The 55,416-nt window shown below is 60.8% G+C and carries 52 protein-coding genes and 1 pseudogene (1 of these 53 only partly in view); 35 read left to right on the top strand and 18 right to left on the bottom strand.

Annotated elements, in window-relative coordinates; translation table 11 throughout:
* Positions 1 to 23: the end of a GlsB/YeaQ/YmgE family stress response membrane protein gene (locus tag AC6CWS_RS19395; RefSeq protein ID WP_004203110.1), read on the top strand. 226 nt of this gene lie to the left of the window's left edge; the window shows 23 of its 249 coding nt (coding positions 227-249); the start codon falls outside the window, past its left edge; the stop codon is at positions 21 to 23.
* Between the two features lie 98 nt (positions 24 to 121).
* On the opposite strand, the gene AC6CWS_RS19390 is transcribed toward AC6CWS_RS19395, so the two are convergent.
* Entirely contained in the window at positions 122 to 442 is a 321-nt protein-coding gene (locus tag AC6CWS_RS19390; RefSeq protein WP_064154444.1) for a hypothetical protein, read from the bottom strand.
* A 597-nt stretch (positions 443 to 1,039) separates the two neighbouring features.
* Here AC6CWS_RS19390 and AC6CWS_RS19385 point away from each other — a divergent pair.
* Together AC6CWS_RS19385 and AC6CWS_RS19380 are read left to right on the top strand one after the other, a co-directional pair.
* Entirely contained in the window at positions 1,040 to 2,020 is a 981-nt protein-coding gene (locus AC6CWS_RS19385) for a DUF1852 domain-containing protein (protein ID WP_065881307.1), read from the top strand.
* A gap of 23 nt (positions 2,021 to 2,043) precedes the next feature.
* Positions 2,044 to 3,075: a methionine synthase gene (locus tag AC6CWS_RS19380; protein ID WP_023290096.1), complete on the top strand. Its 1,032-nt coding sequence runs from the start codon at positions 2,044 to 2,046 to the stop codon at positions 3,073 to 3,075.
* 64 nt (positions 3,076 to 3,139) lie between these two features.
* Here the strand turns inward: AC6CWS_RS19380 and eitD are convergent, their stop codons facing one another.
* From eitD to AC6CWS_RS19355, 5 genes are all read right to left on the bottom strand, one after another.
* Positions 3,140 to 4,372 carry an MFS transporter EitD gene (eitD, locus tag AC6CWS_RS19375; protein ID WP_023290095.1) on the bottom strand — a complete coding sequence of 411 codons (1,233 nt, stop codon included), beginning with the start codon at positions 4,370 to 4,372 and terminating at the stop codon, positions 3,140 to 3,142.
* A gap of 11 nt (positions 4,373 to 4,383) precedes the next feature.
* Positions 4,384 to 5,145, bottom strand: coding sequence for a siderophore ABC transporter ATP-binding protein EitC (gene eitC / locus AC6CWS_RS19370; RefSeq protein ID WP_023290094.1), 762 nt, complete (start codon positions 5,143 to 5,145; stop codon positions 4,384 to 4,386).
* Positions 5,145 to 6,182: a FecCD family ABC transporter permease gene (locus AC6CWS_RS19365; protein WP_032453250.1), complete on the bottom strand. Its 1,038-nt coding sequence runs from the start codon at positions 6,180 to 6,182 to the stop codon at positions 5,145 to 5,147. Before AC6CWS_RS19365 ends, eitC begins: the two co-directional genes overlap by 1 nt.
* Positions 6,182 to 7,180 carry a siderophore ABC transporter substrate-binding protein EitA gene (eitA, locus tag AC6CWS_RS19360; protein WP_065881309.1) on the bottom strand — a complete coding sequence of 333 codons (999 nt, stop codon included), beginning with the start codon at positions 7,178 to 7,180 and terminating at the stop codon, positions 6,182 to 6,184. Before eitA ends, AC6CWS_RS19365 begins: the two co-directional genes overlap by 1 nt.
* A gap of 157 nt (positions 7,181 to 7,337) precedes the next feature.
* A complete protein-coding gene (locus AC6CWS_RS19355; protein ID WP_065881311.1) occupies positions 7,338 to 8,249 on the bottom strand; it encodes a LysR family transcriptional regulator in 912 nt (303 codons plus the stop codon).
* A 96-nt stretch (positions 8,250 to 8,345) separates the two neighbouring features.
* Here AC6CWS_RS19355 and AC6CWS_RS19350 point away from each other — a divergent pair, with 96 nt between their 5' ends.
* The 4 genes from AC6CWS_RS19350 to AC6CWS_RS19335 all read left to right on the top strand — a co-directional run bounded on the left by AC6CWS_RS19350 (position 8,346) and on the right by AC6CWS_RS19335 (position 14,335).
* A complete protein-coding gene (locus AC6CWS_RS19350; protein ID WP_065881313.1) occupies positions 8,346 to 9,341 on the top strand; it encodes an NAD-dependent epimerase/dehydratase family protein in 996 nt (331 codons plus the stop codon).
* Between the two features lie 97 nt (positions 9,342 to 9,438).
* The gene (locus AC6CWS_RS19345; RefSeq protein WP_032453245.1) at positions 9,439 to 10,053 is read left to right on the top strand and encodes a TetR/AcrR family transcriptional regulator; all 615 of its coding nucleotides are present in this window, start codon (positions 9,439 to 9,441) and stop codon (positions 10,051 to 10,053) included.
* Positions 10,054 to 10,127: 74 nt separating this feature from the next.
* On the top strand, positions 10,128 to 11,237 hold the full coding sequence (locus AC6CWS_RS19340) for an efflux RND transporter periplasmic adaptor subunit (RefSeq protein ID WP_101994667.1): 1,110 nt from the start codon (positions 10,128 to 10,130) through the stop codon (positions 11,235 to 11,237).
* A complete protein-coding gene (locus tag AC6CWS_RS19335) occupies positions 11,234 to 14,335 on the top strand; it encodes an efflux RND transporter permease subunit (RefSeq protein WP_065881318.1) in 3,102 nt (1,033 codons plus the stop codon). The genes AC6CWS_RS19340 and AC6CWS_RS19335 overlap by 4 nt, the downstream gene beginning before the upstream one ends.
* A gap of 49 nt (positions 14,336 to 14,384) precedes the next feature.
* Here the strand turns inward: AC6CWS_RS19335 and lldD are convergent, their stop codons facing one another.
* The 5 genes from lldD to AC6CWS_RS19310 all read right to left on the bottom strand — a co-directional run bounded on the left by lldD (position 14,385) and on the right by AC6CWS_RS19310 (position 20,387).
* Positions 14,385 to 15,569 carry an FMN-dependent L-lactate dehydrogenase LldD gene (lldD, locus tag AC6CWS_RS19330; protein WP_080901485.1) on the bottom strand — a complete coding sequence of 395 codons (1,185 nt, stop codon included), beginning with the start codon at positions 15,567 to 15,569 and terminating at the stop codon, positions 14,385 to 14,387.
* Positions 15,570 to 15,895: 326 nt separating this feature from the next.
* On the bottom strand, positions 15,896 to 16,846 hold the full coding sequence (locus tag AC6CWS_RS19325; protein ID WP_065881323.1) for a Csu type fimbrial protein: 951 nt from the start codon (positions 16,844 to 16,846) through the stop codon (positions 15,896 to 15,898).
* Positions 16,837 to 19,185 (bottom strand): fimbria/pilus outer membrane usher protein, encoded by a 2,349-nt coding sequence (locus AC6CWS_RS19320; RefSeq protein ID WP_167878912.1) that lies wholly within the window; start codon positions 19,183 to 19,185, stop codon positions 16,837 to 16,839. Before AC6CWS_RS19320 ends, AC6CWS_RS19325 begins: the two co-directional genes overlap by 10 nt.
* Positions 19,151 to 19,864 (bottom strand): fimbrial biogenesis chaperone, encoded by a 714-nt coding sequence (locus AC6CWS_RS19315; RefSeq protein WP_074442548.1) that lies wholly within the window; start codon positions 19,862 to 19,864, stop codon positions 19,151 to 19,153. Before AC6CWS_RS19315 ends, AC6CWS_RS19320 begins: the two co-directional genes overlap by 35 nt.
* A gap of 16 nt (positions 19,865 to 19,880) precedes the next feature.
* The gene (locus AC6CWS_RS19310; protein ID WP_074442549.1) at positions 19,881 to 20,387 is read right to left on the bottom strand and encodes a Csu type fimbrial protein; all 507 of its coding nucleotides are present in this window, start codon (positions 20,385 to 20,387) and stop codon (positions 19,881 to 19,883) included.
* A 1,150-nt stretch (positions 20,388 to 21,537) separates the two neighbouring features.
* On the opposite strand from AC6CWS_RS19310, the gene AC6CWS_RS19305 reads away from it, so the two are divergent.
* From AC6CWS_RS19305 to ldtE, 8 genes are all read left to right on the top strand, one after another.
* Positions 21,538 to 21,735 (top strand): hypothetical protein, encoded by a 198-nt coding sequence (locus AC6CWS_RS19305; protein ID WP_004203090.1) that lies wholly within the window; start codon positions 21,538 to 21,540, stop codon positions 21,733 to 21,735.
* Between the two features lie 480 nt (positions 21,736 to 22,215).
* Positions 22,216 to 22,593 carry a Fe-S cluster assembly scaffold SufA gene (sufA, locus tag AC6CWS_RS19300; RefSeq protein WP_065881326.1) on the top strand — a complete coding sequence of 126 codons (378 nt, stop codon included), beginning with the start codon at positions 22,216 to 22,218 and terminating at the stop codon, positions 22,591 to 22,593.
* 2 nt (positions 22,594 to 22,595) lie between these two features.
* Positions 22,596 to 24,083, top strand: coding sequence for a Fe-S cluster assembly protein SufB (gene sufB, locus AC6CWS_RS19295; RefSeq protein WP_023290077.1), 1,488 nt, complete (start codon positions 22,596 to 22,598; stop codon positions 24,081 to 24,083).
* Between the two features lie 16 nt (positions 24,084 to 24,099).
* Positions 24,100 to 24,846, top strand: coding sequence for a Fe-S cluster assembly ATPase SufC (sufC, locus tag AC6CWS_RS19290; protein WP_065881329.1), 747 nt, complete (start codon positions 24,100 to 24,102; stop codon positions 24,844 to 24,846).
* Positions 24,821 to 26,095 (top strand): Fe-S cluster assembly protein SufD, encoded by a 1,275-nt coding sequence (gene sufD / locus AC6CWS_RS19285; protein WP_065881331.1) that lies wholly within the window; start codon positions 24,821 to 24,823, stop codon positions 26,093 to 26,095. Before sufC ends, sufD begins: the two co-directional genes overlap by 26 nt.
* Positions 26,092 to 27,312, top strand: a complete 1,221-nt coding sequence (gene sufS / locus AC6CWS_RS19280; RefSeq protein WP_065881332.1) for a cysteine desulfurase SufS — start codon at positions 26,092 to 26,094, stop codon at positions 27,310 to 27,312. The genes sufD and sufS overlap by 4 nt, the downstream gene beginning before the upstream one ends.
* Positions 27,313 to 27,323: 11 nt before the next feature.
* Positions 27,324 to 27,740 carry a cysteine desulfuration protein SufE gene (sufE, locus tag AC6CWS_RS19275; protein WP_023290073.1) on the top strand — a complete coding sequence of 139 codons (417 nt, stop codon included), beginning with the start codon at positions 27,324 to 27,326 and terminating at the stop codon, positions 27,738 to 27,740.
* A gap of 99 nt (positions 27,741 to 27,839) precedes the next feature.
* Positions 27,840 to 28,826, top strand: coding sequence for a L,D-transpeptidase LdtE (ldtE, locus tag AC6CWS_RS19270; protein WP_065881334.1), 987 nt, complete (start codon positions 27,840 to 27,842; stop codon positions 28,824 to 28,826).
* A gap of 61 nt (positions 28,827 to 28,887) precedes the next feature.
* Here ldtE and AC6CWS_RS19265 read toward each other — a convergent pair whose 3' ends face one another.
* From AC6CWS_RS19265 to ynhH, 3 genes are all read right to left on the bottom strand, one after another.
* Complete coding sequence (locus tag AC6CWS_RS19265; protein ID WP_002908860.1) at positions 28,888 to 29,124, bottom strand: major outer membrane lipoprotein; 237 nt, start codon at positions 29,122 to 29,124, stop codon at positions 28,888 to 28,890.
* Positions 29,125 to 29,437: 313 nt separating this feature from the next.
* Positions 29,438 to 30,850, bottom strand: a complete 1,413-nt coding sequence (gene pykF / locus AC6CWS_RS19260) for a pyruvate kinase PykF (protein WP_023290071.1) — start codon at positions 30,848 to 30,850, stop codon at positions 29,438 to 29,440.
* Between the two features lie 7 nt (positions 30,851 to 30,857).
* Positions 30,858 to 31,043 carry a protein YnhH gene (gene ynhH / locus AC6CWS_RS19255; RefSeq protein WP_418133804.1) on the bottom strand — a complete coding sequence of 62 codons (186 nt, stop codon included), beginning with the start codon at positions 31,041 to 31,043 and terminating at the stop codon, positions 30,858 to 30,860.
* Between ynhH and AC6CWS_RS19250 the strand changes: the two genes are divergently transcribed.
* Positions 30,988 to 31,119, top strand: a complete 132-nt coding sequence (locus AC6CWS_RS19250) for a hypothetical protein (RefSeq protein WP_032428887.1) — start codon at positions 30,988 to 30,990, stop codon at positions 31,117 to 31,119. The genes ynhH and AC6CWS_RS19250 overlap by 56 nt on opposite strands.
* A 236-nt stretch (positions 31,120 to 31,355) precedes the next feature.
* Positions 31,356 to 31,568, top strand: coding sequence for a fumarate hydratase FumD (gene fumD, locus AC6CWS_RS19245; RefSeq protein WP_004203074.1), 213 nt, complete (start codon positions 31,356 to 31,358; stop codon positions 31,566 to 31,568).
* Positions 31,569 to 31,585: 17 nt separating this feature from the next.
* Here the strand turns inward: fumD and AC6CWS_RS19240 are convergent, their stop codons facing one another.
* Positions 31,586 to 32,224, bottom strand: a complete 639-nt coding sequence (locus AC6CWS_RS19240) for a TetR/AcrR family transcriptional regulator (RefSeq protein ID WP_023290070.1) — start codon at positions 32,222 to 32,224, stop codon at positions 31,586 to 31,588.
* A 126-nt stretch (positions 32,225 to 32,350) separates the two neighbouring features.
* On the opposite strand from AC6CWS_RS19240, the gene AC6CWS_RS19235 reads away from it, so the two are divergent.
* From AC6CWS_RS19235 to AC6CWS_RS19225, 3 genes are all read left to right on the top strand, one after another.
* Entirely contained in the window at positions 32,351 to 34,204 is a 1,854-nt protein-coding gene (locus AC6CWS_RS19235; RefSeq protein ID WP_065881336.1) for a bifunctional sugar phosphate isomerase/epimerase/4-hydroxyphenylpyruvate dioxygenase family protein, read from the top strand.
* Between the two features lie 71 nt (positions 34,205 to 34,275).
* Positions 34,276 to 35,598: an MFS transporter gene (locus AC6CWS_RS19230; RefSeq protein ID WP_065881338.1), complete on the top strand. Its 1,323-nt coding sequence runs from the start codon at positions 34,276 to 34,278 to the stop codon at positions 35,596 to 35,598.
* Between the two features lie 15 nt (positions 35,599 to 35,613).
* Positions 35,614 to 36,450: a shikimate dehydrogenase family protein gene (locus tag AC6CWS_RS19225; protein WP_032453232.1), complete on the top strand. Its 837-nt coding sequence runs from the start codon at positions 35,614 to 35,616 to the stop codon at positions 36,448 to 36,450.
* 87 nt (positions 36,451 to 36,537) lie between these two features.
* Here the strand turns inward: AC6CWS_RS19225 and AC6CWS_RS19220 are convergent, their stop codons facing one another.
* Positions 36,538 to 37,350 carry a DNA-binding transcriptional regulator gene (locus tag AC6CWS_RS19220; protein WP_048297725.1) on the bottom strand — a complete coding sequence of 271 codons (813 nt, stop codon included), beginning with the start codon at positions 37,348 to 37,350 and terminating at the stop codon, positions 36,538 to 36,540.
* A gap of 177 nt (positions 37,351 to 37,527) precedes the next feature.
* Between AC6CWS_RS19220 and AC6CWS_RS19215 the strand changes: the two genes are divergently transcribed.
* The 8 genes from AC6CWS_RS19215 (at position 37,528) to AC6CWS_RS19180 (ending at position 45,890) form a co-directional block, all read left to right on the top strand.
* Positions 37,528 to 39,192, top strand: coding sequence for a bifunctional 3-(3-hydroxy-phenyl)propionate/3-hydroxycinnamic acid hydroxylase (locus tag AC6CWS_RS19215; protein ID WP_065881340.1), 1,665 nt, complete (start codon positions 37,528 to 37,530; stop codon positions 39,190 to 39,192).
* A 1-nt stretch (position 39,193) separates the two neighbouring features.
* Complete coding sequence (mhpB, locus tag AC6CWS_RS19210; protein ID WP_065881342.1) at positions 39,194 to 40,138, top strand: 2,3-dihydroxyphenylpropionate/2,3-dihydroxicinnamic acid 1,2-dioxygenase; 945 nt, start codon at positions 39,194 to 39,196, stop codon at positions 40,136 to 40,138.
* A 17-nt stretch (positions 40,139 to 40,155) separates the two neighbouring features.
* Positions 40,156 to 41,022 carry a 2-hydroxy-6-oxonona-2,4-dienedioate hydrolase gene (mhpC, locus tag AC6CWS_RS19205; protein WP_048297720.1) on the top strand — a complete coding sequence of 289 codons (867 nt, stop codon included), beginning with the start codon at positions 40,156 to 40,158 and terminating at the stop codon, positions 41,020 to 41,022.
* 9 nt (positions 41,023 to 41,031) lie between these two features.
* Positions 41,032 to 41,838: a 2-keto-4-pentenoate hydratase gene (gene mhpD, locus AC6CWS_RS19200; protein WP_065881344.1), complete on the top strand. Its 807-nt coding sequence runs from the start codon at positions 41,032 to 41,034 to the stop codon at positions 41,836 to 41,838.
* On the top strand, positions 41,831 to 42,781 hold the full coding sequence (gene mhpF / locus AC6CWS_RS19195; protein ID WP_065881347.1) for an acetaldehyde dehydrogenase: 951 nt from the start codon (positions 41,831 to 41,833) through the stop codon (positions 42,779 to 42,781). The genes mhpD and mhpF overlap by 8 nt, the downstream gene beginning before the upstream one ends.
* On the top strand, positions 42,778 to 43,794 hold the full coding sequence (gene mhpE / locus AC6CWS_RS19190; protein ID WP_065881350.1) for a 4-hydroxy-2-oxovalerate aldolase: 1,017 nt from the start codon (positions 42,778 to 42,780) through the stop codon (positions 43,792 to 43,794). The genes mhpF and mhpE overlap by 4 nt, the downstream gene beginning before the upstream one ends.
* Positions 43,795 to 43,865: 71 nt before the next feature.
* Positions 43,866 to 45,062: a 3-(3-hydroxy-phenyl)propionate transporter MhpT gene (gene mhpT, locus AC6CWS_RS19185; RefSeq protein WP_065881353.1), complete on the top strand. Its 1,197-nt coding sequence runs from the start codon at positions 43,866 to 43,868 to the stop codon at positions 45,060 to 45,062.
* 102 nt (positions 45,063 to 45,164) lie between these two features.
* Entirely contained in the window at positions 45,165 to 45,890 is a 726-nt protein-coding gene (locus AC6CWS_RS19180; RefSeq protein WP_065881355.1) for a purine nucleoside phosphorylase YfiH/LACC1 family protein, read from the top strand.
* Positions 45,891 to 45,902: 12 nt separating this feature from the next.
* On the opposite strand, the gene AC6CWS_RS19175 is transcribed toward AC6CWS_RS19180, so the two are convergent.
* Together AC6CWS_RS19175 and AC6CWS_RS19170 are read right to left on the bottom strand one after the other, a co-directional pair.
* Complete coding sequence (locus AC6CWS_RS19175) at positions 45,903 to 47,483, bottom strand: rhodanese homology domain-containing protein (RefSeq protein ID WP_065881356.1); 1,581 nt, start codon at positions 47,481 to 47,483, stop codon at positions 45,903 to 45,905.
* A gap of 5 nt (positions 47,484 to 47,488) precedes the next feature.
* Entirely contained in the window at positions 47,489 to 48,091 is a 603-nt protein-coding gene (locus AC6CWS_RS19170; RefSeq protein ID WP_032453221.1) for a cysteine dioxygenase family protein, read from the bottom strand.
* 106 nt (positions 48,092 to 48,197) lie between these two features.
* Between AC6CWS_RS19170 and AC6CWS_RS19165 the strand changes: the two genes are divergently transcribed.
* From AC6CWS_RS19165 to AC6CWS_RS19135, 7 genes and pseudogenes are all read left to right on the top strand, one after another.
* On the top strand, positions 48,198 to 49,091 hold the full coding sequence (locus AC6CWS_RS19165; RefSeq protein WP_065881358.1) for a LysR family transcriptional regulator: 894 nt from the start codon (positions 48,198 to 48,200) through the stop codon (positions 49,089 to 49,091).
* Positions 49,092 to 49,235: 144 nt separating this feature from the next.
* A pseudogene (locus tag AC6CWS_RS19160) lies at positions 49,236 to 50,331 on the top strand (LLM class flavin-dependent oxidoreductase).
* Complete coding sequence (locus tag AC6CWS_RS19155) at positions 50,318 to 51,469, top strand: acyl-CoA dehydrogenase family protein (RefSeq protein ID WP_065881363.1); 1,152 nt, start codon at positions 50,318 to 50,320, stop codon at positions 51,467 to 51,469. Before AC6CWS_RS19160 ends, AC6CWS_RS19155 begins: the two are co-directional and overlap by 14 nt.
* A gap of 5 nt (positions 51,470 to 51,474) precedes the next feature.
* A complete protein-coding gene (locus tag AC6CWS_RS19150; protein ID WP_023290055.1) occupies positions 51,475 to 52,449 on the top strand; it encodes an ABC transporter substrate-binding protein in 975 nt (324 codons plus the stop codon).
* Positions 52,446 to 53,483, top strand: coding sequence for an ABC transporter substrate-binding protein (locus AC6CWS_RS19145; RefSeq protein ID WP_065881367.1), 1,038 nt, complete (start codon positions 52,446 to 52,448; stop codon positions 53,481 to 53,483). Before AC6CWS_RS19150 ends, AC6CWS_RS19145 begins: the two co-directional genes overlap by 4 nt.
* Positions 53,464 to 54,459, top strand: a complete 996-nt coding sequence (locus tag AC6CWS_RS19140; protein WP_065881371.1) for an ABC transporter permease — start codon at positions 53,464 to 53,466, stop codon at positions 54,457 to 54,459. Before AC6CWS_RS19145 ends, AC6CWS_RS19140 begins: the two co-directional genes overlap by 20 nt.
* Entirely contained in the window at positions 54,453 to 55,241 is a 789-nt protein-coding gene (locus AC6CWS_RS19135) for an ABC transporter ATP-binding protein (RefSeq protein WP_065881373.1), read from the top strand. The genes AC6CWS_RS19140 and AC6CWS_RS19135 overlap by 7 nt, the downstream gene beginning before the upstream one ends.
* The last annotated feature ends 175 nt before the right edge of the window (positions 55,242 to 55,416 follow it).

Here is a 55,416-nt window from a genome sequence, read left to right as displayed (position 1 = left end):
TCTACCGTAAAGTGCGTAGCTAATTTTCTGCATTCTGTTTTATTCAAGCTAACAAAAGCTGCCGCGATAAGCGGCAGCTTTTTTATTATCGCAGGACTCAGGCAGAGCGCCCACGCCAGGGCTATTTCCCGTCGGCATCCTCCGCAACCGGCACCACCTCAACATGAACTTCGTAGTGCTTCGCCTGACCGGTGGGGATCAGGGCGGTCAGTTTGTTAATGGTTTCCGCCGGCGTATCGGTCGCGACCGTTGCTGAAAACAGCACCGGCTTGCGCGGCGGAAACGGTGGCGGGAACGGCGGTTGGGGGCCATGACCCATCTCCAGCGGAGGACGACCGCCGTTGTCGACAACGGGCGTCGGGGCGTCGGTTTTATCGGCGGCAAACGCGCTGGCGGCGGCCACGGCGGCGATAGCGAACAGGGCAAGGAGAGCTTTTTTCATCTGGTATTCCTCGATTAACAAGTACCAAAAGAGTAGAGGGCGGCGGCAGCCGGGACAATCCCGTGCGGCGCGGATCCTCTGAATCTCCTTTATTCCTCGCGAATGTGAAGGTCAGATGAGAGCGGGTGTCATTGTGTTCGGGAGCCTCTTAATTCAGCAGTACGCTCATAATCAGCAGCACGGCCATGCACATCGACATAATACTGATATCAACAATCATTCTGTACGACAAAAGCTCCAGCTAAACGGGTACGACGGCTATGTTAAGCACGTATTATAGTGGTTAAAGATTGTACCCTGGCATACATTCACACCACAAACGTTTATTAGCCTGACGTGGCCTGAACTGCCGCCCCTGACCATGGCATCATGACGATACCTCGAGTACACCTGGCGCTTAGCGGAGCAACATGAGGATAGCTCATGTTGCAATGAATTTAAGTCGCTTTCCCTCCATCACCGACTCTGGCAAAAATAGACCCATTAACGAATCAACAACATTTACCGGTTGAAGCGCGCCAGGTCTGACTCTGCGTCGCCTGTGGAAAATACTCCGCTTATTCCGCTTTATGCCCGACACCAGGATGGACAATCGCCATGAATAACGAATTTACCTATACGATTAAGCGCAGCCGGTTTGATGAAAATTATAACCCTGCGGAAAATACGCGTATTACCACCAACTTTGCCAATTTGGCCAGAGGGGAGAGCCGTCAGGACAATCTGCGCAATACGTTAATCATGATGAATAACCGGTTTAATACCCTGGCGCACTGGGATAATCCCTACAACGATCGCTATGCGGTGGAACTGGATATTATTTCTGTCGAGATGAATATTGCTCAGAATGCCGCCAGTTTTCCGGTGATAGAGATCCTGCAAACGCATATTGTCGATAAAAAAACCGGTGAGCGCCATGCCGGTATCGTCGGCAATAACTTCTCTTCGTATGTGCGGGATTATGATTTTAGCGTGCTGCTGCTGGAGCATAATAAAGACCAGAACCGCTTCAGCGTGCCCGAAAACTTTGGCGAGCTGCACGGCAATATCTTTAAGGATTTCGTGCAATCCAGCGCCTATAAGACCAGCTTCAGCAAGGCGCCGGTGATTTGCCTGAGCGTATCCAGCAAAGATGTTTACCGTCGCACTGGCAACGAACACCCGGTCCTCGGCATTGAATATGCCCAGGAAGGCGTCTCGCTGACCGAGCGCTATTTCAGCAAAATGGGGCTGCAGGTGCGCTATTTTATGCCAAAACATAGCGTCGCGCCGTTGGCCTTCTATTTTTCCGGCGATCTGCTCAGCGATTATACCAGCCTGGAGCTGATCGCGACCATCAGCACGATGGAGACGTTTCAGAAAATATACCGACCGGAGATCTACAACGCGAATTCTGCGGCGGGGCAATACTATCAGCCCAATCTCAATCACCTGGATCATTCCGTCACCAAAATTGTTTATGACCGGGAAGAGCGCAGCCTGTTGGCGATAGAGCAGGGTAAATTTACACAACAACATTTTATCAACCCGCACAAGACGTTGCTTGAGCAATGGTCTGCTAACTTCGCGCTTTGCTAAACCAAAATAAAAGGCTACTGATTATGAAAACATGGCTTCCGACATCGACCGCCGGCAGTTTACCGAAACCTTCCTGGCTGGCGCAGCCAGAGACCCTGTGGTCGCCCTGGAAACTGTCCAGCGAAGAATTACTGGCCGGCAAGCGCGACGCCCTGCGTTTGTCCCTCGACGACCAGCTGCGGGCCGGGATCGATATTGTCAGCGACGGCGAGCAAACGCGGCAGCACTTTGTCACCACCTTTATTGAGCACCTCAGCGGCGTTGATTTTGCCAAACGCGAGATCGTGAAAATTCGTAACCGCTATGAGGCCAGTGTTCCAACCGTGGTGGGCGCCGTGGAGCGCCAGAAACCGGTCTTCGTTGAGGACGCGCGCTATCTGCGTCAGCTCACCAGTCAGCCGATTAAATGGGCGCTGCCGGGCCCAATGACCATGATCGACACGCTGTATGACAACCACTATAAAAGCCGGGAAAAGCTGGCCTGGGAGTTCGCCAAAATCCTCAATCAGGAAGCGAAAGAGTTAGAGGCCGCCGGGGTCGATATTATTCAGTTCGATGAGCCGGCCTTCAACGTTTTCTTCGATGAGGTGAACGACTGGGGGATCGCCGCGCTGGAACGAGCCACCGAAGGGCTGAAGTGCGAGACGGCGGTGCATATCTGCTACGGCTACGGCATCAAAGCCAATACCGACTGGAAAAAAACGTTGGGCTCTGAGTGGCGTCAGTATGAGGAGGCCTTCCCACAGCTGCAGAAATCGTCCCTCGATATTATCTCTCTCGAGTGCCACAATTCGCGGGTGCCGATGGATCTGCTGGAACTGATCCGCGGTAAAAAGGTGATGGTCGGAGCCATCGATGTGGCCAGCCATGCTATCGAAACCCCGGAAGAGGTGGCCGCTACCCTGCGCAAGGCGCTGGCGTTCGTCGATGCCGACAAGCTCTATCCGTCCACCAACTGCGGTATGGCGCCGCTGCCGCGCCAGGTTGCGACCGGCAAACTGCACGCCTTAAGCGCCGGCGCCGAGATCGTTCGCCGCGAGCTGGCGGCACAATAAGGCGGGCTGGCCTCCGTGCGCTTCCCCCGGTTAACTTCCTGAGCGGGCCGTTGCCCGCTCAGCGTCAGGTTGCCGCCAGCGGGCGGCAGATCGCCCGCAGGGCCACGGCGCTGCACAACGGAAACAGCGCCAGCAGAAGCCAGGGATAGACCGCCTGCGGCGAGGGGGTAAGCGCCTGGTCCAGCATATGGCCGAGCAGCAAATTCCCGGCTAACACCGCACAACCCCCCGCCGTGGCGAGCGCCCCGTAGTGGGCGCCCAGCGTCGACTCCTCGGCGAAAAGCGGGATCAGGTCCTTGGCTGAGGGCACCAGCAGCATCTGGCCGAGGGTGAGCAGCGTGACAAAGCAGGCCGACGGCAATAATCGCAGCCAGCCTTCGGCGGGCGACGAGGCGGCGAATAACGCCACGCTGACAAAAGAAGCCGACAGCAGCAGAAAGCCCACCGGCAGAATGCGCAGGGCGCCAATACGTCGGGCGAAACGGGCGAGAGGAAGCTGCAGGGTAATAATCAATAGCGAGGCCAGCATAAAAAGCGGCGCCAGATCCTGCTCACGGCCGCCGGCGCGTTGGATCTCCACCGGCAGGGCGAGGTACAGCTGGTTATAGCTCAACAGCCATGAGCTGTAGGCGATAATAAACGCGACAAAGCGCGGCTGACGCAAAGGTGTCCACCACGGCACCCGGCTGCGCGTTTGTGTCCGCTGCCCGTCGGCGGGCAGACAGAAAAAGAGCACCAGCAGCGCCAGAAGAAATAGCCCCGCGCCGGCGAGGGCGATATGTCGAAAGCCGATCCCGCTCAGCAACCCTCCGGCCACCGGGCCGATAACCGCCCCCAGTTCACCGCACACTGCAAACAGCGCAAACCACTCGGCGCGGCTGCGTTTTCCGTTGGCCTGGCTGTGGGTACCGGTCCGCGCCAGCAGAGCCTCGATCGACGGAGAAAACAGCGCTCCGCCGACGCCGGTCAGGCAGGCGCCGAGGATAATAGGCTCCAGCGTTGTGCCGCACGCCAGCAGCAGATAGCCGGCGACGCGAACCACGCAGCCGGCGAGGATGATCGCCTTAGCGCCATAGCGGTCGGCCAGCGTCCCGCCGATGATAAACATGCCCTGCTGGGAGAAGGTGCGCAGCCCGAGGATCAGGCCGATAAGCCCGCCGGAGAGCAGCATCTCGTCGCGCAGGAAGAGGGCAAGGAAAGGGACGACCGCATAAAAGCCAATATTAAAAACGAACTGGCTTCCCAGTAAAACGGGAGGCCAGAGGGTCGCCGCAGGGCGCAGGGAGAAGAGAGGCATATACGCCAAACCTAAACGATGAAATGAATGTGCTTTTTACCGTGGTACGGGGAGATCTCGATTTTGGTTTTCACCCGGAAAACGTCCCACAGCAGCGCTTCGGACAAAATCTCCTCCGGCGTCCCGCTGGCGAGGATCTGCCCCTGCTGCATCACGATCAGCGAATCGCAGAACATCGCGGCATGATTAAGATCGTGAATGGCCACAATGCTGGTCACCGGCAGCTCGCTGATCAACTGCATCAGCTGCATTTGATGGTGAATATCCAGATGGTTGGTGGGTTCATCCAGCAGGATCTCGCTCGGGTTCTGCGCCAGGGCGCGGGCGATATGCACCCGCTGCCGCTCGCCGCCGGAGAGGCTCAGCCATCCCTGGTCGCTTTTCTCCAGCATCGCCACCCGCTGCAGCGCGGCGGTGACCGCCTCGTCATCCTGAGCGCTCCAGTTTGAGAACGGCGAGTGGTGCGGAATACGCCCCAGGCGCACGACGTCGCGCACCCGCATATTGGCCTCGGTCATGCCGTGTTGCTCGACGAACGCCACCCGGCGGGCGAGCTGCTTTTTCGCCATCCTGGCAATGTCCTGGCCGTCGAGGGTGACGCGACCCGCATCCGGGCGGCGCAGGCCCGCGAGAACCCGCAGCAGCGAGGATTTGCCGCAGCCGTTGGGCCCCAGCAGTCCCACCGTTTCGCCGCGCGACACCCGCAGCGAGACCGTGTTGACGATGACCTTTTTGCCTGCCTTCCAGGTGATATTTTCAGCGCAAATACTCATCACTTATTCCTTGAGCGGTAGATAATCACGGCGAAGAAAGGCACCCCAACCAGAGCGGTCACCACCCCGACCGGCAGACTTTGCGGGGCAATCAGCAGGCGCGAGGCAATGTCCGCCAGCACCATCAGGATCGCCCCCGCCAGCGCGCTGGCGATCAGCAACGTCCGGTGCAGCGGGCCAAAGAAGAAGCGCATCACGTGGGGCACCACCAGGCCGACAAAGCCGATCGAGCCGGCCATGCTGACGATGGTGGCGGTGATCACCGCCGCGGTGGTGAAGAGGATCAGGCGCACGCGCGGCACGGCAATGCCCAGCGAAGCGGCGGCATCGTCGCCGAAGGTGAACGCGTCCAGCGCCCGGGCATACCACAGGCAGACCGCCAGGCCCGCGAGAACCACCACCAGGACCAGCTGGAATTCGGGCCAGCGGACGCCGCTGAAGCTGCCCAGCAGCCAGAACATCACATCGCGCGCCTGCTGCGCGCTGGCGGAGGTGCTGATGGTGTAGGCCGTGAGGGCGTTAAATAACTGCGAGGCGGCGACGCCCGCCAGGATGGTGCGCTCATTGCCGCCGCGCGCGCCGTTGGTCAGAAAGGCGACAAAGGCGAAGGCGGCGAAGGCTCCGGCAAACGCCCCGGCGGAGAGGGAGATCGCCCCGGCGCCAAGGCCCAGCACCACGATTGATACCGCGCCGGTGGAGGCCCCGGCGGAGACGCCGAGGACGTAGGGCTCCGCGAGGGCGTTCTTCAGGAGGCTTTGCAGCACGGCGCCGCAGATAGCCAGGCCGGCGCCGCAGCAGGCGGCGACCAGGGCGCGGCTGAGGCGGAAATCCCAGATGACGCTCTCGTAGATCCGATTGAGAGGCACTGCGGTTAAGCCGGTTTTATTGCTGATAGCGTAAAAGACGTTGTGCAGCGGGATGGGCAGTTCGCCAACGCTGACGCCTACCGCTATCACCAGCGCCAGCACGAACACTGCCACGACGCACCAGCCGGTGAGCAGCATGCTGCGGCGCGTCTGAAGCACGGCGACGCTCATCAGTTAAGCCCCATTTTTCTCAGCTGTTCGCCCACCTGTTCCGCGCCGTAGAGGGTGCGGATGGTCGGATTCATCGCCTGGCCGTCCATCACCACGATATGGCCTTTTTTCACTGCCTCCAGCTGGCTGACGGCGGGATCGCTTTTGAGGAATTTGATCTTCTCCTCGGCCTTATCCAGCGCCCAGCGGTTACGATCCAGGCTTGAGACCACGATCACGTCCGGGTTGGCGGCAATGATGCTCTCCCAGCTCACCGTGGGCCATTCGGTCTCGGCGGTAATGGCGTTATGTCCGCCCAGCACGCTGGCGATAAAGCCGGAGGCGCTGTTTTTGCCGCCGACATAGGCATCGGCCGACGGCGAGGCGCTGGAGAACCAGAAGACGAAGGAGAGATCTTTTTTGCTTTTACCGAACTCCAGACGCAGGTCGGCTTCACGTTTTTTGAAATCGGCGATCAGCGCCTGGCCACGATCTTCCACGTTGAAAATGCGGGCAAAATCGCTAATTTCCTGATACAGCCAGGTCATGTCCCACAGCTTCTGCCGGCTGCCGTACATATCGCCGGTAGCCTTTTTGGTGGCGCACATCCCCGGCGACACGTAGCTGTTCACGCCGACGGTCGCGAGATCTTCACGCTTGGCGACTTTGCTTTCCGGCCCCAGCAGCAGCGGCAACTGGGCGGGAACGAAATCGGGATTTTGCGCCAGTACGGATTCCAGGCTCGGGATTTCCACCGTCAGGGTTTTAATCTTCGCGTTTTGCTCAGCCAGCTGCGGTAATACCCTGGTCGGCCAGAAGGCGCTGGCCACCACCTGCTTTTGCAGCCCAAGCAGCAGCAGGATTTCGACCGTATTTTGCCCCAGCGCGACCACGCGCTCCGGCGGCCGGGTGAAGGTCTCCTGATAGCCACAGTTTTCAATCGTCAGGGGGTAGGTTGTTGCCAGCGCGGAACTGACGGCGGTGAACATCAAGCCTAACGCGCAGAGGACCTTCTTCATTAAACGCTATCCTTGTAAACAGGCGAGTGGATGACCAGCAAATGGAAGTAATGCAAATGAAACTCATTATTGAGGCGGGGTTTTATACAATGCCGTATTTACAGTGTCAATGAGTGACTATTTCAGCAGGGAAGGAGTTACCCGCGAGGCGGGTGGCTCAGCGCGCCAGTGGGCCGCGAATATACGCCTGCAACCCTTCGGCGAGGAAATCAAATACTCGCTTACAGGCGGGGCTATGGCGCAGGTCCTCATGCATCACCAGCCAGGTCTCGAGATACAGAGAAAAGTCGGCCGCCAGCACTCGCCGCAGGGGAATGATACCGTCGGCAAGGGGCGCCTGGCAGATGCCGATCCCCGCCCCGGCGCGGATCAGGCTCAGCTGGGCGAGGTCGCTATCGGTGCGCATCGCGAACGCCTCGCGCTGGAAACGGGGGTAGCGCTCAAGCGCCCGGCGAACGAGGGGCGTGGCGCTGTCGAAACCAATCAGCGCGTGGCCGTCAAGCTCCTCAGGCGTAGCGGGCCGACCCCGGCGGGTCAGATAGGCATCGGCGGCATGCAGCCCGAGTTCGATCCTGCCGAGACGCCGCGCGATAAGCTGCTCCTGCTGCGGAGCGACCATCCGCACCGCGATATCCGCCTCCCGGTGAAGCAGATCCTGAAACCGATTGGAGAGCATCAGTTCGATGACAATATTCGGGCAGACCTGCCTGAGCCGGGCAATCAGCGGCGGCAGCACCTCGGCGCCGACCACCTCGCTGGCGGCCACGCGCACCACGCCACGCAGATCGGTTCTGTCGCGACTAAAGTTGGCCGCCGTGCGTGCCAGCGCCCGGGCGGTGTTGGCCATCGCCTCGGCGTGCACCCGCAGCGCCAGCGCCGCGTCGGTCGCCAGCAGGCCGGTCTGCGAACGGGTAAATAAGGCCTGGCCGAGGGCGGCTTCCAGCCCGGCGATATGGCGCCCCGCCGTCGGCTGGGTGATGTTCAAAGTGCGCGATGCGCCCGATAAAGAGCCTTCCTGCAGGACGGCGAGAAAGGTTCGGTACCACTCCCAGGGAATAGAGGTATTCATACAAAAATGTATAGCCGCTCGATGATGATATGCAATTTCATTTGATATGAGCCGCAGGTAGGCTGTCAAGCATCCATTAGCGAACGGGGAAAGACGATGAACAGCAGCGGCAAGGTCCTTATTCTGGGAGCAAGCGGGGGCATCGGCGGGGAAGTGGCCCGCCGGCTGGCGGCGGACAACTGGCAGGTTCGGGCGCTGAAGCGCGGCGCCCAGGTGCGCGGCCCCGAGGAGGGGATGCAGTGGATAGCCGGCGACGCGCTGGATGCCGGGCAGGTGGCGGCGGCGGCTGCCGGTTGCGACGTGATCGTCCATGCGGTCAATCCGCCGGGCTACAGGCACTGGCGGCAGCAGGTACTGCCTATGCTGCGCAACACCCTGCAGGCCGCCGAACAGCAGAGGGCGTTAGTTGTCCTGCCCGGCACTGTCTATAACTATGGACCGGATGCCTTTCCGCTGATTGCGGAAGAGGCCGCACAACAGCCGGTGACCCGCAAAGGCGCCATCCGGGTGGAGATGGAGCAGGCGCTGGAGGATTACGTGCAGCGCGGCGGCCGGGCGTTGATTGTCCGGGCGGGGGATTTTTTTGGGCCGCGCGCCGGGAATAGCTGGTTTTCCCAGGGGCTGATCAAGCCCGGTCAGCTTCCCGGCGTCATTCGCCGCCCGGGGGCGATCGGTGTGGGGCATCAGTGGGCCTGGCTGCCCGACGTCGCCGCCACCATCGCCGCGCTGCTGGCCCGCAGGCATGAGCTTGAGCCGTTTGCCCGCTTCCATATGCAGGGCCACTGGGACCCGGACGGCAGCGAAATGAGCCAGGCGATCCAGCGGGTGGTCGCCCGCTATGGCGGCAGGGCGGTAGTAAAGTCCTTTCCCTGGTGGCTGGTGAAGCTGGCGGCGCCCTTCAACGCCACCCTGCGCGAAATGGTCGAGATGCACTATCTCTGGCGTCTGCCGGTACGCCTGCGCAACGATAAGCTGGTGGCTTTTTTAGGCGCGGAGCCGCATACCCCGCTCGATCGTGCCGTACATATGACGCTGCAAGGCCTGGGCTGTCTGCCCGCCGGCGCGATAAATAATGAGGCGCGTGAGGCGTAACGCGGCGAGAGAGAGGATCAGATCGGGGTGTTATTGTGACTAAATCATAATAACGTCACTCGTTGTCAAACGATAGCGATCGCATTAAGCTAAACGGATGACGAAAAATACCCCCACCCCAGCAAGCCGTGGCCCCCTTGACCACAGCGTTCGCGACCAGATTCTTGACGCGGCCATGGCGCACTTTAGTCGCTATGGCTATGAAAAGACCACGGTCACCGATCTCGCCAAAGCAATAGGCTTTTCCAAAGCCTATATCTATAAGTTTTTCGACTCTAAGCAGGCGATTGGCGAGGCAATCTGCGCCAGCCGGCTGGAGAAGATCATGGTGGCCGTCAGCGAGGCCATCGCCGATGCCCCCTCCGCCAGCGAAAAGCTGCGCCGCCTCTTCCGGGCGCTGACCGAGGCCGGCAGTGAACTGTTTTTCGAGGATCGCAAACTGTACGATATCGCTGCCGTCGCGGCGCGCGATAAATGGCCCTCAACGGAGCAGTACGCCGGTCATCTGCAGCAGCTGATTGGTCAAATTCTTGTCGAAGGCCGCCAGGCGGGCGAGTTCGAGCGCAAAACTCCGCTGGATGAGGCGACCCTGGCGGTCTATATGGTGATGTGTCCTTTCATCAACCCGGTGCAGCTGCAATACAATCTCGACACCGCGCCTACCGCGGCGGTGCTGCTTGCCTCCCTGATCCTGAGAAGTCTCTCCCCCTGATTGGTGACTATTGACTTTATTGGTCACTCGTCTGAGAATGCGCTCACCAACCGGTCTTTTCATTAAGGTGACCCATGCTCAGGCTCAACGCCGTCCATTTTGCCGTCTGCCTCCTGCCGCTGGCCCTCACGGGCTGCGGCGAACCTGCCGACCATGACGATCCCCGCACGCGGCCGCCGCTGGTGCGGGTGGCCACCGTTGAGCGCGCGGAGGCCAGCTCGCGGGCCTTTACCGGCGTGGTGGTGGCTCGTACCCAAAGCGACCTCGGCTTCAGGGTGGCGGGAAAAGTCCTTGAGCGGCTGGTAGAGACCGGGCAGAGCGTCCGGCGCGGTCAACTGCTGTTGCGCCTGGATCCAGCTGATCTTGCCCTGCAGGCGCAGTCCCAACAGCGGGCGGTCGACGCCGCGCGGGCACGAGCCAAAAAGGCGGCTAACGATCTGGCCCGCTATCGCGGCCTGGTGGCCAGCGGCGCCGTCTCGGCGGCGGAGTTCGATCAGTTCAACGCGGCGGCAGAGGCGGCGAGAGCCGACCTCAGCGCGGCCCAGGCGCAGGCAAACGTGGCGCAAAACGCCACCGGCTATGCCGGACTGCTGGCGGACGCTGACGGCGTGGTAGTGGAAACGCTCGCCGAGCCGGGGCAGGTGGTCAGCGCCGGGCAGGTGGTGATCCGCCTGGCGCGAGCGGGGCAGCGCGAAGCCCGGGTGCAGCTTCCGGAGACGCTGCGCCCGGCGGTCGGCAGCGAGGCGCTGGCGACACGCTATGGCAGCGAATCTCAGCCGGTCGCAGCAACCCTGCGCCTGCTTTCGGACGCAGCTGACGCCGCCACCCGTACCTTTGAAGCGCGCTATGTGCTGAACGGGGCGCTGGCGAACGTCCCGCTGGGGTCTACCGTAACCCTGCGCATCGGCAGCGACCACGGGCCAGGCGAGGTGCTGGAGGTGCCCCTGGCGTCGGTCTACGATCCGGGCAACGGCCCTGGCGTCTGGCGCGTTGCCTCCCGCCCGGCCACCGTCTCCTGGCAACCGGTGACGGTGATCGGCCTGAATGATGAAACGGCGCGGGTGACCGGTCCGCTGAAGCCCGGGGAGCCGATCGTCGCTCTGGGCGCCCATCTTCTGCACCAGGGCGAGACGGTGCGGCTGGCGGAACGACGCGAGCATACTGCCGTCGGGAGCCAGCCATGAGCGACGGACGTTTTAATCTCTCCGCGCTGGCCGTCCGCGAGCGGTCGGTGACCCTGTTTTTGATTATCCTTATTTCGGTCGCCGGGCTGGTGGCCTTCTTCGGGCTCGGTCGGGCGGAAGATCCGCCCTTCACGGTCAAGCAAATGACGGTCATCACCGTCTGGCCGGGCGCCACCGCGCAGGAGATGCAGGATCAGGTCGCCGAGCCGCTGGAGAAACGGCTCCAGGAGCTGAAGTGGTACGATCGCACCGAGACCTATACCCGCCCCGGGATGGCGCTAATCACCTTATCGCTGCAGGATCAGACCCCGCCTTCCGAGGTGCCGGAGCAGTTTTATCAGGCGCGCAAGAAGCTGGGCGATGAGGCGAAAAACCTGCCTGCCGGCGTCTCCGGCCCGATGATGAATGACGAATTCGCCGATGTCACCTTTGCCCTTTTTGCGCTGAAAGCGCGGGGAGAGCCGCCCCGGCAGCTGGTGCGTGACGCCGAAACCCTGCGCCAGCAGCTGCTGCATGTTCCCGGGGTGAAAAAAGTGAATATTCTCGGCGAACAGGCGGAGCGCATTTTTCTCGCGTTTTCTCATGACCGTCTCGCCACTCTGGGGCTCTCGCCGGAGGCGATTTTTGCCGCGCTGAACAATCAGAATGTGCTGACCGCGGCCGGGGCTATCGAGACCCGCGGCGGGCAGATCTTTATCCGCCTCGACGGGGCGTTCGACCGCCTGCAGCAGATCCGCGACACGCCGATAATTGCCGGGGGCAGAACGCTGAAGCTCGCCGATGTCGCCACGGTTGAGCGGGGGTATGAAGATCCCGCCACCTTCCTGATCCGCAATCAGGGCGAACCGGCGCTGCTGCTCGGGGTGGTGATGCGCGAGGGCTGGAATGGTCTGGCGCTGGGGAAAGCGCTGGACGCCGAAACGGACAGCATCAATCAGAGCCTGCCGCTCGGCATGTCGTTGGCCAAAGTGACCGATCAGTCGGTGAATATCAGCGCCGCGGTCGATGAGTTCATGATCAAATTTTTTGTCGCTCTGTTGGTGGTGATGGCGGTGTGCTTTGTCAGCATGGGCTGGCGCGTGGGGGTGGTGGTCGCGGCGGCGGTGCCGCTCACCCTGGCCGTGGTGTTTGTGGTGATGGCCGCCACCGGTAAAAACTTCGACCGCATCACCCTCGGGTCGCTGATCCTCGCCCTGGGGCTGCTGGTGGATGATGCCATTATCGCCATTGAAATGATGGTGGTCAAAATGGAGGAGGGGTATGACCGCCTCAAAGCCTCCGCCTATGCCTGGAGCCACACCGCGGCGCCGATGCTGGCCGGCACCCTGGTGACGGCCGTGGGCTTTATGCCTAACGGGTTTGCGCAATCCACCGCCGGGGAGTATGCCAGCAATGTGTTCTGGATCGTCGGTATCGCGCTGATTGCCTCCTGGATTGTGGCGGTGATTTTTACCCCCTGGCTGGGCGTGCACCTGCTGCCGGAGAGGAAGTCCGCGGCGGCGGGCCACGCCGCGCTGTACGACACCCCACGCTATCAGCGCTTTCGCCGGCTGCTGACCCGGGTTATCGCCCGCAAATGGCGCGTGGCCGCCGGGGTGGTGGTGCTGTTTATGGTGGCGTTACTGGGAATGAGCGTGGTGAAAAAGCAGTTTTTCCCCACCTCCGATCGCCCGGAAGTGCTGGTTGAGGTGCAGATGCCTTACGGGTCGTCGATTATCCAGACCAGCGCCGCGACGGCGAATATTGAGCGCTGGCTGCAGCAGCAGCCGGAGGCGAAGATTGTCACCAGCTATATCGGCCAGGGCGCGCCGCGCTTTTACCTGGCGATGGCCCCAGAGTTGCCGGACCCCTCCTTTGCCAAACTGGTGGTATTGACCGACGGTCCGGCCTCTCGCGAGGCGCTTAAGCTGCGGCTGCGGGAGGCGGTGGCCAATGGCCTGGCGCCGCAGGCGCGGGTGCGCGTCACACAGCTGGTTTTTGGTCCTTATTCGCCGTATCCGGTCGCCTGGCGGGTGATGGGGCCCGATCCGCATACCCTGCGCGACATCGCCGATCGGGTGAAATCGGTGCTGCAGGCCAGTCCGCTGATGCGCACCGTCAATAGCGACTGGGGTTCGCGCGTGCCGGTGATGCATTTCAGCCTCAATCAGGACCGGCTGCAGGCGAGTGGGCTCAGCTCCCAGGCCGTCGCCCGGCAGCTGCAGTTCCTGCTGTCAGGGATCCCCATCACCACCGTCCGGGAAGATATTCGCGCCGTGCAGGTCATCGGCCGCGCGGCGGGGGATATCCGTCTGGATCCGGCGAAAATCGCCGATTTCACCCTGGTGGGCAGCGACGGGCAGCGAGTTCCCTTGTCGCAGATCGGTGAAGTCGAGATCAGGATGGAAGAACCCCTGCTCCGTCGTCGCGACCGCACGCCGACCATTACCGTCCGGGGCGATGTCGCGGATAACCTGCAGCCGCCGGATGTCTCCACCGCGCTGATGACGTCGCTGCAGCCCATTATCGACTCCCTGCCGCTGGGGTATCGCATCGAGACGGCGGGGTCAATCGAGGAGTCCGGCAAAGCCACCCGGGCGATGGTGCCGTTATTTCCGATCATGATCGCCCTCACGCTGCTGATCATTATCCTGCAGGTGCGCTCCCTGTCGGCGATGGTCATGGTCTTCCTGACCGCCCCGCTGGGGCTGATTGGCGTGGTGCCGACGCTGCTGCTGTTCAATCAGCCGTTTGGCATCAATGCCCTCGTGGGCCTGATCGCCCTGTCGGGGATCCTGATGCGAAATACGCTGATCCTGATTGGTCAAATCCACCATAACCAGCAGGCGGGGCTCGATCCGTTCCACGCGGTGGTGGAGGCGACGGTGCAGCGAGCCCGTCCGGTTCTGCTGACCGCGCTGGCGGCGATCCTGGCGTTCATTCCGCTGACGCATTCGGTTTTCTGGGGGACGCTCGCCTATACGCTGATTGGCGGGACGCTGGGGGGAACCATCATGACCCTTATCTTCCTGCCGGCCATGTATGCGATCTGGTTCCGCATCCGCCCGGAGCGCCCGGCTGACGAAGCGCAACGGCCGGCGCTGGACCCTCAGGGGTAATTTCGGTTGCCGGGCCAAGGCACGCGGTCAGGCCCGGCCCCGGGCTGCGTCAGGCAGATAAGTATACCGGGACCGCACGGCTGCGCTGTTGATCTTTTTCCAGCCGGTCGAGGCAATCGAGGCTGATGGCCGAGGGGGAGGTGGCGCCGGTGAGGGTCATGGTGACCTTCATATCCTCGGCAAATAAGCGCAGCAGGTGCGCCACGCCCGCTTCGCCCGCGGCGGCCAGGGCATAAATATAGGCCCGACCAAGCAGGACCCCCTTCGCGCCGAGGGCGAGCAGGCGAATAACGTCCACGCCGGAGCGCACTCCGGAGTCGGCAAGGACCGTCAGATCGTCGCCGACCGCCTCCGCCACCCGCGGCAGCGCCCGGGCGGTGGGGATGGCGCCATCGAGCTGTCTGCCGCCGTGATTGGAGACCACAATGCCGTCGGCGCCCAGCCGCACGGCATTGCGCGCATCCTCGGCATCAAGGATCCCTTTGATGATCAGCTTTCCTGGCCAGCTGTCGCGGATCCACTCCAGATCGTGCCAGGCGATGGACGGGTCGAAGTTGTTGCTGATAAACCCCATATAGTCGTCCATGGTCATTTTGTGGCCGGTATAGGCTTCGATATTACCGAACGACAGAGGCCTGCCCGCCAGGCCGACGTTCATTGCCCAGCGCGGGTGGGTGCAGGCCTGAAGATACTGTCGCAAGGTGGCGTGCGGCCCGGACATTCCTGAGCGGTTGTCCCGATACCGTGAGCCGGGGATCGGCATATCGACAGTGAATACCAGGGTTTTCATGCCGGCGGCCCAGGCGCGCTCCAGCGCGTTACGCATGTAGCCGCGATCTTTCAGGACGTACAGCTGGGACCAGAGCGCGCCGCTGGCGTGGCTCGCCACCTCCTCAATGGAGCAGACCGACACGGTGGACAGCGTGTAAGGGATCCCGGCGCGGGAGGCGGCGCGGGCCGCCTGGACTTCGCCGCGGCGGGCATACATGCCGGTGGCGCCGACCGGCCCCAGCGCCACGGGCATCGCCCATGGGGCATCAAGGATGGTGGTGGCCAGCGTCGGTTCACCCGCCCCGCACAGCACGCGCTGGCGAAGGGCGACCGAGGCGAGCTCGGCGGCATTGGCGTTCATGGTATTTTCTGCCACCGCGCCACCGTCAATATAGTCAAAAAGGAAACGGGGCAGACGGCGACGAGCGGCTTCGCGATAATCGCTGGGGGCTGAAACAATCATAATTATATCCTTACGTCTTTTAACCTAAGTGGATGTTCTGCAGGCAAAAAAACTATAGGCTTCTTAAAATCGTTGGGGAAATGAAATATTAGCATCTCAGCCATTCCCTAATGGAATAATCTTGATTTGTCGCTTAAAGGGTTATTTCTTTTTTTTACCCTTCGGCGTTCGCGTTATTTTTTACGCCAGGCAGGGTGCGCAATAAACCCACCCTTCGTCATCGCCATGTAGGGGAAGAGAGGTGTCTTGCAGGATACGGTCCAGAAACCATTAAAAGGCTCAATAGATAATGTCGGTTTTCTGCTATCGACTCGTAACGAGAAATCTTAATAGCTCAGAGTAACCACCACCGTGTCGGTATAGGTTCCTGCCGCAGGCCAGTTTTGCGCAGGAATATTACCGTAAACCGTGAGTAACTGATCGTTACCGGTGGTTGATGTCTGGTTCTGCACCCTGTCGCTGTCATTCCAGGGTGTCGTATGGCCCGCATCCTGATAAAGATTGTAGCTGACGCAACTGGAACCCTGGCACACCTGTCTGCTTGTGCCGTTATTATGCATACCTTCACCAAGCGCGACGGTAAAATTAGTATTCACCGGGCATCGGATGGCGATATTAGCGGTGGCATCACCACGTAACTGACTGCTGGTAGCCGGGCTTTTGCTCCCAAAATCAAGTGGATCCACACTGACCAGTTCACAGCCATTTTTGACGGTCGCCTGGGCCTCAATGCTTGATGACAGAATGGTACCGCTCATGGTTGAGCAGGATGGCAGAGCATTGTTATCGGCGTTATCGCTGTACTTTACCGTTGCAGGTGTGCCGGCGTCGTAATAGTCGCCGGCCTGAAGTCCGCTTTGTCCAGACGGTATTTTAGCAACCAGGTTGATGTAAAACGTGTAGTTGGTTTGCCCGCCATCCAGAAAGATGTTCCGTTCAGCAAACGCACCACTGTTTGCGCCAATATCGGTACTCAGATCGTCAGCTGAGTAGACGAGATAAGACAGCGGGGCCCCTGATGGCACCGTATTCATCTGGGGGGGGGCGGTATTCGTCAGATTCATACACAGGCGTACATACCTCGGTGTTGAATCGTAATTATTACACTGGAATTCGTGCGCCTGGTTGGTCTGAGCCATCTCTCCCGCTGTTACCGTACCGAAACTAAATTTCGCCGGGCTTATGGACCGACACTCTGCGGCATAAGCGCGGGGGGAATAGTGAGATACCAGCAAGAATCCCGCACAGGCAAACAGAATGACACGCACTACTGGCATAGAACTTTCCTTTTGATAATAGTCTGACTGCCGACAGCCTCGGGTAAACGGATCTGGCACTGTCCGCTGTCCCAGCTCACAATGGCTTTCCCCTTTTGCGGTGGATCTTCCAGATAGATATTGCCGTCATAACCGACAATCGTCTCGGTTGTTCCCCGGCGCGGCGTATGGCTCTCGCTATCCTTGATCTGTACCTGGGCCGAGAAGGGCACCGGTTTGCCCTGGGCATCATGGGCCAGCAGCAGTATCGCCTTCGTCTGATATACCTCAAAGGTTGTCAACGCCCCCCCTTTTCTGCGGGGGATGGCAATCTGACTGGTGTAAGGAGCCCGGTAATCCGGCGGCAGATTTAAAGCATCTATATCAACATTGTTCTTTTGATACGCGAGCAGGTTGGTCAGGAACAACCGACCATTACTGTCTGTTTTACCCACCAGTCTGTGTTCCAGGCGGACAGGAATATCTGCCACCCCTTCGGTATCTACCATCAGGAAAGCCTCGCCAAGATCGCGGGTCGCATAAAGCCCACCCATAAACAGGCCTACCGCACCGGACATTGATGCGTAGTAGTCAGTCTCCTGACCGTAATTATTGATGCCAGCTTCCATATCGCTCCAGGTATTCCTGCGCTGAACGCTGGCATGCTGGTTATCATTTTGCCCATTACGCACAGAAGCATTCCATCCCCATCCCGGACGGTTTGACTCCAGGCTACGGCTGAGGCTGACCTGCTCGCTATTGCTGTGATTATCATGGTTATGCTGCAGCGTCAGATAATCCCGACTGGTAAACAAAGGAATGGTGAGATTGACGTAAAAGGTTTTATCACGCTCTTCTTCCAGTGACTGGGTAAAACTTGTGGCTAAGATCACGCGTTCTGAAAATGACTTTGACCATGAAACGCCCACATAGCGGGAGCGCTGATCGGTATATTGCTGGTTGATCCAGCTTGCGCCGAGCGTGCCAAGGGAAGGAAATGCCCAGCTGAGAAAGGCGCTGTCTTGCCGCGTGGCCAGTGTCGTATCCGCCAGAGCAGTAATATCGCGAAAAGTTCTCTCCCGCTGGGTATGATTGAGTGAAACATTGAAATAACGATCGTTCCATTGCCATCCTGCTCCCCACTGCAGCCCGTCATCATTCCGATAGCGTCCCCAGGAAAGGTCGAGATGAACCAGACCCAGCGTCGGGGATAACAAATAATTAGCGCCGGCGCCGAGATTATTCAGATTAGCGCCCTGTTCAGTATGTGATTCGAAGGTAAGCTGGTTCGTAGCGCCATACCGCCAGTCGCCGACGCCAATAAATTCAGTGTCATAACTGAATGAACGGACGCTGTAGTCTTTTCTCACCCAACCGGCGTTTAATCCCCACGTATGCAATCCCTGAGTCAGCAGGCGGTTGGTTCCGTAAAGTGCAAGGTCCACCACACGTTGCTGGCCGTTGATATCGGTAATAACCACCTGCGCGCTTCCATTGCCGGAGAGAACCGGCGCAGTATTCAACGTAAACTGACCGGGCGTAACCTGCTGAGAGGATGTTCTAATCCCCTGAATATACAGATCCACCGTTGACGGCATGGTAACGGAGTCGGTTAAAATATCTCGAGTGGAAGTATTGACGCTGGGCTGCAGGGTATAGTTGCGAGTCAGGCTAATGCCACCGAACCGCACGCTGTTAGACCAGGTCTGGCTGGCCGTGTAATTATCCCCGACGGTCAGGCTGAGTAATTTATCAATATTTTCCCAGGTCCAGCTGGTCATTAATCGTGTTGTGCCGGTGTCCTCTCCGGAATAGCTTTGGCTGGCAAAGCGACTGTTGAATGAACTGGAAAAGTGGCCCGGACTCAGACCAAACGTACGAAATTCTGAATACGCCGTCAGGTATTGATTGTCGCTATTATGGCTGGCGAAAAGATTATAATTAAGCGCCACACCGCTGACCTCTCTGGACAGCTGATCTTCATGGATAAATTGTGCATCCTGACGCGCGCTGAGGTGCTGAAAGCCGGTCAAACGAGTGCTGTCGGCAGTGATGAGCAGGGCCTGGTTTAAATCATCATAGCGGTAACTTAGCCCATGTTTTTGCTGGAGTTCAATATATTCTCCCGAAACAGGAAGATCGTCGGTCCGTATAGGTATGCCTTGCGCATCGGATGCCATAATGCTCAGACGTTCTCCCTGTTTTTTTACCGGGATCAGGCCAGTAACAGGTGAACCATTCACACTGATCGTGAGGTACAGCAACCCCTCGTCTGTAGATGCTCCGCAGACAAGGGGGGAAAACAGCAGCGCGGAAAAGAAGAAGTTACCGTGTAAGGTTAATTGTTTTATTAGTCTCATTATCATTTATAGTCACGGATAAAGACGTCCCTTTATTCATCCCTTTAGGCAGGAACCACGACATTTCACTTCCGGGGAGAACATATCCCATTAGTCCTGGATTAATGACAAGTTTTTTTTCTGCTGATATCAGGGAAACATTACTTAATTTGATATGCTGAGCATTGGTGTTTTTTATGAACAGACGCGGTGTCGCCCCACTGGTATCTAATGATGCACGAATTTTGCTGATGTCAGTTTTTGTCTCCGAACATGACAAAAAGACCGGTATGGAGTAACGCAGCAAAAATTTTACCTGACTGGTTGAAGTATTTGATTTAGTGTCAGGTAATTCATCGACAATTAAACGATAAGCCTGTTCATGCCCCTTGCTGTTGCCAGGTATAATGAGTCTGACAAGTTGTTGCTTACCTGCAGGAATAGCGGCAATAGGGGGGCTGCTGATTATGTCCTGGGTCGGGGTAAGTACATCATTATTGTTTTTTTGCTGCCAGAGATAGAGGCGCATCTGGGTACCAATTGGCGCAGGACCGGTATTTTTGATATATATCGGCCGCGCCGCTTGACCCTGGCAGAAGTTCACGGTGACGGGGTACATCTGTAAACTTGCGGCATATGAAAATACACTCAACGAGCAACCAAAAAAAACGGAAAATGAAGATAAAAAACCAAATTTCATATGCGCAGCCTGAGTCTTAGTAAGTAACTTGCAAAGTAACGGTATCGGTATACGTGCCTGCAGCAACATTACTTAGCGCCGCGTTTCGTATTTTCCCGTAGATTGGAATGACCTGAGCGGCACCCGTTCCGGTTGAAGCAGAGGCGCTAACCTCAGAATCTGAAGGGAGCTGTTGGGCCAGAGGTTGTGAACCGGCATTATCCAGGTAGAGCACATACGCTGCAGTATTGGTACCCGCGGTGCCAGAAGCATTTGTTAATTCATAGGTATGTGCGCTGTCAGAGGTCAAAATATAGGGGGTGCCAGCAGTACAGGTGACGGAGGCATTGGTCTGGCCTTCAATGTTGGTATCGCCGATAGCATGCGTACCAAAATCGAGGGGATCAACGGCAAGAATACAGGATGATTCTACTGTCAGGGTAACATCAAGGTTTGCCGTAGCGGTGGTGGCCGCATTAGCAAAAGCACTGCATAATAATCCCGCCGAGCCTAACGCAAAGACAACAAGACTTTTACGATTCATATCGACCTCATAGCATTAACATGTGATGAAATAATTTTTTAATAAACCATTGAAATACCCACATATGAAAAGTGGCCAATTCACTAAAAGGGCACCAGATGCCTCCATGATAAACGCCGCGGACGAAGCAAAGCGTTGTTTTCATCCTCAGAACCCTACATTCAGTACCTGGATAAATTGCTCACGAGGTATAATATTGCACAACTTCGTTACATTGCCACAACATTTGAAAAAAAACTATCATGTTTTTTTGTAATTATATTAATATGATATAATTTGCATTGCTAACTATCATGATGGGCTCCTCCTCTGAGTAGTGTTTTCGCTCGTTCATCATGGTGTTAGGTGATGTCACAGGTAGTGCAATTGTTCGCAGAAAATAGAAGACGATGCCATTATGGCCTTACTATTAGTCATAAGCATTGCGCTATGCCTGGAAAACGACGCCACCAAGTGTTTGAAGGGCTCAGGCGTAAATCTAATCTAGAAAAAATGGTGTTAATTATGGTTAATCACCCCAAAATATTCTTTTTGTGGTTGCTTTGGGGTATGTGTTTTTTTGGAATGAAAAGTAATTATGGTATTTATAGGCGTCTTTCTTTTATTTCTAAAAAGCACTTGTTGCGATATTGTGTAATATTAATGATGCCCCTGTGGAATATGAGTTTTTTGGGGCATTATCAGGGATAATAAAATAGGATGCAAAATGATATATGATTGGTTTGAAAAGTCCCCCATCCTGCGTGGGCGCGCCAGTATAAGACGTTTTACAAAACATAGACGCAAACCTGACGAGAGCGCATGGTGGCCGGGAAAAGCGCGCAGAAATAATTCCTCCTCGTCCACCACCGGCGGCGATCATCCCCTGCAGCATCTACCCGGTGTACCCGGCCATGCGAGACATATCGGCCGTCTTCGCCTCCACGCCTTCGTCAGGACACCATTTTCGGGCGGCATGAAGGACCGCCTGCGTTTTAAGCCTGTTAATTATGCATTAGCGTTACCTCTTTATAATCATCAGGTTATTTGATATCGCCCGAATGGCGATGTTGTTCGCATGTTTTCCGGCATATGCCAATCAGGTAAATATGAAATGGAGCAGTGGCTATCTTTTGCTAGCCTTTCTGAGGAGGACAGACGGAGCGACACCATGAAAGATAAAGATGAACAAACGGCATTGATTGGCATGGCTATCGGCGCGGCGGTCATTAGCTTAGTGGCGACCCAAAAGCAGATTAATCAGGGGAGTATCGTGGATGAGCTGGTGCGGCTGGGCAGACAGAAGGGAGATGGGGTGGAGGATGAGGTCTTTGTCCAGGCCGCCCGCCTGGTGAGAAAAGGGACCTAGCCAACCGATAGCCTTCCTGACTACCCGTTTCATCGCGGTTTACATCCCCCCCGATCGCGGCCACGTCTCCGCCAGGCCGCGACCGCCCCTGCCGAAAGCGTCGCGCCTTGACGCTTTCTTCTCACGCTTTCTCATTCCGCAGGCCAGCGCCTGTTCAGCGCGCATGGCCGCTTAGTGACGCCGTCACTTTTTCCGTCTCTGCGCCAGGTTGAATCAGGAAGGTGGTCTGCTGCTATCGCATAAATCGGTATTTTCGATACATCTTTGCCATTGCGTGCGGTAACAGAACAATATCAGAATAACATATTATAAATCATATGATTAGGTTCCACTTGCGTACCCTGATAATCCCCGGGCAAGGGTCTATGCTTATAAAAAGCGCTAAATGAGGCAATACCCCTGCTGCAGAAGGGTTGAAGTGATAATCATTATCACTAACATGGCGGTATGCCTTGATGGCGCCAACCTGGAGGTCTATCGATGGAAGTACAAGCAGGAACCTTTAATCCCGCCGATTTCAGCTGGCAGGGACTGACCATGACGCCGGCCGCTGCCGCGCATATTCGCGATCTGATGCGTAAGCAGCCGGACAAAAAGGGGCTACGGCTGGGTATCAAAACCAGCGGCTGCGCCGGTTTTGGCTATGTGCTCGAAATGATTACCGAGCCGGCGCCCGACGAACTGCTCTTTGAATCTGACGGGGCGAAGCTGTTTGCGCCGCTGCAGGCGATGCCGTTCATTGACGGCACGGAGCTGGATTACGTCCGGGAAGGTTTAAATGAAATCTTTAAATTTCATAACCCGAAAGCGCAGCACGAGTGCGGCTGCGGCGAAAGTTTTGGGGTGCAGGCGGAGTAACTATGTCGCGTAATACTGAAGCAACAGACGATGTCAAAACCTGGACCGGCGGCCCGCTCAATTATAAAGAGGGCTTTTTCACTCGCCTGCAGACCGATGAGCTGGCCAAAGGCATTAATGAAGAGGTGGTTCGCGCCATCTCCGCCCGTCGCAATGAGCCGCAGTGGATGCTGGAGTTCCGGCTCAATGCCTACCGGGCGTGGCTGGAGATGGAAGAGCCGCACTGGCTGAAGGCGCATTACGATAAGCTGAATTATCAGGATTACAGCTACTATTCCGCCCCCTCCTGCGGCAACTGCGATGAGACCTGCGCCTCCGAGCCCGGCGCGGTGCAGCAGACCGGGGCCAACACCTTCCTGACCAGCGAGGTGGAAGAAGCCTTTAACCAGCTGGGCGTGCCGGTGCGCGAAGGGCGCGAGGTGGCGGTGGACGCGATATTCGACTCGGTGTCGGTGGCGACCACCTACCGTGAAAAGCTGGCGGAGCAGGGGATCATCTTCTGCTCTTTCGGCGAGGCGATCCACGACCATCCGGAACTGGTGAAAAAGTATCTGGGGACCGTGGTGCCGGGCAATGACAACTTCTTTGCCGCGCTGAACGCCGCGGTGGCTTCGGATGGCACCTTTATCTATGTGCCGAAGGGCGTCCGCTGTCCGATGGAGCTGTCGACCTATTTCCGCATCAACGCCGAAAAGACCGGCCAGTTTGAACGCACCATTCTGGTGGCCGATGAAGGCAGCTACGTCAGCTACATTGAGGGCTGCTCGGCGCCGGTGCGCGACAGCTATCAACTGCACGCCGCGGTGGTGGAAGTCATCATCCATAAAGACGCGGAAGTGAAATACTCCACGGTGCAGAACTGGTTCCCGGGGGATAACAACACCGGCGGGATCCTCAACTTTGTCACCAAGCGCGCCCTGTGCGAAGGGGAGAACAGCAAAATGTCATGGACCCAGTCGGAAACCGGCTCGGCCATCACCTGGAAATACCCCAGCTGCATCCTGCGCGGCGATAACTCGATCGGCGAATTCTTTTCGGTGGCGCTGACCAGCGGTCATCAGCAGGCGGACACCGGCACCAAAATGATCCATATCGGCAAGAACACCCGCTCGACCATCATCTCGAAAGGGATCTCCGCCGGACACAGCCAGAACAGCTATCGCGGGCTGGTCAAAATCATGCCGACCGCGACCAACGCCCGCAACTTCACCCAGTGCGATTCGATGCTGATCGGCCCGGACTGCGGGGCGCATACCTTCCCGTATGTGGAATGTCGCAACAACAGCGCCCAGCTGGAGCACGAAGCGACCACCTCGCGGATCGGTGAGGACCAGCTGTTCTACTGCCTGCAGCGCGGGATCAGCGAAGACGATGCCATCTCGATGATCGTCAACGGCTTCTGTAAAGACGTCTTCTCCGAACTGCCGCTGGAGTTCGCCGTCGAAGCGCAAAAATTGCTGGCCATTAGCCTTGAGCATAGCGTCGGCTGATAATTAAGGAAAAAAGATGTTAAGTATTCAAGATTTACACGTCGCCGTCGAAGATAAAGCGATCCTGCGCGGGCTGAACCTTGAGGTGCGTCCGGGGGAGGTCCACGCCATTATGGGGCCGAACGGCTCGGGGAAAAGCACGCTTTCGGCCACCCTGGCCGGGCGCGAAGATTACGAGGTCACCGGCGGCAGCGTCGAATTTAAGGGCAAAAACCTGCTGGAGCTCGCCCCGGAAGATCGCGCCGGGGAAGGCATCTTTATGGCCTTCCAGTATCCGGTGGAGATCCCCGGCGTCAGCAACCAGTTCTTCCTGCAGACCGCGCTGAATGCCGTGCGCAGCTATCGCGGCCAGGAGCCGCTGGATCGCTTCGACTTTCAGGATTTAATTGAAGAGAAAATCAGGTTGCTGCAGATGCCGGAAGATCTGCTGACCCGTTCGGTGAACGTGGGTTTCTCCGGCGGCGAAAAAAAGCGCAACGACATTCTGCAGATGGCGGTGCTTGAGCCGGAGTTGTGCATTCTCGATGAATCGGATTCCGGGCTCGACATCGATGCCCTGAAAATCGTCTCCCAGGGCGTGAACGCGCTGCGCGACGGCAAACGCGCCTTCATCATCGTCACTCACTATCAGCGCATCCTTGACTATATCAAGCCGGACTATGTCCATGTGCTGTATCAGGGGCGGATTGTGAAGTCGGGGGATTTCACTCTCGTCAAACAGCTGGAGGAGCAGGGCTATGGCTGGCTTACCGAACAGCAGTAATGCGCTGCAGCAGTGGCACCATCTGTTTGAAGCGCAGGGCGACCAGCGTACGCCGGAGGCCAGCCAGCATCTGCAGCAGCTGTTGCGCCTGGGTCTGCCGACGCGCAAGCAGGAGGACTGGAAATACACCCCACTGGACGCGCTGATTAACGGCCGCTTCGTCGCCGATGAGGGAGCGTCGGTCAGCGCCGAGCAGCGTGACGCGCTGGCGCTGCCGCTGGACGCCTGGCGACTGGTGTTTATCGACGGTCGCTATCATCCTGAGCTGAGCGACGATCTCGCCGCCAGTGGCATGGAGGTCAGTGTCGATAACCAGCGCCAGCATCTGCCGGATGCCCTCCAGCCGGAGGTGTTTCTCCATCTGACCGAAAGCCTGGCGCAGACGGTGACCCGCCTTCGCGTGCCGCGCAACCGCCGCCTGGATAAGCCGCTGCTGCTGATGCATATCACCCGCGGCCTGGCCGGCGATGCGCTGAATACCGCCCACTATCGTCACCATCTGGCGCTGGAGAGCGGGGCGGAGGCGACGATTGTCGAGCACTATCTTAGCCTTGATGAGCAACCGCACTTCACCGGCGGGCGGCTGACCATGACGGTGGCGGACAACGCGCGCCTGCAGCACATCAAGCTGGCGTTCGAGAACGCGTACAGCTACCACTTCGCCCATAACGACCTGCTGCTGGGCCGCGACGCCTCGGCTTTCAGCAGCAGTTTCCTGCTCGGCGGTCAGGTGCTGCGTCATCACACCAGCACGCGTCTGGGCGGCGAAAACAGCGACCTGCGTCTTAACTCGCTGGCGATGCCGGTGAAAAATGAGGTCTGCGACAGCCGCACCTGGCTGGACCACCAGGTGGGGTACTGCACCAGCCGCCAGCTGCACAAAACCATTGTCAGCGATAAGGGCCGGGCGGTGTTTAACGGGCTGATCAACGTCGCGCCGCATGCGCTGAAAACCGACGGCCAGATGACCAACAACAATCTGCTGCTCGGGCGGCTGGCGGAGGTCGACACCAAACCGCAGCTGGAGATTTACGCCGATGACGTGAAATGCAGCCACGGGGCGACGGTAGGGCGCATTGACGAAGAACAGCTGTTCTATCTGCGCTCGCGCGGGATTGAACAGCAGGCGGCGCAGCAGATGATCCTCTACGCCTTCGCCGCCGAGCTTACCGAAGCTATCCACAGCGACGCGCTCAGAGAGCAGGTGCTGGCGCGGATTGGAGAGCGTTTGCCGGGAGGCACAGCATGACATTTTCAGTAGAACGGGTTCGCGCCGATTTTCCGGTACTGAGCCGGGAGGTCAACGGCCAGCCGCTGGTCTATCTTGACAGCGCCGCCAGCGCCCAGAAACCGGAGGCGGTGATTGGCGCCGAAGCGGAATTCTATCGCCACGGCTACGCGGCGGTGCATCGTGGGATCCATACCCTCAGCGCGGAAGCCACCGCGCGGATGGAGGCGGTGCGCCAGCAGGCGGCCATCTTCCTTAACGCCGGCTCGGCGGAGGAGCTGGTATTCGTGCGCGGCACCACCGAGGGCATTAACCTGGTGGCCAACAGCTGGGGAAATGCCAACGTCGGCGCCGGGGATAACATCATCATCAGCGAGATGGAGCACCACGCCAACATCGTACCGTGGCAGATGCTCTGCGCCAGGGTAGGGGCTGAGCTGCGGGTGATCCCCCTCAACCCGGACGGCACCCTGCAACTGGACGTGGTTCCCGGGCTGTTTGACCAGCGAACCCGCCTGCTGGCGATAACCGAAGTCTCCAACGTGCTGGGGACGGAAAACCCGCTGTCGGCGCTGATTGCCCTTGCGCATCAGCATGGCGCGAAAGTGCTGGTGGACGGCGCCCAGGCGGTGATGCACCACCCGGTGGACGTTCAGGCGCTGGGCTGCGATTTTTATGTCTTCTCTGCCCATAAACTGTACGGCCCGACCGGGATCGGCGTGCTCTACGCCCGGGCCGAGCTGCTGCAGACAATGGCGCCATGGGAAGGGGGCGGGTCGATGATCGCCACCGTCAGCCTGACGGAGGGCACCACCTGGAACCAGGCGCCCTGGCGCTTTGAGGCCGGCACGCCGAATACCGGGGGGATCATTGGCCTCGGCGCGGCGCTGAGCTACGTCAGCCAGCTGGGACTGACCCAGATCGCCGAATACGAGCAGACGCTGATGCGCTACGCGCTGGAGGCCCTGCGCGCGGTGCCGGATCTGATCCTCTACGGTCCGGCGCAGCGTAAAGGGGTGATTGCCTTTAACCTCGGCCAGCATCATGCCTATGACGTCGGCAGCTTCCTCGATAACTACGGGATCGCCGTGCGGACCGGGCATCACTGCGCCATGCCGCTGATGGCCCGCTATCAGGTACCGGCCATGTGTCGGGCGTCGCTGGCGATGTACAATACCACGGAAGAGGTGGACCGCCTGGTGGCCGGCCTCCAGCGGATCCACAAACTATTAGGGTAAAGGACGTGACGATGGCGGCATTACCGGACAAAGACAAACTGTTGCGCAATTTTAGCCGTTGCGCCAACTGGGAAGAGAAGTATCTCTATATCATTGAGCTGGGCCAGCGGCTGCCGCCGCTGAGCGCCGAGGAGCACAGCCCGCAGAACATTATTCAGGGCTGTCAAAGCCAGGTGTGGATCGTGATGGCGCAGGATCCTTCCGGCGTTGTCACCCTGCGCGGCGACAGCGATGCGGCGATTGTCAAAGGGCTGATTGCGGTGGTGTTTATCCTTTATGACCGGATGACCGCCCAGGACATCACCGAGTTTGACGTCCGCCCGTGGTTTGAAAAAATGGCCCTCACCCAGCATCTTACCCCCTCCCGCTCGCAGGGCCTCGAAGCCATGATCCGCGCGATACGCGCGAAAGCCGCAAATATTAGCTAGAATAAACAGGTAGATTTCATTCTGTTACGTCCGGCAGGGCGCTGACCCTGCCGCCGTTCAGTCTCCTGGCGTTTTATCAGCGAAAGAAGGAATCTCAGTATGAAACGCAAAACGATGATCGCTTTAGCCCTTCTCAGCGCCCTTGGCGCCTCACCGGCCGCCTGGGCCGTCGATTACCCGCTGCCTCCGGCCAACAGCCGGCTGATTGGCCAGAACCAGTACTGGACGGTTCAGGAGAGCGATCGCAACCTGCAGGCGATTGCCCGCCATTTCGATACCGCGGCGATGCTGATCCTTGAAGCCAACGATACCATCGCGCCGGTGCAGCCGAAGCCCGGGACCCAGGTGCTGATCCCTTCTCAGATGCTGCTGCCCGACGTGCCGCGGGAGGGGATTGTCGTCAACCTCGCGGAGCTGCGGCTGTACTACTTCCCGCCGGGAGAGAATCAGGTCCAGGTTTATCCCCTGGGCATCGGCCAGTTAGGGCTGGAAACGCCGGAGATGACCACCCGCGTCGGGCAGAAGATCCCTAACCCGACCTGGACACCCACCGCCGGCATCCGCGCGCGCTCGCTGGAGAAAGGGGTGACGCTCCCGGCGGTGGTGCCGGCCGGGCCGAATAACCCGCTGGGCCGCTATGCGCTGCGTCTGGCCTACGGTAACGGCGAATATCTCATCCACGGGACTAACGCGCCGGACAGCGTTGGGCTGCGCGTCAGCTCGGGCTGTATGCGGATGAACGCCGATGACATCAAGGCGCTGTTCAGTCAGGTGAAAACCGGGACGCCGGTGCGGATCATCAATCAGCCGGTGAAGTTTGCCGTCGAGCCGGATGGTAAACGTTATGTAGAGGTCCACAGGCCGCTGTCGCAAACGGAAGGGGAAAACACCCGGACCATCGCTTACACGCTGCCAGCGGCGTTTCACGCATTCGCAGAGGATAAAGCGGTGGATGACCTGCAGCTGAAAAAAGCGATGTCGAGAAGGGCGGGCTATCCGGTGGTGGTATCGACGGGGGCGGGTAGCGCGGCGACGTCGCTGTCGGCGCAGAACAGTTCGTCTGACAACGGCCTGCTCACCCAGTAGCCCTCAGCGCGAGGGAAAAAAAAATGGCGCACAGAGTGCGCCATTTTTATTACCAGAACTCTTACTTACGGTAAGAGTGAGCCTGGTTGTCCAGACGCTGGTTAGCGCGAGCTGCGTCGTCTTTAGCAGCCTGAACGTCGGAACGCATTGCGTTCACGTCGTTGCTCAGCTGGTCAACTTTAGCGTTCAGAGTCTGAACGTCAGAAGACAGCTGATCGATTTTAGCATTGCTGGAGCAACCAGCCAGCAGAGTAGAACCCAGGATTACCGCGCCCAGTACCAGTTTAGTACGATTCATTATTAATACCCTCTAGATTGAGTTAATCTCCATGTAGCGTTACAAGTATTACACAAACTTTTTTGGGATGAGAATATTTTTTTTACCTGAACGCACTTATTTTTGATCGTTCGCTCAAAGAAGCATCGAATTGGTCAAAATCGCTGAAAAAGGCGAGTGAAAACAGCGCGCTTCCATCGGATTCATCTTAGATAATCTCTTATTAAATAGTAAATTCCGATTTGCATTTTTAATAGGAAGAGCTAGTCGATGAATAAAAAAAAGCGCCCCGAGAGGCGCTTTATTAAAAAAAAACCAATTAACCTGTAAATTATTACAGCACGTGCACGGAAGCGGTATTAGTGGTGCCGCTCGGGACTAATGCGCCAGAGACCATCACCACCACGTCGCCTTTGCGCGCGAGGCCGCTCTTCAGCGCCAGATCTTTACCCAGGTGATAGAAATCATCCGTAGAGGCAATCTCTTCCACCAGCTGCGGCACAACGCCCTTGCTCAGCACCAGCTGGCGAGCAGTGGTTTCGTTGGTGGTCAGCGCCAGGATGGTGGCATCCGGGAAGTATTTACGCACAGCGCGTGCGGATTTACCGCCCTGGGTGGCGACCACGATCAGCGGCGCTTCCAGTTTCTCAGCGGTTTCTACCGCGCCGCGGCACACCGCTTCGGTGATGCGCAGTTTACGGTTGTCGTTGTTGAAATCCAGACGGCTGGTCATGACGCGGTCGGTACGTTCGCAGATGGTCGCCATGATGGTGACCGCTTCCAGCGGGTATTTACCTTTCGCCGATTCGCCGGACAGCATTACCGCATCGGTGCCGTCGAGGATGGCGTTGGCCACGTCGCCGGCTTCAGCGCGGGTCGGACGTGGGTTTTTGATCATGGAGTCCAGCATCTGGGTCGCGGTGATAACCACTTTGCGCGCGCGGATACATTTTTCGATGATCATTTTCTGCGCGAAGATAACTTCTTCAACCGGGATCTCAACGCCCATGTCGCCACGAGCAACCATGATGCCGTCAGAGGCTTCGAGGATTTCGTCGAAGTTGTTCAGGCCTTCCTGGTTTTCGATTTTGGAGATGATCTGGATGTTTTCGCCGCCGTGGGCTTTCAGGTGCTCACGGATCTCGACGACGTCGGAACGCTTACGGATGAAGGAGGCCGCGACGAAGTCCACGCCCTGTTCGCAACCGAAGATCAGGTCCTGTTTGTCTTTTTCCGCCAGCGCCGGCAGGGCGATAGAGACGCCCGGCAGGTTCACGCCTTTGTTCTCGCCAAGGTCGCCGTTGTTCAGCACTTTACAGATAACTTTGTTGCCTTCGATAGCGGTCACTTCCATGCCGATCAGGCCATCGTCCACCAGAACGGTGTTGCCGACGCTCAGGTCAGAGGTGAAGCCTTCATAGGTTACCGCAACGATTTCGCTGTTGCCGATGACCGATTTATCGGTGGTGAAGGTGAAAGTCTGGCCCGCTTTCAGGGAGACGTCGTTGCCGCCTTCCAGCTTGATGGTACGAATTTCCGGTCCTTTGGTGTCCAGCAGAATAGCGGCTTTCTTACCGGTTTTGCTCATCACATTGCGCAGGTTCTGGATGCGCTGACCGTGTTCCGCATAGTCACCGTGGGAGAAGTTCAGACGCATCACGTTCATGCCGGCTTCCAGCATTTTGGTCAGCATCTCTTCAGATTCGGTTTTCGGACCGATGGTGCAAACAATTTTGGTCTTTTTCATGACAGTTTTAGTCTTTAAGTTGTGAAGGATATGGAATTCTCGCTCCGCGGGCGCACTGCCGGGGAGCCAAACCTGTATTACGAAAGTTGCTAAGCCACGCCCTAAGGATAGGTGACAACCCCGAAGCGTGCAGAAGAATGTGTGCTGGCGGTTCAGCCCATGAAATGTGGCAAGGTGTTATGCGTTTTATCATGCAGTCCAATGCGCTGAAACCATTCAAGAAAGAATCGAAGCGCATTATACGCTGGCGAAATCAAAAAGGAAAATAAAAACCTCGTTTCAAATTATGGACAAAACGCGTAACAAAACCGGCACGTTATGCATAAAACTATGCAACACATTTTTCCATCAGGCGGTATGAAAAGGGGCGGCGGAAAGGGAATTTTCTCCCGTCATGAGGGGGTAAAATGCGCCATTGACCCGGTAACGGGAGGATGATTTGCGTTGCCGGAAAAATCTATCAATAATGATTTGATTGATAATGAGAAAATGCGAGCCAGACTCAATGGGAAATAAAGCGAAAGACGACGAGCTGTACCAGGAAATGTGCCGCGTGGTGGGCAAAGTGGTGCTGGAGATGCGTGACCTTGGCCAGGAGCCGAAACACATTGTCATCGCCGGCGTGCTGCGCACCTCGCTGGCGAACAGCAAAATCCAGCGTTCACCGCTCACCGAGGAGGCAATGGCGAAGGTCATTCACGCCCTCTCCGGACACTGACGCCTTTCGCCGGCGGGTCAGGAAATCACGAAGCGGACCACCGCCCGGACGGCAATGTCGCAGTGGTGGGCCACCATCGCTTCATCGTCAATGGCGGGCAGCGGATCGTCAAGGTACAGACTGCTGAAGGTGTAGAAATTCGACACCTGATAAAAGCTAAAGCTGCTGATTAACCGGTGCACATCGCGCGCTTCCAGCCCCGCCTGAAAGACCCCCTGCTGCTGGCCGCGCTGCAAAATGTCTTCCAGAATCGACAGGGCGGTACGATTCAGCGGCTTCAGCTCTCCCGAGGTCTTCAGCCACTTGCCGCGCTGCATGTTCTCCATGCAAATCACCCGCATATAGTCCGCGTGGGTGGCGTGATAGCGCACGCTCCAGCGCACCAGCCGCACCAGCGCCTCTACCGGCGGCACATTCTCCAGCCCCAGCTGCTGCTCGGTTTCGCGGATCCGCGCATACACATGCTGCAGCACCTCCTGATAGAGCTGCTCTTTGCTTTTGAAGTAGTAGACCACCATGCGCTTGGTGGTCTGCGCCTCGGTGGCGATCTGCTCCATGCGGGCGCCTGACAGCCCGTGTTCGGCAAAGACGGCGATAGCGGCGCTGAAGATCCGCTCCTTCAGAGATTGTGCTTCATCATGAGCAACGGCGGTCATGGCAACTCCTTTTTCTTGGGTGACAAAAAATACACATAATGATCACAATTTAGCAACCTGGTATGGCGCAAATGAACCAAATGATACATATTCAAGGCTCACGTCAGCTGTTGACCCGAGGACCTTATGCTGCGCTCTATCGCCACCGTTTCGATTTCCGGCACCCTGCCAGAGAAGCTGCACGCTATTGCGGCGGCGGGGTATCAGGGTGTGGAAATTTTCGAGAACGATCTGCTCTATTATACGGGGACGCCGGCGGAAATCCGCCAGCTGGCCGCCGATTTAGGGTTAAAAATCACGCTTTTTCAACCCTTTCGCGATTTTGAAGGCGCCAGCCGGGCGCAGTTTGCGGCCAATATGGCCCGCGCCAGACGCAAATTTGCGCTGATGCGCGAGCTGGGCTGCGACACGCTGCTGCTGTGCAGCAATGTGCAGCCGGACTGCTCGGCGGATAGCGAACTGCAGGTGGCGGACCTGCGGGCGCTGGCCACGCTGGCGGAAGAGGAGGGGATCGCTATCGGCTATGAGGCGCTGGCCTGGGGAACCCATGTGAACCGCTGGCAGCAGGCCTGGGAGCGGGTGCAGCGGGTGGACAGCCCGGCGCTGGGCCTGGTGCTCGACAGCTTCCATATCCTGGCCCGGGGCGACACCCTCGACGCGCTGCCATCGGTGCCGGTGGAGAAAATCACCTTCGTTCAGCTCGCCGATGCGCCGTATATGAAAATGGATCTCCTGGAGTGGAGTCGCCATTTCCGCTGCTTCCCCGGGCAGGGGGAGCTGCCGCTGGAGGCGTTTGCCGAGCAGATCACCCGCTGCGGCTATCGCGGCCCCTGGTCGCTGGAGATCTTTAATGACGGTTTTCGCGCCTCGCCGAACGGCGCGACGGCCAAAGATGGCTATCGTTCGCTGCTGTGGCTGGAGGAGCAGACTCGTCGCCGGCTCCCGGCGTGCGATGCCGATCTGTTTTCACCGCCGCCACCGCCGGTCTGTCACGGGCTGGAGTTTATCGAATTCGCCGCCAGCGTCGCCGAGACGCAGCGCCTGGGGCAGCACCTGCAGGCGCTGGGTTTTCAGCACGAGGGAAGCCACCGCTCCAAACAGGTCACGCTGTGGCGCAACGGCGGGGCGCGGATCGTGATAAACCATCAGCCGCACAGCTGGGCCGATCACTTTTATCAACGCCACGGGGTATCGCTCTGCGCGATGGCGCTGCGGGTCGACAGCAGCGCGCCGATTGTCGCTCGCGCCCGCGCGCTGGGGTATGCCACCTGGCAGGGCGACGCCGGGCCGAACGAAACGCCGATCCCGGCGATCTGCGCCCCTGACGGCAGCCTGGTCTATCTCATCGACGCCGGGGAGGCGATCTACGAGCGCGACTTTCTCCTGCGCGATGGCGTGACGGTGCGCGAAGATTACCTCGGCATCGACCATCTGGCGCTGGGGATGGAGGCCGACAGCCGCGACAACTGGGTGATGTTCTTCCGCACGGTGTTTGGTTTTACGCTCGAACATGAGCAGACGCTGCCGGATCCCTATGGGCTGGTGCGTAGTCTGGTGGTGCGCAGCCCGCAGGGGGAGATCCGCCTGGCGCTGAATATCTCCCAGAGCCGGGCGACGCAGATCGCCCGCTCGGTCGCCTGCTACCAGGGGGCGGGGCTGCAGCATGCCGCCTTTGCCTGCCGCGATCTGCCGGCCACCTGCGACCAGCTCGCCGCGGTTGCCGATCATGCGCTGCCGATCCCGGCCAATTACTATGACGATCTGCTGGCGCGCTTTGGCGGCGAGCTGGATGTCGGGCAGCTCCAGCGGCGGCAGCTCCTCTACGACCGCGATCCGCAGGGCGGAGCGTTCCTGCATCTGTATACCCGGCCCTTCATCGCCGGGCGCTTCTTCTTTGAATTAACCGAACGACGGGCAGGCTACGCGCTCTATGGCGCGGCGAATGCGGCCGTCCGTCTGGCGGCGATGCAGTATTGTTAGCCTGAATCAAATGGTTCATTATGCCTGAAACACAATAACAACACCCTCTGTACCCGAGACAGGAACCGACTATGAGCTCATATAGCCCTAACCCGACGGCCGCCGCCCAGCCAGCCGTCACCGCGCGCCGCTCCCGGCGGCGCATCGGCATTCTTGCGCTGCTGGCCATCGGCACCATGATCAACTACCTCGATCGCACCGTGCTGGGGATCGCCGCCCCAAAGCTGACCGGTGAGCTGGGGATCGACCCTGCGCTCATGGGGATCCTCTTCTCCGCTTTCGCCTGGACCTACGCTCTGGCGCAGATCCCCGGCGGGCTGTTTCTCGACCGTTTTGGCAACAAAGTGACCTATTTTCTGTCGCTGACCCTGTGGTCGCTGTTTACCCTGTTCCACGGCATGGCGGTGGGGCTGAAGACGCTGCTGCTGTGCCGTTTCGGGCTTGGCGTCAGCGAAGCGCCGTGCTTTCCGGTGAACAGCCGGGTGGTCAGCGCCTGGTTCCCGCAGCAGGAGCGCGCGAAGGCCACGGCGGTGTACACCGTGGGGGAATACCTCGGGCTGGCCTGCTTTGCCCCGCTGCTGTTCTGGATCATGGACGGCTTCGGCTGGCGGGTGCTGTTCGTCAGCGTCGGCGTGGTCGGCATTCTGTTCGCCCTGGTGTGGTGGCGCTGCTATCGCGAACCGCATGAAGACCCTCGTCTCAGCCAGCAGGAGCGCGAGCATATCGAAAACGGCGGCGGCCTGAGCGCCCCAGCCGACCAGCAGGTGGCGTTCAGCTGGCCGCTGGTCCGCCAGCTGCTGAGCAAACGTCAGATCATCGGCGCCAGTATCGGCCAGTTTGCCGGCAACACGGTGCTGGTGTTCTTTCTCACCTGGTTTCCCACCTGGCTGGCCACCGAACGCCATATGCCGTGGCTGAAGGTCGGTTTCTTTTCCATCCTGCCGTTTGTCGCCGCCGCCGGCGGGGTGATGTTTGGCGGCTGGATCTCCGACAAGCTGCTTAAAGCCACCGGGTCGGCCAACCTGGGGCGTAAGCTGCCGATCGTCGCCGGCCTGCTGATGGCCAGCTGCATCATCACCGCCAACTGGCTGCAGAGCGACCTGGCGGTGATCCTGGTGATGTCGTTTGCCTTTTTTGGCCAGGGGATGGTGGGCCTCGGCTGGACGCTGATCTCCGACATCGCCCCGAAGGGGCTGGGCGGGCTCACCGGCGGCCTGTTCAACTTTTGCGCCAACCTCGCGGGGATCCTCACTCCGCTGGTGATCGGCTTTATCGTCGCCGGGTTCGGCAATTTCTTCTACGCGTTGATCTACATCGGCGGCGCCGCGCTGCTGGGCGTGGCGGCCTATCTGTTTATCCTCGGCGACGTCAAACGTATCGAGTTATCGCAGTAAGCAAAGGAGCAAGGCATGGTGATTAGTGGGAATACGCGGCTGATAGCGCATCTTGGCTATCCGACCGCCAGTTTTAAGGCGCCGATGATCTACAACCCGTGGTTTGTCGACCAGCAGGTGGACGTGAAGGTGGTGCCAATGGGCGTCAGGCCGGAGGACTATGCCGCGTTTATTCCGCCGCTGTTTACGATGACCAATATCATCGGCGCGCTGGTGACGATGCCGCATAAAATCGCCACCTGCGATCTGGTGCAACGCCTGAGCCCGACGGCGGCTATCGCCGGCGCCTGCAACGCTATCCGTCGCGAGGCGGACGGCAGCCTCTCCGGGGACATGTTCGATGGCGACGGCTTTGTGCTGGGCCTGCGCCGTAAGGGATTTCAGCCTGAGGGGACGCGGGCGTTGGTGGTCGGCAGCGGCGGGGTGGGGTCGGCTATCGCCGCCTCCCTTGCGGCTGCAGGGGTCAGCGCCCTGACCCTGTACGATACCCGTCCCGAGGTGGCGCACGCCCTCGCTGGACGGCTGCATCAGCACTATCCACAGCTCGATATCACTCTGATGCAGCACGATCCTGCCGGACACGAGCTGGTGGTCAACGCCACGCCGCTGGGGATGAAGGTCAGCGATCCGCTGCCGCTGGACGTTGACCGTCTGGCGCCAGGCACCTGGGTGGGGGAGGTGGTGATGACCCAGGAGTATACTCCGTTGCTGAGAGCCGCCCAGGCGCGACAGTGCCACATCCAGCGCGGGACCGACATGCTGTTTGAAATGATCCCTGCCTATCTGCGCTTTTTCGACCTGCCGGTAGCCACCCCCGAACAGCTGCGGGCGCTGGCGGAAATTCGCTACTGACGCGACGCCCGTCCGGCCGCACCGCGCAGTGTGGCCGGGTTTATCATCACGTTATCTGCAGGCGGTTTCTCACATGCCAGCGGACGTTCAGGGCATTTCGTACCACACTTCTTCATCCTCCATGCGGGCTTCTATCTGGCCCGCCACCCTCTGCAGCGCGGAGAGATGCTTCAGCGCCGCCTGCTCAATGGTCATGGCGCTGGCGATATAGACCAGGTTGAGGCAGCCGATGACCCGCTGCTGGCTGCAGACCGGCACGGCGATAGAGGCGATTTTCTCCTCCTGCCGCCAGCCGCGGAAATTTTCGCCATAGCCGTTCTGGCGGGTGCGGGCGAGGATCGCCGCCAGCCGTTCCGGTTCGCGAGCCAGCTGATATTCCGCTTCCGGACGGGCGGCCAGCATGCTGAGTATGGCGTCGCGCTCCGCGTCGGGGGCAAAGGCCAGCCATGTCAGACCGGAGGCGGTGAGCAGCAGCGGCAGTCGACGTCCGACCATCGCCCGGTGAAACGACAGCCGACTGAAGCGGTGGGTGGTTTCGCGCACCACCATGGCGTCGACGTCGAGGGTGGTGATATCCGTCGGCCACTGGACCTCGCGCAGCAGTTCCCCGAGCAGCGGCGTGGCGAGGGCAGAAATCCAATGTTCGTCACGAAATCCGTCGCTCAGCTGGCGGACGTTAATGGTCAGACGAAAGCTGTCATCGGAGCGGCTGCGGCGGACAAAACCTTCCTCCTGCAGCGTCTCCAGCAGCCGGCGCACGGTGGTGCGATGTAGGCCGCTAAACTCCGCCAGCAGGCCGGGCGTCGCGCCGCCGTCGAATTTATTTAACAATTTTAATAACAATAAACCCCGGCTTAATCCGCGCACCGTTTTGTACTCAGTGGCCCCATCATCACGCATAAATCCTTCCTTAAAATGCTTTATAAACAGCGATGTGCACCTGGTGCACATTAAGCGATGTTTTGATTGTAGCCGAAAACACCCGCCCTATACTCAGCCAATTATAAAAATACGTTTACACATGATTAACAAATTGCCTGTCAGCCGGGCAGTTTCCGAGTCGTGAGGTCGCTGAGAATGACAACATCTACACCCGATATTCAACCCGCCGTGCAGCATACCGCCCAGGTCGCCATCGCCGGCGCCGGTCCGGTAGGCCTGATGATGGCCAACTACCTTGGCCAGATGGGCATCAGCGTGCTGCTGGTGGAGAAGCTCGACAAACTGATCGATTACCCGCGGGCCATCGGTATTGACGATGAATCGCTGCGGGCGATGCAGGCGGTGGGGCTGGTGGATGACGTGCTGCCGCACACCACGCCGTGGCACGCCATGCGCTTTCTGACCCCGAAGGGCCGCTGCTTTGCCGACATCCAGCCGATGACCGATGAGTTTGGCTGGTCGCGGCGCAATGCCTTTATTCAGCCGCAGGTGGATGCGGTGATGTATCACGGCCTGCAGCGTTTCCCGCAGGTCCGTTGCCTCTTCTCCCGCGAGGTGGAAGCCTTTAGCCAGAGCAGTGACGGTGTCACGTTAAATATCAAAGGACCGGACGGCGAGCGGGAGACGGTGCGCGCTGACTGGCTGGTGGCCTGTGACGGCGGCGCCAGCTTTATTCGCCGCACGCTGAACGTCCCTTTCGAAGGCAAGACCGCGCCGAACCAGTGGATCGTCATCGATATCGCCAACGATCCGCTGGCCACCCCGCACGTCTACCTGTGCTGCGACCCGGTGCGGCCCTATGTTTCCGCCGCGCTGCCCCACGGCGTGCGCCGCTTTGAATTTATGGTGATGCCCGGGGAAACCGAAGCCCAGCTCAGCGAGCCGCACAATATGCGCCGTCTGCTGAGCAAAGTGCTGCCGGACCCGGATCGCGTCGAGCTGATCCGCCAGCGGGTCTACACCCATAACGCGCGCCTTGCCGAGCGCTTTCGCATTGACCGGGTGCTGCTGGCCGGCGACGCCGCGCACATCATGCCGGTCTGGCAGGGCCAGGGATACAACAGCGGCATGCGTGACGCCTTCAACCTGGCGTGGAAGCTGGCGCTGGTGGTCAACGGCAAAGCGGGAGAGGCGCTGCTTGACAGCTACCAGCAGGAGCGTCGCGACCACGCGAAGGCGATGATTGACCTGTCGGTCACCGCCGGTCACGTGCTGGCGCCGCCGAAGCGCTGGCAGGGCGCGGCGCGCGATGGCCTCTCCTGGCTGCTGAACTACCTGCCGCCGGTGAAACGTTACTTCCTCGAAATGCGCTTTAAGCCGATGCCGCAGTATCGCGAAGGGGCGCTGCTGACCGACGGCGCAGGCAAAGCCTCGCCGGTGGGCAAAATGTTTATTCAACCGCAGGTGACGCTGGAGAACGGTGAGAGTCTCCTGCTCGATGAGGTTATCGGGGCGAATTTCGCCATTATCGGCTGGGGCTGCAACCCGCAGTGGGGGCTCGACGCCGTGCAGATCGCCCGCTGGCGCGCGATAGGGGTGCGCTTTATCCAGGTCGTGCCGGAGGTGCAGATCCATCGCGAGCAGGATAACGCCCCGGGCACGCTGCGGGTGGGGGATAAGCAAAACCGTCTGAAGAGCTGGTTTGCGCAACATAACACCGCCATCGCCGTGGTCAGGCCGGACCGCTTTGTCGCCGCTCTCGCTATCCCGCAAACCCTCGGCGCGCAGCTGACCGCCCTGGCGGAAAAAATGACCCTTGCGGCCGGGGATACCGGCCACGCTGAAGAGAAGGTGGCCTGATATGCATGCCTATGTACACTGTCTGTCGCACACCCCGCTGGTGGGATTCGTTGACCCGGAGCAGGCGGTCCTCGATGAGGTGAACGGGGTGATTGCCGACGCCCGGCGGCGGATCGCTGAATTCGATCCCGAGCTGGTGGTGCTCTTCGCCCCCGATCACTACAACGGTTTTTTCTATGACGTGATGCCGCCGTTCTGCCTGGGCGTCGGCGCCACCGCCATCGGCGACTTCGCCAGCGCCGCCGGCGACCTGCCGGTGCCCACCGAGCTGGCGGAAGCCTGCGCCCACGCCGTGATCAACAGCGGCATCGACCTGGCGGTGTCGTACAACATGCAGGTGGATCATGGCTTCGCCCAGCCGCTGGAGTTTTTGCTGGGTGGGCTGGATCGCCTGCCGGTGCTGCCGGTGTTTATTAACGGCGTCGCCGCGCCGCTGCCGGGTTTTCAACGCACCCGGCTGCTGGGCGAGGCGATGGGCTGCTTCCTCAACACCCTCAATAAGCGGGTACTGATCCTCGGCTCTGGCGGGCTTTCGCACCAGCCGCCGGTGCCGGAGCTGGCGAAGGCGGACGCCCATCTGCGCGACCGCCTGCTCGGCAGCGGCAAACAGCTGCCGCCGGACGAACGCGAGCTGCGCCAGCAGCGGGTGATCAGCGCCGCCCGACGGTTTACCGAAGACCAGCGCTCGCTCCATCCCCTCAACCCGGTCTGGGACAACCGCTTTATGAGCCTGCTGGAGCAGGGGCGGCTGAGCGAACTGGACGCGATCGGCAACGACGAGCTGTCGGCGATGGCCGGCAAATCGACGCACGAAATTAAGACCTGGGTGGCCGCCTTTGCCGCGCTATCCGCTTTTGGCCACTGGCGCAGCGAAGGCCGCTATTACCGGCCGATCCCCGAGTGGATCGCCGGATTCGGCTCGCTGAGCGCCACCACCGAGATTTGATTAACCGGGAGACTAACATGAGCTATCAACCGCAAACCGAAGACGCCACCAGCCGATTCCTCAACGTCGACGAGGGAGGCCGCACGCTGCGCATCCATATCAATGACTGCGGCGACGGGGAAGAGACCGTGGTGATGCTGCACGGCTCCGGGCCGGGGGCCACCGGCTGGGCCAACTTCAGCCGCAACATTGACCCACTGGTCGAGGCGGGCTATCGCGTGCTGCTCCTGGACTGTCCGGGGTGGGGGAAGAGCGATTCGATCGTCAACAGCGGTTCGCGTTCGGATCTTAACGCCCGCATTTTGAAAAGCGTGGTCGATCAGCTGGGGATCGATAAAGTCCATCTGCTGGGCAACTCGATGGGCGGTCACAGCGCGGTGGCCTTCACCCTGAGCTGGCCAGAGCGGGTGGCGAAGCTGGTGCTGATGGGCGGGGGAACCGGCGGCATGAGCCTGTTCACGCCGATGCCGACGGAAGGCATCAAACTGCTGAACGCCCTGTACCGCGAGCCGACCATTGAAAACCTGAAGAAGATGATGAGCATTTTCGTCTTCGACACCCGTGACCTCACCGACGCGCTGTTCGAGGCGCGGCTGAACAATATGCTGTCGCGCCGCGACCATCTGGACAACTTCGTCAAGAGCCTCGAAGCCAACCCGAAACAATTCCCTGACTTTGGCCCGCGGCTCGGCGAGATCGCTGCGCAAACTCTCATCGTCTGGGGACGCAATGACCGCTTCGTGCCGATGGACGCCGGACTACGCCTGCTCGCCGGGATCGCCGGCTCTGAGCTGCACATTTACCGCGACTGCGGCCACTGGGCGCAGTGGGAACATGCCGACAGTTTTAATCAGCTGGTGCTCAATTTCCTCGCACGGGCTTAAGGAGTGATGATGACTATTTCTCTTGACGCGCTGGCGCAGCTGTTGCGCGACGCCGAACGAACCGGCCAGGCGATCGCCCCGCTGCGCGATATCCTCGGCGTCGACAACGCCGACGCCGCCTACGCTATCCAGCGCCTGAACGTGCAGCACCATGTGGCCCATGGCCGACGGGTGGTGGGCCGCAAGGTGGGCCTGACCCATCCCAAAGTGCAGCAGCAGCTGGGGGTCAACCAGCCGGATTTCGGCACCCTGTTTGCCGACATGTGCTACGGCGACAACGCCGATGTGCCGTTTGGCCGCGTGCTGCAGCCCAAGGTGGAGGCCGAGATCGCCCTGGTGCTGAAACATGATCTACCCCATGCCGATACCACTTTTGATGAGCTGTATAACGCCATCGAATGGGTGCTGCCGGCGCTGGAGGTGGTGGGCAGCCGCATTCGCGACTGGTCAATCGGCTTTGTTGACACCGTCGCCGATAACGCCTCCTGCGGCCTGTACGTCATCGGCGGCCCGGCGCAGCGACCGGCGGGTCTGGATCTGAAAGCGTGCGCCATGCAGATGACCCGCAACCAGGAGCTGGTCTCCAGCGGCCGGGGCAGCGAGTGCCTGGGGCATCCGCTGAACGCCGCGGTGTGGCTGGCGCGCAAGATGGCCAGCCTCGGCGAACCGCTGCGGGCGGGGGATATCGTGCTGACCGGGGCGTTAGGCCCGATGGTGGCGATTAACGAGGGGGACAGCTTTGTCGCCCATATTGAAGGTATTGGCTCAGTCGCGGCACGCTTCGTCGCCGCCGGAGAAGGACATCGTGATGCGTAAACGTAAAGTCGCCATTATCGGCTCCGGGAATATCGGCACCGATTTAATGATTAAAATTCTGCGCCACGGCCAGCATCTGGAGATGGCGGTGATGGTCGGCATCGACCCGCAGTCGGATGGCCTGGCCCGCGCCCGGCGCATGGGCGTCGCGACCACCCACGAAGGGGTGGGCGGCCTGATGCAGATGGCGGAGTTTGCCGATATCGACTTTGTCTTCGACGCCACCAGCGCCGGCGCGCACGTCAAAAACGATGCCGCGCTGCGCGAAGCGAAGCCAGGGATCCGCGTCATCGACCTGACGCCGGCGGCGATTGGCCCGTACTGCGTGCCGGTGGTCAACCTTGAGGCCAATCTCCACCAGGGCAACGTCAATATGGTGACCTGCGGCGGGCAGGCCACCATCCCGATGGTCGCCGCGGTCTCGCGGGTGGCGAAGGTGCATTACGCGGAGATCGTGGCCTCCATCGCCAGTCAATCCGCCGGGCCGGGGACGCGAGCGAATATTGACGAATTCACTGAAACCACCTCGCAGGCGATTGAAAAGGTCGGCGGCGCGGGCAAGGGCAAGGCGATTATCGTGCTGAACCCGGCGGAGCCGCCGCTGATGATGCGCGATACCGTGTATGTGCTGAGCGAGATGGCGTCCCAGGAGGCGATTGCCGTCTCGATTGCCGAGATGGCGGCGGCGGTGCAGGCTTACGTGCCGGGCTACCGGCTGAAGCAGCAGGTGCAGTTTGAGGTTATCCCCGAGGATAATCCGGTCAACCTGCCCGGCGTGGGCCGTTTTTCCGGACTGAAAACCGCGGTTTACCTCGAAGTGGAAGGGGCGGCGCACTATCTGCCGGCGTACGCCGGCAACCTCGATATTATGACCTCGGCGGCGCTGGCGACGGCGGAGCAAATGGCCGGGGCAATGAACAGCGCGGCGGGAGCGACAGCATGAACGGTAAAAAACTCTACATTTCGGATGTGACGCTGCGCGATGGTATGCATGCGATTCGTCACCAGTATTCCCTGGCGCAGGTGCAGCAGATTGCCGGCGCGCTGGATAAGGCGGGGGTGGACTCCATCGAAGTCGCCCACGGCGATGGGCTACAGGGATCGAGCTTCAACTACGGCTTTGGCGCCCACAGCGATATCGCCTGGATTGAAGCGGCGGCGGAGGCGGTCAGCCAGGCGAAAATCGCCACCTTGCTGCTGCCGGGCATCGGCACCCTGCACGACCTGAAAGCCGCGTATCAGGCCGGGGCGCGGGTGGTGCGGGTCGCTACCCACTGCAGCGAAGCGGACGTCGCGGCGCAGCATATTGCCTTTGCCCGCGAGCTGGGGATGGACACCGTCGGTTTTCTGATGATGAGCCATATGATCTCCCCGCAGGCGCTGGCGCAGCAGGCGCTGAAGATGGAATCCTATGGGGCGACCTGCATCTACGTGGTGGATTCCGGCGGAGCGATGAACATGAACGACATTCGCGATCGCTTCCGCGCGCTGAAGGCGGTGCTGAAGCCGGAGACCGCCACCGGGATGCATGCCCACCATAACCTGAGCCTCGGGGTGGCTAATTCTATCGCCGCGGTGGAAGAGGGCTGCGACCGGATCGACGCCAGCCTGGCCGGGATGGGGGCGGGGGCGGGCAATGCGCCGCTGGAGGTATTTATTGCCGCCGCCGACAAGCTCGGCTGGCGGCATGGCACCGACCTCTACGCGCTGATGAATTCCGCCGACGAGCTGGTGCGGCCGCTGCAGGACCGCCCGGTGCGCGTCGACCGCGAAACGCTGGCGCTGGGCTACGCCGGGGTCTACTCCAGCTTCCTGCGCCACAGCGAAGCGGCGGCGGCGCGCTATGGCCTCAGCGCGGTGGATATTCTCGTCGAGCTGGGCAAACGGCGGATGGTCGGCGGCCAGGAGGATATGATCGTCGACGTCGCGCTGGATCTGCTTAACCGCCAAAAATAACAACGGGCGGCTGACCATGCATCAGCCGCCCATCACCTGCTCCGTTTGTCCGGCTATCGCAAAGGTACCCTATGACCAAGATAACGACCGCAAACTCCTCGCGCCTGATGGTCACCATCGGGCTCTGTTTTATGGTGGCCCTGATGGAGGGGCTGGATCTGCAGGCGGCGGGGATCGCCGCCGTCGGCATGGCGCAGGCCTTTGCGCTGGATAAAATGCAGATGGGCTGGATCTTCAGCGCCGGGATCCTCGGCCTGCTGCCCGGCGCGCTGGTGGGCGGCATGCTGGCGGACCGCCACGGGCGCAAACGCATCCTGCTGGGCTCGGTGCTGCTGTTTGGCCTGTTCTCGCTGGCCACCGCGGTGGCCTGGAGCTTCCCGACGCTGCTGCTGGCGCGCCTGCTCACCGGCGTCGGGCTGGGGGCGGCATTGCCGAACCTGATTGCCTTAACCTCGGAAGCCGCTGGCCCGCGTTTTCGCGGCCGGGCGGTGAGCCTGATGTACTGCGGGGTGCCCATTGGCGCCGCGCTGGCGGCGGCGCTGGGGTTCTCTGGCCTTGCCGCGGCCTGGCAGACCATCTTCTGGATTGGCGGCGTGGTTCCGCTGCTGCTGATCCCGCTGCTGATGCGCTGGCTGCCGGAATCGCAGGCGTTTCAACGCGTGGAGACCAGCGTGCCGCTGCGCACCCTGTTTGCCCCGGGGCATGCCGCCGCCACGCTGCTGCTGTGGCTGGGCTATTTCTTCACTCTGCTGGTGGTCTATATGCTGATCAACTGGCTGCCGATGCTGCTGGTAGGCCAGGGATTCAGCGCCAGCCAGGCGGCGGGGGTGATGTTCTCTCTGCAGATCGGCGCCGCCTGCGGCACCCTGCTGCTGGGGGCGCTGATGGATAAGCTTACTCCGTTGCGTATGTCGCTGCTGATATACAGTGGCATTCTGGCGTCGCTGCTGGCGCTGGGCAGCGCGTCGTCGCTGAGCGGGATGCTGCTGGCGGGGTTTGTCGCCGGGCTGTTCGCCACCGGCGGCCAGAGCGTGCTCTACGCGCTGGCGCCGCTCTTCTATCCCGCGGCGATCCGCGCCACCGGGGTCGGCACCGCCGTGGCGGTGGGACGCCTCGGGGCGATGAGCGGTCCGCTGCTGGCCGGCAAGATGCTGGCCCTCGGCACCGGCACCGTCGGGGTGATGGCGGCCTCAGCGCCGGGCATTGTGCTGGCCGGCGTGGCGGTGTTCTGGCTGATGCATCGCCAGCAGCGCGCGGCCATTGTCTGAAGCCTGTCCGGCGGTCCGGCGAAAAAATGCCGGGCCGCCGCCTTGCCTCTGCGCGTGCCCTGGCCTAAGGTAAGACATCATTCTCTGTCGCTTATCGTCTCTATGGCTTACCGCTCCCGCTTGCTCGACGCTATCCCTGGCATCCGCCACGCGTTTCTCGATGTCCACGAAACCGCCGCCTTTCCCTATGCCGAAATGGCGCCGGTGAAGCTGGTCCATGGCAATGAGGTTCATCATTATCAGCAGCCGCTGCCGACGCGCCCGCATGCCGACGCGGTGTTTACCGCCGTCGCCGGGCAAAAGGTGGGGGTGGTAACCGCCGACTGCCTGCCGATACTGATCGCCTCGCGCGACGGTCGCTTCATCTGCAGCGTGCATGCCGGCTGGCAGGGGCTGGCCAGCGGCATTGTCGACAACAGTCTGGCGACTTTTCGCCAGCAGGGGGCGGTGCTGGCCGATCTGGTCATCGCCGTGGGGCCGCATATTTACCCTTGCTGTTACGAAGTCTCCGCCGGATTTTATCAGCAACTGCTGGACCAGCCCGGCGGTGACCGGGTGGCCCGGTACCGCCAGAGGCTGTTCCATTCCCGTTCTGGCCCGGTCAGCGATCCGCTCAAAGCCGCGGCGCGCGGTAGCGATAATCTGTGGTTTGATCTGCGCGCTTTCGCTGAAGCGATCTTCGCAGAGGCGGGGGTGGCGTCAACGAGCGTTGAATGGCTGGGGAGCTGCACCTATTGCACGCCGCAGTCGCTGGGCTCCTACCGGCGCCGGACCCATTTTCCGGCGCCGAAGAGCTTTCAGTACTCGTGGATCATGCGTGAGGCCTGAGTCGCGCTGGTGTTAGATCACCCGAAAACCGTGGGTGCCGTCGCGGGCCAGCTGATCCACCAGGCCGTACTCCCACTCCAGATAGGCCTGCATGGCCTCTGCGGAATTATCGGTCCCTTCATAGGGACGGCGATAGCGGTCCCGGCGCTCGACAGCGAGGCCGGCGTCGCCATGGGCCAGCGGCAGACCGGCGGCGATCCACGCCAGCGTCCCGCCGCGCAATACCTGTACCGGCTTACCGGTTAAGGCTGCCACCTCGGGCACCGCGTAGCGGGCCAGCAGGCTGCTGCCGCAGGTCACCACGTAACGCTGGGCGGGAGGGATCGCGTCCAGGGCCTGGCGCAGCTGCGAGCGCGTCAGCCACCACGCGCCGGGGATATGGCGGGCGACAAAGTTGGCGCTGGTGGTGAAATCGAGCACCACCGTACCGGGGTCGTCCAGCTGTTGTGCCAGCTGCGCCGGGCTTATCTCCTCCGCCTGCGGGGCGGGGGGCACTTCGGCGGCCGGTATCCCGCGCTCGCTCAGCTGGCTGGCCGACAGCGCGCTCAGCCGCGCCGTCTCCCAGCCCATCTGCGCCAGCCACGAGCCGGTTATCGCCGCCCGGACGCCATCGTCATCCAGCAGCACGATTCGCGCCCCTCGGACGCTGGCGAAGTGATCGGTCTCCTGCACCAGCTGGCCGCCTGGCGCGCTCAGGCTGCCAGGATAGTGGCCCGCCGCGTACTCCTCAGGGCTGCGCACATCAAACAGGAAGGTGGTGCGGTCGCTCTGCTGCAGCCAGCGTTGCAGGGTCGCCTCATCAATGACCGCCACCCCGGCCCGTTCGGCGAGATGCGCCACCTCGGCGGCCCGGGCGCCAGAGGCGCGGGCGGAGGGATCGTATTGCCGCTGCTGCTGGTGCGCCAGCGTCTGGCCGGCCAGCGTCCAGCCGATAGTGCCATTGCGCAGGGCATGGACCGGGTTCGGCACGCCGGCGTTGATCAGCGACTGGGTGCCGATGATGCTGCGGGTGCGTCCGGCGCAGTTGACGATCACCGGCGTTTGCGGGGAGGGCGTCAGGCTCTCCACCCGCAGGGCCAGCTCGCCGCCGGGCACGCTGATGCTGCCGGGGATGCTCATGGTCTGGTACTCATCGAAGCGCCGGGCGTCGACGATCACCACCTCCTGCCGGCTGTCGATGAGCGCCTGAACCTCCCGGGCGCTGAGCGACGGCGTGTGACGCACGCTTTCCACCAGCTCGCCAAAGGCTTTACTGGCGGAGTTGACGTCCTGAAACAGCTCGCCGCCGCTGCGGCGCCAGCCGGCGAGACCCTCGGCCAGCAGGGCCACATCCTGATAGCCCCAGGTCCGCAGTCGTTCGACGGCGATCTCCGCCAGCCCTTCGCCATTGTCGTAGACGGTGATCGGGGTGGTGAAGCGCGGTATCCGCCGGCGCACCTCCAGCTCCAGTTTGCTGAGCGGCAGATTGACGGCAAACAGCGGATGAGCGGTGGCGAAATCGGCCTCTTCACGGACGTCGATGAGCGCCAGTTCACGACGGTCGAGCAGCGCCTGGCGGATCCCGGCGGCCTGTCGGTAAGCGTAAGTGGACATAATGGTTATCCTTGGTGTTCGCGGGAGGGATCCCAGATGTTGGGCACATGGCGGTTGGCGTAGCCGGAGATAAACGGTTTTTGCTGGCCTTCCGGGGTATACACCGCGCGCTTCACCGCGCCGATGTTGCCGCCGTAAACATGAATGCTGATGGAGACGCGATCCGCCAGCGCATTGCTGACGCGATGAATATCGCCATCGTCAACGGAGACTTTCTCCACCTGGCCTGCCTGCAGGAGGGTGGCGGCGCCCAGCGGCCGCGGTATGCCGTCTGCATCCAGCTGGTAGCGTTGATTCTCCTCCGCGCCGCGCAGCATACCAATGGCCCCCCATACCCGGTGGTCATGGATCGGCGTCGCCTGTCCCGGCCCCCAGACGAAGCTGACGATCGAGAAGCGCTCCCCGGAGTCGGCATGCAGCAGATACTGCTGGTAATGGTGCGGGTGCGGCAGGGTGTACTCTTCCGGCAGCCAGTCGTCGTGACGTACCAGCGCCGCCAGCCGTTGGGCCACGGCGTCAAGCAGCGGCGCGGTCTGGTGGTGTTCACGGTGCAGGCGATCAACCTCATGAATAAAATGGCGTAATTTTTCCAGTCGTGGTCCAGTCATGTGCGGTTCCTGTCAGAGGGACTGGTCAAAACGCTAACAGAGGCGTTAATATTATTTAAATGCAATTTACGCATATATTAATATGCAAATTACACATAAGGATCCTATGCGCATCGACGATATTGACGCTCTGCTGGCCACGGTGCAGTTTTCTTCCCTCAATCAGGCGGCGGACTATCTGGGGATCACCCAGTCGGCTATCACCCGGCGCCTGCAGCGTCTGGAGCAGGAGCTGAACGTCACGCTGTTGGCGCGTCAGACCCGCCCGCTGACCCTGACCGCCGCCGGTCAGCGGGTGTACGAGCAGTGCCTAAGCATTAAGCGCGAGACGAAAAAGCTCTACAGCCTGTTGGATCCGCAAGGCGAGCCGCGCGGCGCGCTGCGTCTCGGCGTACCGCAGAGTATCAGCGAGATCGCGCTGCCGGCGGCGCTGGCGGCGCTGAGCCAGCAGTTTCCCGTACTGTCCCCGCAGGTCGCCTGCGGCTGGAGCGGAGAGCTGCAGCGCCGGCTGGAAAACGGCGAACTGGACGCCATGCTGGCGATGGGCCCCGCCCAGCAGACCCTCGCCGAGGGCTACAGCGGGCGCCTGCTGTGTCCCCTGGAGGTGGTGCCGATTGCCGCCCGGCGTCTGAATCTGCGGGCGTCGTCGCTGCGGGAGTGCGTCGAACAGGGCTGGATCCTTAACCCCGACGGCTGTGGACTACGCGCCGGGCTCATCCGCGAGCTGCAAAGCCAGGGTCTGCGCCTGAAGCTTAACGTTGAGAGCGCGGGCGCCCAGCTGCAGATGGCGCTGGTGGCGCAGGGACTGGGGCTGGGGCTGGTGCCGCGGGCGGCGCTGGCGGCCAGCCCGTGGCGGGACGAACTCGAGGTCGTCAACCTCAGCGACTTTCAGCCTGCGGTGTCGCTGTGGCTGATCCACGCCCGGTATCTGGCAAACCTGCAGTCGCCGCTGACCTTTTTCGCCAGCAAAGTGGTGCAGCAGCTGACAGTATCCGACTGAAAGCACTATGTATTTTTGTTTAATGCCAGTCTTGCATATTAAGATATGATAAAAATGCATTTTGTTCATTAACACACCCTGTATAGGGTAATGATCAGCGCCGCCGTCGCGGCCACTCCATTACCCTGACGCAAGGAGTTGTTCATGAGCATTCAGTTTCTCGGCATGATTGGCCATCGCCTCTCTTCCGAAACGATTGCCCCGGTGGGGCCGATCTTTGACCGCGACTATATCGTTCGCTTTGCGCAAACCCATGAAGCCGCCGGGTTCGATCGCCTGCTGGTGGGTCACTGGTCCGATCAACCCGACGGCTTTCTGGTGACCGCCCTGGCCGGACTGTCGACGCAGAAAATTCAGTACCTGCTGGCCCATCGCCCCGGTTTTGTCTCGCCGACCCTTGCCGCGCGCAAATTCGCCACCCTTGAGCATCTGCTGGGGGGCCGGCTGGCGGTGCATATCATCAGCGGCGGCAATGACGCCGAGCAGCGCCGGGACGGCGATTACCTCGATCACGACCAGCGCTATGCCCGCACCGACGCCTTCCTTGACGTCGTACGCCGGGTGTGGACCAGTGAGCAGCCGGCAGATATTCACAACGATTTTTATCAGGCCGAACAGGCCTGGTCAGCCATTCGTCCGCTGCAAAAGCCGCATCTTCCCATCTACTTCGGCGGTTCGTCGGAAGCGGCCATCGCTGTCGCCGGCAAACACGCCGACGTCTTCGCCCTGTGGGGCGAGTCGCTGGCGCAAACCGGCGAGACCATCCAGCGCGTGCGCGCCGAAGCGGCGAAACACCAGCGTGATATTGGCTTCAGCGTCTCGTTCCGGCCGATTATCGCCGACAGCGAAGCCGAGGCCTGGGAGAAAGCCGAGCATATCCTGCACGTCGCCACCGAGCAGGCGGCGCAGCGCGGGGGCGGGTTCAAAGCCAAACCGGACAGCATCGGCGCCCAGCGGCTGCGGGCCACCGCCGCGCAGGGCAGAGTGGTGGACAAACGCCTGTGGACCGGCATCGCTCAGCTGGTGGGCGGCGGGCATAACTCCACCGCGCTGGTAGGCACCCCGGAGCAGGTGGCCGATGCGCTGCTCGACTACTACGACCTCGGGGTGCGCAACTTCCTGATCCGTGGATTCGACCCGCTGAACGATGCGGCAGACTACGGCCGGGCGCTGCTGCCGATCGCTCGTGAAAAAGCCGCGCGGCGTGCGGTGGCGGAGCGCGCATCGTGATCCATCCTGAGCGCGACGACTGGGCGCAGCAGCTGACGGCGGTACGCCAACAGATGGCGGAGCAGGCGGCCAGTCTTGACGCCAGCGGCGACTTTCCCTGGCGCAATATCGACCCTCTGCGCGCGGGGGGCTGGTTAAGCCTCGCCGTGCCGCGTGCTTACGGCGGCGCGGGCGCTAGCCTGGCCCAGCTGCAGCAGGCCATCGCCGCCATCGCCTGGGGTGAGCCGGCGACGGCGCTGATCGTCTGCATGCAGTATCTGCACCATTTGCGGCTGGCGGAAAACGACGCCTGGCACGCGCCGCTGCGCCAGCAGGTTTTTCATGATGCCGTCGAACACGGCGGCCTGATCAACAGTCTGCGCGTTGAGCCGGATCTGGGCTCCCCGGCGCGCGGCGGCCTGCCGGACACCGTGGCGAGCCGCCGCGCGGACGGCTGGGACATCAACGGCCATAAAATCTATACCACCGGTATTGAAGGGCTGCGCTGGCTGGCGGTTTGGGCGAGAAGCGATGAGAACCCGCCGCGCGTGGGCACCTGGCTGGTGCCTGGCGACAGCCCGGGAATTAGCGTGGTGAAAAGCTGGGATCACGCCGGGATGCGGGCTACCGGCAGCCATGAGGTGATTTTTCGCCACGTGCGGGTGGCGGCAGAGCACGCGGTGGATGTCTGGCCGGTCGATGCGCCACCCGCCGCCCAGGCGGAACCGTTGCGCCTGTTCGCCAACCGGCAGACGGCATTGCTGGCGGCGATCTATGACAGCATCGCCCGCGCCGCTCACGACTGGCTGGTGAGGTGGCTGGCGGGGCGGGTGCCCGCGGGTCTCGGCCATCCGCTTTCCCGCCTGCCGCGGGTGCAGGAGAAGGTCGGGCAGATCGCCGAACTGCTGTTGGTTAACCGCAGCCTGCTGGAGCAGGCCGCCGCGCTGCGCTTTTCCGCCATCGAGGCCAACCTGGCGAAAGTCACCATCACCGACAACGCCATTCAGGCGGTGAATATCGCGCTCGAGCTGACCGGCAATCATGGCCTCAGCCGACAAAACCCGCTGGAACGCCACTACCGCAATGTGCTCTGCGGCCGGGTGCATACCCCGCAGAGCGACAGCGCCTGGCTGGCAGCCGGCCACTTCGTCTTTCAATCACAAGGATAATCACGATGCGTCTATCATTCTCAGGCCGGGTGGCGGCAGCGCTGATGCTGCTGGCGCTGGGCGGTTACGCGACGGCGCAGGAGCGGCTTACCCTGCGCATCGCCGATCAAAAAGGCGGCATGCGTTCGCAGCTGGAGGCGGCCAACGCCCTGCAAAACCTCCCCTACGACATTAAGTGGGCCGAATTTCCGGCCGCCGCGCCGCTGGCGGAAGCCCTTAACGCTGGCGCGGTGGACGCGGGGATCATCGGCGATGCGCCGCTGCTCTTCGCCCTGGCTAACGGCGCGCCGGTAAAAGCGATCGCCGTGGACAAAAGCAACCCGGCGGGGACCGCGGTGCTGGTTTCTCCCGGCAGCGCGATAAAAACCGCCGCCGGGTTAAAAGGCAAGCGCATTGCCACCGGCAAAGGCTCGATTGGCCATTTCGTGGCGCTGAAAGCGCTCGAGCAGGCGGGGATTTCACCGAAGGAGGTGCAGTGGGTGTTCCTCGGTCCGGTGGACGCCAAAGTGGCGCTGCTTAACGGTTCGGTGGACGCCTGGGCGACCTGGGAGCCCTACACCACCCAGATGGTGAAGACCAACGAGGGGCAGATCCTGGTGAGCGGCAAAGGGCTGCTGCCGGGGAATACCTTCCTTGCGGCAACGGATTCAGCGCTTAACGATCCGCAAAAGCGCGCCGCGCTGCAGGATTATCTCCAGCGCCTGGCCGGCGCCGAACGCTGGGCCTACGCCAATCTCGACAGCTACGGCAAAACGCTGGGGGAGATCATCCGCTTCCCGGCGGAGATCGCCCGCGCGCAGTTTGCCAACCGCCAGTCGCAGTGGCAGTCGCTGGCGGAGGAAACGGTGACCCAGCAGCAGGCGACGGCGGACTTTTATCTCGCCAACGGCCTGATCCGCACCCGGCTGGACGTGAAGCCGACCTTTGACCCCAGCTTTAGCGTGCCCGCCGGGCCGGCCCACGCGGAGGTAACGCCATGACCCCGTCCGCTTTTTCCCGTCGTCGTTTTTTAAAGCTAAGCGGTGGCCTGGCGCTGGCCGGGGTTTCCCTGCCGCTGTGGGCTCACGATATGGCGGAGATGGCCAGCGGCGATGCTCATCCGGCGCTGCGCCTGCCGCAGCCGTACAAGATCAAGCTGGCGATCAACAAAAGCGCGGTTTGCCTCGCGCCGGTCGCCGTCGCCGAGCAGCAGAAGATTTTCAGTAAATATAACCTCGACGTTGAGTTTGTTAACTTCGGCAACTCCACCGATGTGCTGCTTGAGGCGATCGCTACCGGCAAGGCCGACGCCGGGGTGGGGATGGCGCTGCGCTGGCTGAAGGCGCTGGAGCAGGGCTTTGACGTCAAGCTCACCGCCGGGACCCATGGCGGCTGTCTAAACCTGCTGACGGCCAAAGCGTCGCCGTTCAACGGCCTTGAGAGCCTGAAAGGGCAAACCATCGGCGTCACCGACATGGCCGGGCCGGATAAAAACTTCTTCGCCATCCTGCTTAAGCGCCACGGTATCGATCCGATAAGCGACGTGCAGTGGAAAGTCTACCCGGCGGATCTGCTCAGCGTGGCGCTGGATAAGCGCGAGATCGCCGCCATCAGCGGCAGCGAGCCGTTCAGCTATCGGCTGCTGGAGACCGGCAAGTATCAGCTGATCGCCAGCAATATGACCGGGGACTATGCCAAGCTGAGCTGCTGCGTGCTGGGGGTGAGCGGGAGCCTGGCGCGGGACCATAAACCGGCCGCCGCGGCGCTCACCCAGGCAATCCTTGAAGCGCACAGCTACGCCGCCGAACACCCGGAAAGCGTGGCGCAATCTTTCCTCGCCCATGCGCTCAACACCAGTGAAGCGGAGGTAAGCGGCATTCTGCACGGACAGGGGCACGGCCACCACGCGGTGGGTGAGGCGTTCGTGAAAGAGCTGACGCAGTATGCGGTCGACCTGCAGCGGGTGCAGGTGATCAAACCGGGCACCGATCCCCATCAGTTTGCGGAGAGTATCTATGCCAACGTATTCGCCTGAGCAGGCGCTGGCGCGCCCAACCGGCCGCGCGCCGCTGTGGGGAGAAGGGCTGCTGGCCGCCGCGCTGTGGCTGCTGGGCGGTCTGTTCACCCTGGCCTGGCCCGATGCCGGGCGGCGCTGGCCGTTTAGCGAGGGCTGGGCGCTGGCGCAGTTCGCCTTCGGCGGCGGCTTGCTGCTGCTGGCGCTGAGCTATCGCTACTGGCGAGCGCGCGGCGCGCGCGTGCTGCATGCCGGCAAGTGGCTGGCGCTGCTGCCGGTGCTGTTCGCTGCCTGGGAAGGGCTGACCGCCAAGAGCGGCGTGCTGCCGGTGCCGTTTTTCGCGCCGCCGCAGGCGCTGATCGAGGTGCTGCACGACGACTGGCCGCGTCTGCTCGACAGCCTGCTGCACTCCCTGGGGCTGCTGGGGCTTGGGGTGCTGCTCGGCACCAGCAGCGGGTTCGTCACCGGTCTGGCCATTGGCTGGTCGCAACGAATTGGCTACTGGCTCCATCCGGTGTTACGCCTGCTGGGGCCGGTGCCGTCTACCGCGCTGCTGCCGCTGTGCCTGTTTATCTTTCCGTCAAGCTTCGGCGCCAGCGTGTTTTTGATTGCGCTGAGCACCTGGTTCCCGGTCACGGTGCTGACCTGGTCCGGGGTCATCGGTATTGACAGGGCGTGGTACGACGTGGCGCGGACCCTCGGCGCCAGCCAGCGTTTCCTGATCCTGCGGGTAGCGATCCCCGCCGCGCTGCCGAACGTCTTTGTCGGCCTGTTTATGGGGCTTGGCGCGTCGTTTTCGGTGCTGATTGTGGCTGAAATGGTCGGGGTGAAGTCGGGGATCGGCTTCTACCTCCAGTGGGCCCAGGGCTGGGCGGCCTATCCCAATATGTACGCCGCGCTGCTGGTGATGGCCTTGCTGTGCTCCGGCCTGATTAGCGGATTATTTATGCTGCGCGATAAGCTACTGAGCTGGCAGCGGGGAGGGATGCAATGGTAACCGCGACGTCAGGTTCGCAGACGATAGCGCGCGGCGCGGCGGTATCGATAAGCCATCTTCATCACGCGTTTACGCTCGGCAAACAGGCGGTGCCGGTACTGGAGAATATCAGCCTGCAGCTGCGGCCAGGGGAAAGCGTGGCGCTGCTGGGCCCTTCCGGCTGCGGTAAATCCACCCTGCTGCGGCTGCTGGCCGGGCTGGAAGCGCCGCAGAGCGGACAGATGCAGTTCGACGGCGCGCCGCTCGGCGCTCCGGGGCCGGAGCGCATACTGGTGTTTCAGGACCCGACGCTCTATCCGTGGCTGACGGTGCGGCAGAACGTGCTGCTGGGCCCGCAGGCGCAGGGCAAAAGGGGGCTGGAAGCAAAGGCCGACGCGCTGATTGACCGCATCGGTCTGCAGGCCTTCAGCGAGGCGTGGCCGCGGCAGCTGTCAGGGGGGATGGCGCAGCGCGCCGCGCTGGCGCGCGCGCTGTTGAACGAGCCGCGCCTGCTGCTGCTCGACGAGCCGCTGGGCAAGCTGGACTCGCTGACCCGCATTAGCATGCAGCGGGAGCTGATCGCCCTCTGGCAGCAGCAGGGGTATACCAGCCTGCTGGTGACCCACGATATCGAAGAGGCACTGCTGCTGTGCGAGCGGGTGCTGGTGATGTCGCCGCGTCCGGGGCGGATTATCGCCGAGTTCGCGCTGCCGCTGGCCTTTCCCCGCCACCGCGATAACCCGCAGCTGCTGCAGCATCGTCAGGATATATTGCGCATCCTCGGCCAGGAGGCGGACTGGTAAGCTGAACGCATTCCCCGGTGGCGCTGCGACCAATGTCACGGAAAGGTAGGCCGGCGCAAGCGCAGCGCCGCCCGGCAATGAACATCCGGTGCCAGGCGCCTGTTTTTGCCCGGTGGCGGCTGCGCCTTACCGGGCCTACGAACTGCGACAAATGTCACGGAAACGTAGGCCGGCG

The organism is Klebsiella sp. M041, assembly GCF_059759695.1.
This window is presented reverse-complemented; position numbering and strand designations above follow the sequence as displayed.

Coding starts and splice junctions, on each gene's coding strand:
- AC6CWS_RS19390 (WP_064154444.1), bottom strand. CDS start 442: ATGAAAAAAGCTCTCCTTGCCCTGTTCGCTATCGCCGCCGTGGCCGCC.
- AC6CWS_RS19385 (WP_065881307.1), top strand. CDS start 1,040: ATGAATAACGAATTTACCTATACGATTAAGCGCAGCCGGTTTGATGAA.
- AC6CWS_RS19380 (WP_023290096.1), top strand. CDS start 2,044: ATGAAAACATGGCTTCCGACATCGACCGCCGGCAGTTTACCGAAACCT.
- eitD (WP_023290095.1), bottom strand. CDS start 4,372: ATGCCTCTCTTCTCCCTGCGCCCTGCGGCGACCCTCTGGCCTCCCGTT.
- eitC (WP_023290094.1), bottom strand. CDS start 5,145: ATGAGTATTTGCGCTGAAAATATCACCTGGAAGGCAGGCAAAAAGGTC.
- AC6CWS_RS19365 (WP_032453250.1), bottom strand. CDS start 6,182: ATGAGCGTCGCCGTGCTTCAGACGCGCCGCAGCATGCTGCTCACCGGC.
- eitA (WP_065881309.1), bottom strand. CDS start 7,180: ATGAAGAAGGTCCTCTGCGCGTTAGGCTTGATGTTCACCGCCGTCAGT.
- AC6CWS_RS19355 (WP_065881311.1), bottom strand. CDS start 8,249: ATGAATACCTCTATTCCCTGGGAGTGGTACCGAACCTTTCTCGCCGTC.
- AC6CWS_RS19350 (WP_065881313.1), top strand. CDS start 8,346: ATGAACAGCAGCGGCAAGGTCCTTATTCTGGGAGCAAGCGGGGGCATC.
- AC6CWS_RS19345 (WP_032453245.1), top strand. CDS start 9,439: ATGACGAAAAATACCCCCACCCCAGCAAGCCGTGGCCCCCTTGACCAC.
- AC6CWS_RS19340 (WP_101994667.1), top strand. CDS start 10,128: ATGCTCAGGCTCAACGCCGTCCATTTTGCCGTCTGCCTCCTGCCGCTG.
- AC6CWS_RS19335 (WP_065881318.1), top strand. CDS start 11,234: ATGAGCGACGGACGTTTTAATCTCTCCGCGCTGGCCGTCCGCGAGCGG.
- lldD (WP_080901485.1), bottom strand. CDS start 15,569: ATGATTGTTTCAGCCCCCAGCGATTATCGCGAAGCCGCTCGTCGCCGT.
- AC6CWS_RS19325 (WP_065881323.1), bottom strand. CDS start 16,846: ATGCCAGTAGTGCGTGTCATTCTGTTTGCCTGTGCGGGATTCTTGCTG.
- AC6CWS_RS19320 (WP_167878912.1), bottom strand. CDS start 19,185: ATGAGACTAATAAAACAATTAACCTTACACGGTAACTTCTTCTTTTCC.
- AC6CWS_RS19315 (WP_074442548.1), bottom strand. CDS start 19,864: ATGAAATTTGGTTTTTTATCTTCATTTTCCGTTTTTTTTGGTTGCTCG.
- AC6CWS_RS19310 (WP_074442549.1), bottom strand. CDS start 20,387: ATGAATCGTAAAAGTCTTGTTGTCTTTGCGTTAGGCTCGGCGGGATTA.
- AC6CWS_RS19305 (WP_004203090.1), top strand. CDS start 21,538: ATGAAAGATAAAGATGAACAAACGGCATTGATTGGCATGGCTATCGGC.
- sufA (WP_065881326.1), top strand. CDS start 22,216: ATGGAAGTACAAGCAGGAACCTTTAATCCCGCCGATTTCAGCTGGCAG.
- sufB (WP_023290077.1), top strand. CDS start 22,596: ATGTCGCGTAATACTGAAGCAACAGACGATGTCAAAACCTGGACCGGC.
- sufC (WP_065881329.1), top strand. CDS start 24,100: ATGTTAAGTATTCAAGATTTACACGTCGCCGTCGAAGATAAAGCGATC.
- sufD (WP_065881331.1), top strand. CDS start 24,821: ATGGCTGGCTTACCGAACAGCAGTAATGCGCTGCAGCAGTGGCACCAT.
- sufS (WP_065881332.1), top strand. CDS start 26,092: ATGACATTTTCAGTAGAACGGGTTCGCGCCGATTTTCCGGTACTGAGC.
- sufE (WP_023290073.1), top strand. CDS start 27,324: ATGGCGGCATTACCGGACAAAGACAAACTGTTGCGCAATTTTAGCCGT.
- ldtE (WP_065881334.1), top strand. CDS start 27,840: ATGAAACGCAAAACGATGATCGCTTTAGCCCTTCTCAGCGCCCTTGGC.
- AC6CWS_RS19265 (WP_002908860.1), bottom strand. CDS start 29,124: ATGAATCGTACTAAACTGGTACTGGGCGCGGTAATCCTGGGTTCTACT.
- pykF (WP_023290071.1), bottom strand. CDS start 30,850: ATGAAAAAGACCAAAATTGTTTGCACCATCGGTCCGAAAACCGAATCT.
- AC6CWS_RS19250 (WP_032428887.1), top strand. CDS start 30,988: ATGTGTGCTGGCGGTTCAGCCCATGAAATGTGGCAAGGTGTTATGCGT.
- ynhH (WP_418133804.1), bottom strand. CDS start 31,043: ATGATAAAACGCATAACACCTTGCCACATTTCATGGGCTGAACCGCCA.
- fumD (WP_004203074.1), top strand. CDS start 31,356: ATGGGAAATAAAGCGAAAGACGACGAGCTGTACCAGGAAATGTGCCGC.
- AC6CWS_RS19240 (WP_023290070.1), bottom strand. CDS start 32,224: ATGACCGCCGTTGCTCATGATGAAGCACAATCTCTGAAGGAGCGGATC.
- AC6CWS_RS19235 (WP_065881336.1), top strand. CDS start 32,351: ATGCTGCGCTCTATCGCCACCGTTTCGATTTCCGGCACCCTGCCAGAG.
- AC6CWS_RS19230 (WP_065881338.1), top strand. CDS start 34,276: ATGAGCTCATATAGCCCTAACCCGACGGCCGCCGCCCAGCCAGCCGTC.
- AC6CWS_RS19225 (WP_032453232.1), top strand. CDS start 35,614: ATGGTGATTAGTGGGAATACGCGGCTGATAGCGCATCTTGGCTATCCG.
- AC6CWS_RS19220 (WP_048297725.1), bottom strand. CDS start 37,350: ATGCGTGATGATGGGGCCACTGAGTACAAAACGGTGCGCGGATTAAGC.
- AC6CWS_RS19215 (WP_065881340.1), top strand. CDS start 37,528: ATGACAACATCTACACCCGATATTCAACCCGCCGTGCAGCATACCGCC.
- mhpB (WP_065881342.1), top strand. CDS start 39,194: ATGCATGCCTATGTACACTGTCTGTCGCACACCCCGCTGGTGGGATTC.
- mhpC (WP_048297720.1), top strand. CDS start 40,156: ATGAGCTATCAACCGCAAACCGAAGACGCCACCAGCCGATTCCTCAAC.
- mhpD (WP_065881344.1), top strand. CDS start 41,032: ATGACTATTTCTCTTGACGCGCTGGCGCAGCTGTTGCGCGACGCCGAA.
- mhpF (WP_065881347.1), top strand. CDS start 41,831: ATGCGTAAACGTAAAGTCGCCATTATCGGCTCCGGGAATATCGGCACC.
- mhpE (WP_065881350.1), top strand. CDS start 42,778: ATGAACGGTAAAAAACTCTACATTTCGGATGTGACGCTGCGCGATGGT.
- mhpT (WP_065881353.1), top strand. CDS start 43,866: ATGACCAAGATAACGACCGCAAACTCCTCGCGCCTGATGGTCACCATC.
- AC6CWS_RS19180 (WP_065881355.1), top strand. CDS start 45,165: ATGGCTTACCGCTCCCGCTTGCTCGACGCTATCCCTGGCATCCGCCAC.
- AC6CWS_RS19175 (WP_065881356.1), bottom strand. CDS start 47,483: ATGTCCACTTACGCTTACCGACAGGCCGCCGGGATCCGCCAGGCGCTG.
- AC6CWS_RS19170 (WP_032453221.1), bottom strand. CDS start 48,091: ATGACTGGACCACGACTGGAAAAATTACGCCATTTTATTCATGAGGTT.
- AC6CWS_RS19165 (WP_065881358.1), top strand. CDS start 48,198: ATGCGCATCGACGATATTGACGCTCTGCTGGCCACGGTGCAGTTTTCT.
- AC6CWS_RS19150 (WP_023290055.1), top strand. CDS start 51,475: ATGCGTCTATCATTCTCAGGCCGGGTGGCGGCAGCGCTGATGCTGCTG.
- AC6CWS_RS19145 (WP_065881367.1), top strand. CDS start 52,446: ATGACCCCGTCCGCTTTTTCCCGTCGTCGTTTTTTAAAGCTAAGCGGT.
- AC6CWS_RS19140 (WP_065881371.1), top strand. CDS start 53,464: ATGCCAACGTATTCGCCTGAGCAGGCGCTGGCGCGCCCAACCGGCCGC.
- AC6CWS_RS19135 (WP_065881373.1), top strand. CDS start 54,453: ATGGTAACCGCGACGTCAGGTTCGCAGACGATAGCGCGCGGCGCGGCG.